Consider the following 48631-nt stretch of genomic DNA (forward strand, 5'->3'; position numbering starts at 1 on the left):
GCGTCAAAAAAGGCGAGGTGTACAGCGCTGTGGTGGTCCGTACTGCCAAAGGCATTCGCCGTGGCGACGGTTCGCTCGTTAAATTCGATGGCAACGCAGCAGTGTTGCTCAATGCAAAGTTGGAGCCTATCGGCACCCGTATCTTCGGCCCAGTGACGCGCGAGTTGCGCACTGAGAAGTTCATGAAGATCGTGTCATTGGCTCCAGAAGTTCTGTAAGGACTCACCATGAACAAGATTCGCAAAGGCGACCAAGTCATCATCCTTACTGGGCGTGACAAAGGCAAGCGTGGCGTCGTGTCGCTGCGCAAAGACGACAGCCACTTGCTGGTCGATGGCATCAACTTGGTGAAAAAACACACCAAGCCAAACCCAATGGCTGGCACGCAAGGCGGCATCGTTGAAAAAACAATGCCCATCCATCAGTCCAACGTGGCCATTTTCAATGCTGCCACGGGCAAGGCTGATCGTGTTGGCATCAAAGTCCTGGCTGACGGCGGCAAAGTGCGCGTCTACAAGTCCAGCGGCGAAGAAATCAAGGCGGCATAAATATGGCACGACTCCAACAACATTACCGTGAAAAAGTAGCGGCTGAGCTGATAGAAAAGTTTGGCTACACATCGCCCATGCAAGTTCCACGTTTGACCAAAATCACGTTGAACATGGGTGTGAGCGAGGCGGTGGCTGATAAAAAAGTCATGGACAACGCGGTGAGCGACCTGACCAAAATTGCAGGCCAAAAGCCTGTGGTGACCAAGGCCAAAAAAGCGATCGCGGGTTTCAAAATCCGTGAAGGTCAGCCGATTGGTTGCATGGTGACTTTGCGCGGCGTTCAGATGTATGAATTCCTCGATCGTTTCGTGACCGTGGCGCTGCCCCGCGTTCGTGACTTCCGTGGCATCTCAGTTCGCGCTTTCGATGGCCGTGGTAACTACAACATCGGCGTCAAAGAACAAATCATCTTCCCTGAGATTGAGTACGACAAAGTCGACGCGCTGCGCGGCCTCAACATCAGCATCACCACAACGGCAAAGACCGACGAAGAGTGCAAAGCGCTCCTCGCAGGCTTCCGATTCCCATTCAAGACAGAGGTGGCACGTGGCTAAACAAGCATTGATCGAGCGCGAGCTCAAGCGTGACCGTCTGGTCGCAAAGTATGCCGCTAAGCACGCAGAGTTGAAGGCCATCGCCACAGACTTCAAGCGTAGCGATGAAGAGCGCGCAGCTGCCCGTTTGGGTTTGCAAAAGCTGCCACGTAACGCGAACCCCACGCGCCAACGTAACCGTTGTGCGATCACAGGTCGTCCACGTGGCACATTCCGCCAATTCGGCCTTGGCCGCGCCAAGATTCGTGAATTAGCCTTCCAAGGCAACATTCCCGGCATCACTAAAGCCAGCTGGTAATAGGCAGGAGATTCAATATGAGCATGAGTGATCCAATCGCCGACTTGCTGACTCGCATCCGCAACGCGCAAATGGTGGCCAAGCCCACTGTGATGGTGCCTTCTTCCAAAGTGAAGATCGCCATCGCGCAAGTGCTGAAAGACGAAGGCTACATCGACGGTTTTCAAATTAAACAAGACGCTGGCAAGACTGAGCTTGAGATCACTCTCAAGTACTACGCAGGTCGTCCAGTGATCGAACGCATTGAGCGTGTGAGCCGTCCTGGCTTGCGCGTTTACAAAGGCTGCGGCGCTATCCCCCAAGTCATGAACGGCATGGGTGTTGCAATTGTCACAACACCCCAGGGTGTGATGACTGACCGCAAAGCACGCGCTACCGGTGTCGGTGGCGAAGTGTTGTGCTACGTCGCTTAACCGCAGCCTAAAGGAAAGACTGAAATGTCCCGAGTAGGAAAAATGCCTGTGACCGTCCCCCAAGGTGTGGACGTGTCTATCAATAGTGCCCAAATCAGTGTGAAGGGTTCCGGCGGTACGCTGTCGGTGACTGCTCACCCATTGGTGAAGGTAGTCAACGAAGCCGGTCAAGTCACTTTCGCCCCGGTGGATGATTCGCGTGAAGCAAACGCCATGAGCGGCACATTGCGCCAGTTGGTCAACAACATGGTGACCGGTGTGACCAAAGGCTTCGAGAAGAAGCTGCTCTTGGTCGGTGTGGGTTACAAAGCCGCTGCTCAAGGTTCTAAGTTGAACTTGGCTGTCGGTTACTCGCACCCCGTGAACAAAGAAATGCCTGAGGGCATCAAGGTTGAAACGCCTGCCGCGACGGAAATCATCATCAAAGGTGCTGACCGTCAACGCGTGGGCCAAGTGGCCGCTGAGATTCGTGCAATTCGCCCCCCAGAGCCTTACAAAGGCAAGGGCATCCGTTATTCGGATGAGAAGATCACGATCAAAGAGACCAAGAAGAAATAAGGAGCTGCAACATGTTGACCAAAAAAGAGCAGCGACTCCGCCGGGCACGTCAAACGCGTATCCGCATCGCCAACCAAGGCGTTGCACGTTTGATGGTGAACCGCACCAACTTGCACATCTATGCAACTGTGGTTTCCGCTTGCGGCACCAAGGTTGTGGCGACAGCATCCTCCGCCCAAGCCGATGTGCGCCAGCAACTCGGCGCCGTTGGCAAAGGCGGCAACGTCAATGCAGCGCAAGTGATCGGCAAGCTGATCGCTGAGAAGGCAAAAAAAGCGGGCGTCGAAAAAGTCGCATTTGACCGTTCAGGTTTTGCTTACCACGGCCGCGTCAAGGCCTTGGCCGACGCAGCCCGCGAAGCTGGCTTGCAGTTCTAATCGGATTGGAAATTACACATGGCTAAATTTCAAGCTAAAGCGCAGGGTGACGGTCCAGAAGACGGCCTCCGCGAAAAAATGATTGCGGTGAACCGCGTCACCAAAGTGGTTAAGGGCGGCCGTATTCTCGGTTTTGCAGCTTTGACTGTGGTGGGTGACGGCGATGGTCGCGTGGGCATGGGCAAAGGCAAGTCGAAAGAAGTGCCAGCTGCTGTGCAAAAAGCGATGGAAGAAGCCCGTCGCAACATGACCAAAGTCACCTTGAAAAACGGCACGATTCACCACAAGGTGCACGGCCGTCACGGTGCTGCAAACGTCATGATGATTCCTGCACCCAAGGGCACGGGCATCATTGCAGGCGGTCCGATGCGCGCTGTGTTCGAAGTGATGGGTATCACTGACATCGTGGCAAAAAGCCATGGCACCTCTAACCCATACAACATGGTCCGCGCAACCTTGGATGCTTTGAGCAATTCCACGACGCCTTCAGAAGTGGCGGCTAAGCGTGGCAAAAACATCGAAGAAATCTTCGCTTAATCTCGGAGCATTCAATGACTACCCCTCAAACTGTGAAGATCCAATTGGTGCGTAGCCCAATTGGCACCAAAGAATCGCACCGCGCCACCGTCCGTGGCCTGGGCTTGCGCAAACTCAATTCTGTGAGCGAGTTGCAAGACACGCCAGCAGTGCGCGGCATGATTAACAAGATCAGCTATCTGGTCAAAGTGCTGTAAAGGTTGAACATGGAACTCAATAACATCACCCACGCACCTGGCGCGAAACACGCCAAGCGCCGTGTGGGACGCGGTATCGGCTCAGGTCTCGGCAAGACTGCTGGTCGTGGCCACAAAGGTCAAAAGTCACGTTCAGGCGGCTACCACAAAGTTGGTTTCGAAGGCGGTCAAATGCCTTTGCAGCGTCGCTTGCCTAAGCGCGGCTTCAAGTCCACCACCCTGAAATACAACGATGAAGTCACCTTGGCTGACTTGCAACAACTCGGCGCTGCAGAAGTGAATATGTTGACACTGAAGGCCGCTGGCCTCGTGGCCTCCATCGCTCGCGTCGTCAAAGTTGTGAAGACTGGCGAATTGACAACGGCTGTCAAGCTCAATGGCATCGGTGCTACCGCTGGCGCCAAGGCTGCTATCGAAGCCGCTGGCGGCTCGGTCGAGTAATCTCATTCAACAGGAACAACGGCCCGTGGCAACTACCTCTGCATCGATCGGTAACAACGACAAGTTCGGCGACCTGCGTCGCCGGCTGGTCTTCTTGCTGCTCGCCTTGGTGGTCTACCGCGTGGGCGCGCACATTCCTGTGCCCGGTATCAACCCAGACGAGTTGCAACAACTCTTCAAAGGTCAGCAGGGCGGTATCCTGAGCTTGTTCAACATGTTCTCCGGCGGTGCGTTGTCGCGCTTCACGGTGTTTGCGTTGGGCATCATGCCCTACATTTCTGCATCGATCATCATGCAGTTGCTCACCTATGTGCTGCCCTCTTTGGAGCAGCTCAAAAAAGAAGGTGAAACAGGTCGCCGCAAAATCACGCAATACACCCGTTACGGCACCTTGGGCTTGGCGATGTTCCAATCCATGGGCATTGCCATGGCCTTAGAGGCTTCGGCTGGCTTGGTGAATACACCAGGTTTTGGCTTTCGCATGACGGCCATGATCAGCTTGACCGCAGGCACCATGTTTTTGATGTGGTTGGGTGAGCAAATCACAGAGCGTGGTTTGGGTAACGGCATCTCAATTTTGATCTTTGCTGGCATCGCCGCAGGCTTGCCAGGCTCAATTGGTGGCTTGCTGGAGTTGGTGCGCACGGGTGCCATGAGTATTTTGGCCGCCATCCTCATTGTGATCGTGGTGGCATTGGTCACTTACTTCGTGGTGTTTGTGGAGCGAGGCCAACGCAAAATTTTGGTGAACTACGCGCGTCGCCAAGTGGGCAACAAAGTTTACGGTGGGCAATCGTCTCACTTGCCATTGAAGTTGAACATGGCAGGCGTTATTCCTCCCATCTTTGCTTCTTCCATCATTTTGTTGCCTGCAACCGTGGTGAGTTGGTTCAGCACAGGCGACAGCATGAGTTGGCTCAAAGATATTTCAGCTGCACTCGCACCCGGACAACCTGTCTATGTGATGTTGTATGCCGCAGCCATTGTGTTTTTCTGCTTCTTTTATACGGCTTTGGTTTTCAATAGCCGAGACACTGCTGATAATTTGAAAAAGAGTGGTGCGTTTATTCCTGGTATTCGTCCAGGCGATCAAACAGCCAAATACATTGACAAAATTCTTGTTCGACTCACGCTTGCGGGCGCTGTGTACATCACCTTTGTGTGCTTGTTACCTGAGTTTTTGATTCTGAAATACAACGTGCCTTTTTACTTCGGCGGAACATCGTTGCTGATTATTGTGGTGGTCACCATGGACTTTATGGCCCAAGTGCAGAACTACATGATGAGCCAACAATATGACTCGCTGTTGAAAAAAGCAAGTTTCAAAACAACGCTCTAACGGGCCAATTTAAAAAATCGTGTTTCGTTGCCACTGTGGCTGTGAAATGAAATGAGTTTTAGGAGAGTGAAATGAGAGTTTCGGCTTCGGTCAAAAAAATTTGCCGCAACTGCAAAATCATCCGCCGCAAGGGCGTGGTTCGTGTGATCTGTACAGATCCACGCCACAAACAGCGTCAAGGTTGATTGAACTGCTTTAAAGAGGACGCATATGGCACGTATCGCTGGCATTAATATTCCGCCACACAAACACACTGAAATTGGCCTCACCGCTATTTTTGGTATTGGTCGCACACGCGCTCGCAAAATTTGCGAAGCAACTGGCATTGATTACACAAAGAAGATCAAAGATCTGACTGACTCGGACCTCGAAAAGATCCGTGACCAGATCGCTGAATTCACGATTGAAGGTGACTTGCGTCGCGAGACCACCATGAACATCAAGCGTTTGATGGACATTGGTTGTTACCGCGGTTTCCGTCATCGTCGTGGTCTTCCTATGCGTGGTCAACGTACGCGTACCAACGCTCGTACACGTAAGGGTCCGCGTAAAGCAGCCCAGTCGTTGAAGAAATAATAGGACTGAACAATGGCTAAATCTCCAAGCGGCGCAGCTTCACGCGTACGTAAAAAGGTTCGTAAGAACATTGCGGACGGCATCGCGCACGTTCACGCTTCGTTCAACAACACCATCATCACCATCACTGACCGCCAAGGCAATGCCTTGTCTTGGGCATCATCGGGTGGTCAAGGTTTCAAGGGCTCACGCAAGTCCACACCTTTTGCAGCACAAGTTGCTTCTGAAGTTGCGGGCCGCGCTGCCGTTGATCAAGGCATCAAGAACCTTGATGTTGAGATCAAAGGTCCAGGTCCTGGCCGTGAATCTTCGGTGCGTGCTTTGGCCGCATTGGGAATTCGCATCAACTCGATCGCTGACGTGACACCTGTGCCGCACAACGGCTGCCGTCCACAAAAGCGTCGTCGTATCTAAGCGTTTATCGCTTCTTTACGGTTAACCACAAGCCCACCGCCGCTGGCCAACCCCCAGCGGCTCCTCGCTTCTAGCGAGCAGCTGATTAGATAAGGAAATTCAAGTGGCACGTTACCTAGGCCCCAAGGCCAAACTCTCCCGCCGTGAAGGCACAGACTTGTTCCTAAAGAGCGCTCGTCGCTCGATCAGCGACAAGTGCAAATTTGACAGCAAGCCAGGCCAACATGGCCGCACTTCTGGACAGCGCACCTCAGACTTCGGTTTGCAATTGCGTGAAAAGCAAAAAGTCAAACGCATGTACGGCGTCTTGGAGCGCCAGTTCCGTCGCTACTTTGCAGCGGCTGATCGCCAAAAAGGCAACACCGGCGCAAACCTGTTGACCATTTTGGAAACGCGTTTAGACAACGTGGTGTATCGCATGGGCTTTGGTTCAACGCGTGCGGAAGCTCGTCAGTTGGTGTCTCACAAGGCCATCACCGTGAACGGTCACCAAGTCAACATTGCTTCTTACTTGGTCAAAGCGGGTGACGTGGTCGCTGTGCGTGAAAAGTCTAAAAAGCAAGGTCGCGTGTTGGAAGCGCTCGAGTTGGCCAAACAAGTGGGCATGCCTGCTTGGGTTGAGGTCAACCTCGACAAAGCGGAAGGCGTGTTCAAGAAGACCCCCGACCGTGACGAATTCGCTGCGGACATCAACGAATCTTTGATCGTCGAACTTTACTCGCGTTAATCCTGGTTGAAGTTTTCAACCTAACGCACCCCACGCAGACTGCTCGCGCTGCGTGGTCCAGAAACCCAGCCTTACCGGTGTAACGAGCCGGGGGTATTGATAGGAAATCTGAATGCAAACGAATTTGCTGAAACCAAAAAATATTCACGTCGAGCAACTGGGACATAACCGCGCCAAGGTCACCTTGGAGCCGTTTGAGCGTGGCTATGGTCACACCTTGGGCAATGCCTTGCGTCGCGTTTTGCTTTCTTCCATGGTTGGCTATGCCGTGACCGAAGTCACCATCGCTGGCGTGGTGCATGAGTACTCGTCGATTGACGGCGTGCAAGAAGATGTGGTCAACATTTTGTTGAACCTCAAAGGCGTTGTGTTCAAAATGCACAACCGCGATGAAGTCACGCTGAGCTTGCGCAAAGACGGTGAAGGCGCTGTGACAGCTGCTGACATCCAAGTACCTCACGATGTTGAGATCATCAACCCTGAGCATGTGATTGCCAACTTGTCGCACGGCGGCAAGATCGACATTCAACTCAAAGTTGAAACAGGTCGCGGCTATGTGCCAGGTACTGTGCGTCGTTACGGCGAAGAGCCAAGCAAGTCGATTGGTCGCATTGTGTTGGACGCTGCTTTTTCGCCCGTCAGCCGCGTCAGCTACAGCGTCGAAAACGCGCGCGTGGAGCAACGCACGGACCTCGACCGTTTGGTCATGGAAATCGAAACCAACGGTGCCATCACTGCTGAAGACGCAGTGCGCGCTTCGTCCAAGATTTTGGTTGAACAACTCGCTGTATTTGCACAGTTAGAAGGCGATGCCATCAACGGCATCATGGAAGCTGCTGCCCCACGTGGCGGCCAACAGTTTGACCCCATCTTGCTGCGTCCCGTGGACGAGTTGGAGTTGACGGTGCGCTCAGCCAATTGCTTGAAAGCTGAAAACATCTATTACATCGGTGACCTGATTCAGCGCACTGAAAACGAACTGCTCAAGACACCTAACTTGGGTCGTAAGTCGCTCAATGAAATCAAAGAAGTTTTGGCTTCTCGTGGTTTGACCTTGGGCATGAAGCTCGAAAGCTGGCCACCTGCTGGCTTAGAGCGTCGCTAATTTTTTAAAACCACTGACTTTTTAAAGTCCCCTGGCCGTACCTGATACGGCGGCCGGCAAAACATCAAAGGAAATCACCATGCGTCACGGACACGGACTTCGCAAACTTAACCGCACCAGCTCACATCGTTTGGCGATGTTGCGCAACATGATGAATTCACTCATCGAGCACGAAGCCATCAAAACCACCTTGCCAAAAGCCAAGGAGTTGCGTCGCGTCATCGAGCCGATGATCACCTTGGCCAAAGAGCCAACCGTTGCCAATCGCCGCTTGGCATTTGATCGTTTGCGCGATCGTGACAGCGTGGTCAAGTTGTTCAATGATTTGGGTCCTCGTTTCAAGACACGTCCAGGTGGTTACACACGCATTTTGAAAATGGGTTTTCGTGTGGGTGATAACGCACCGATGGCTTATGTTGAACTCGTCGATCGTCCAGAAGTTTCTGAGGCTTCTTCTACTGAAACAGCCGCTTAATAGGTTATACTAATCCTCTTGACGCGCGATGGAGCAGCCTGGTAGCTCGTTGGGCTCATAACCCAAAGGTCGTAGGTTCAAATCCTACTCGCGCAACCACTTTAAAACGCCCGCTGAATTTATTCAGTGGGCGTTTTACTTGGGAAGGTTCACACATGGAAATCAGCACAGTCGAGGCGCATTCACAACGCTTACAACAGACCTATGCTTGGGGGAAAGTTGTTTGGCATGTTTGGGGCGCCGCGCAGGGCGATGCACAAAACCCACAGCGTACTTCAGCCTTGTCAAACGCACCGAGACCCCTTGTGCTGCTGCACGGTGGCTCAGGCAGCTGGACACATTGGGTACGAAACGTTGAGCACTTTGCTCAAACGCGGCCCGTGTGGGCGTTGGATATTCCGGGCTTTGGCGACTCTGATCTGCCAACGGGCGTGACGGATGCTGACGGGCTCGTGCCTTATCTGGCGGAAATTCTGACGCAAACCTTCGCGCACGAAGCGGTGGATGTCATGGGCTTTTCTTTCGGAGGCATGACCGCTGGTTTAATGGCTGCCCAGCACCCTCACATCATTCGACAACTGATTTTGGTGGGTGCACCGGGTTTGGGCTTGTTTGGCAAAGAGCTGCCTATGCGCGGCATGACAAGTGATATGGATCCCGCTGAGATCCGAAACGTGCACAAGCACAACCTGAACGCCATGATGTTTGCGCATGCACAGAGCGTGACAGAAGAGGTGATTGACTTGCAAGAGGCCAACGTGGTGCGCGATCGCATGCGCCGCAGGCGTATTGCGCGCACCGATGTCTTGGCCAAAGCACAAACACACTGGGCTTGTCCGGTGCACGGTGTGTGGGGTGAATTAGATCCGCTCTACACACACACACTGGCGCAAATACCCCAAGTGCTACCGAGCATGGCCAGCTTCACGGTGGTGCCCGATGCAGGGCACTGGCTGATGTATGAACGACCCGAGGCATTTCATGCAGCCGTTGATTCGTTGTTGAACCCCTAAGATTCAAGCCGCCTTGACCGCGCAACACAAGAGCGCACAATGAAAGCATGTTGTACAAATTCAAATCCAAAGCCACAGCCGACATCATCATGTTGGAGCCCCATGGCAAACACATCCTCCAGCTCATTAGCAAAGATCCTGGCGCCAAAGGCATCATCATGCCAAGCGAAATGATGGCGGCCATTGACGCATTGCATGCGGCCGTGGCGCGAGAGGAGTTGGCCATCAAGGCCGCCCAAGATGCTGCAAATCAAACGACCCACGCCAATGCGCCAGAGGACCCAACACCTCACGTGAGCGATACGCCAGGCACCATTCGTCTCAAGCAGCGCGTCGTGCCCTTTGTCGACATGTTGCGCCGCGCCCATGCACAAGACAAAGAGGTTGTCTGGGGTGTTTGACGAGGTTCCCAAGCAACACGCCTACGCCACACTCACACCCGATGTGGTGCTGGACGCTTTGTCTGACCTCGGACTGGCGGTCGACGGACGGCTCACAGCCTTGAGCTCCTATGAAAACCGCGTGTACCAAGTCATGTTGGACGACAACAGCTCGGTGGTGGCCAAGTTCTATCGGCCTGAGCGTTGGCGCGATGACCAAATTTTGGAAGAGCACGACTTCGCCGAAGCGTTGATGGCGCAAGAAGTGCCCTTGGTGGGGCCCATGCGCCTTCATGGCAAAACCTTGCACCACGCCGCAGGCTTTGCCTTCAGCGTGAGTCCGCGACGCGGTGGCCGCATGCCAGAGCTAGACGATGCAGAAGTGTTGGAGTGGATCGGCCGCTTTATTGCACGCATTCATAACGTGGGGGCTGCACAAAACTTTGTAGCGCGTCCTAGTTTGAATGTGCGCACCTTTGCGATGGCGTCACGCGACTGGTTGATCGACCACCAAGTCGTCGCGCTGGATCAACGCAGCGAATGGTTAGCGGTCTGCAACCAAGCCATTGACATCGCGACGCAGATCTTTGCAGAGCATCCTGCGCACCCCATCCGGCTGCATGGCGACTGCCACCCTGGCAACATCTTGTGGACACCCACCGATTTAGCCAACGGTGGCCCGCACTTTGTGGACTTGGACGATGCACGTATGGGCCCCGCAGTACAAGATCTATGGATGCTGCTGAGCGGTGATCGTGCGCAATGCACACACCAGCTGTCGATGTTGTTGGATGGTTACGAACAGATGCGAGCGCTCAACCGCAGCGAGCTGGCCTTGATCGAACCCTTGCGTACCTTGCGCTTGATTCATTACAGCGCTTGGTTGGCGAGGCGCAAAGACGACCCTGCGTTCGTGCAGCATTTCTCATGGTTTGGCAGCAGCGACTATTGGGCTGGCCAAACACACATGTTGGTGGAACAGTGCGAAGCCATGCTGCAAGAGCCGCTTTGCGTTTAGCAGCCCAACAAATCCGCCAAGGCACAGATGTCATGCGCATGTAAATCATTGTCTGGGTGTGGCGACACGTCTTTGACCTGGCCTGCGCCAAACTCCATCGGGCGCTCAATGTAGGCGGTACGCAAACCACATGCCCGTGCGCCCACAAGATCGTCTTGATGCGCAGCGCACAGCATGACTTGATGTGGTGGCAAATCAAATACCTGAGCCACGCCCAGATAGGCGTAAGGATCGGGTTTGTAGGCACGAAAAACTTCAGCCGACAGCACGCAATCCCAAGGAAGACCCGCGCGCTTCGCCATGTTGGTGAGCAGCCCCAAGTTACCGTTGGATAAGCTACAAATCGTGAATTTCTTTTTCAAGCGCTGCAAGCCCGCCACACTGTCAGGCCACGCATCCAGTCGGTGCCAAACACGATTGAGGTGCACCCGCTCAGCCTCATTCAAATGCGCCAAACCAAACTGAGCAAGCAAGCCATTCAAAATAATGCGGTGCAACTCATCAATGCGTATCCAACCCAATTCGCCAGAACGCACGCGTTGCATGGCTGGCTGATAGCCTGCGCGCCAGGCCAGTGCGAAAGCATTGCCATCGACTGCAGGGTAGAGCGCTTGCATTTCGCGCACGATGCTGCCGTGCCAGTCCACCACCGTGCCAAAAACGTCAAAGGCCAACACATGCGTGTCAGCCTTCAAGACCTCATTTGATAAAGGGGAGGGGTGGGGGGTGTCCATGTGTGTCATGGACACTGTTTTACACCAAGAGTGCGTTCACCCGTTTCACATAGGCGGCAGGGTCCTCAGGGAGACCGCCTTCAGCCAACAAAGCTTGGTCAAACAAGATGTGCGCCAAATCGTTGAAGTGGGGGTTGGCATCTGCGCTGAGTTTTTTCACCAAGGGGTGGTCGGCGTTCACTTCCAAAATGGGCTTGGTCTCTGGCGCTTGCTGGCCTGCTTGCTTGAGCATGCGAGCCAGTTGCATCGACATGCCATGGTCTTTCACCACCAAGCAGGCGGGTGAGTCAACCAGGCGAGTGGTCACGCGCACGTCTTCAGCCTTGTCTTTGAGGGCCTCTTTGAGCTTGGCCAGCACGGGCTTGAAAGTCTCTGCCGACGCCTGCGCCGCCTCCTTTTCGGCGTCGTCTTGTAACGACCCCAAGTCCACCGCGCCTTTGGCCACAGATTGCAGGGCTGTGCCATCAAACTCTTGCACAAAGTTCAAGGCCCACTCGTCCACGCGGTCAGTCATCAGCAACACCTCGATGCCCTTCTTGCGGAACACCTCCAGTTGCGGGCTGTTTTTGGCTGCGGCCAAGGTGTCAGCGGTGATGTAGTAGATGGCCTCTTGGCCTTCTTTCATGCGCGCCTTGTAGTCGGCAAATGACACGCTCACGCTGTCGGTGCGGGTGCTGGCAAAGCGCAGCAGCTTGGCCAGCTTGTCTTTGTTGGCAAAGTCTTCGCCAAGACCTTCTTTGAGCACAGCGCCAAACTCGGCGTAGAACTGGCTGAACTTGCCTTGCTTGGCTTTGTCTTCGTCGCTCAGAACGTCAGTGACACCTTCGGTTGTCGCGTCAGTCACGCCATCATCACCCGCCACAGGCGCTTTGTCGTATTTGGCCAAGTCTTCAAGCACCGCCAACACGCGGCGGGTGTTGCCTTCCCGAATGGCTTTCACATCGCGGCTTTCTTGCAGCAATTCGCGGCTCACGTTCAACGGCAAATCGGCCGAGTCCACCACGCCTTTGACAAAGCGCAGGTAAGAGGGCATCAGCGCCTCAGCGTCGTCCATGATGAACACACGCTTGACATAGAGCTTCAAGCCCGCTTTCTTTTCGCGGTTGAACAAGTCCATTGGCGCTTTGCCAGGGATGTAGAGCAGCTGGGTGTACTCGGTGCTGCCTTCCACACGGTTGTGGCTCCAGGCCAAGGGGGGCTCAAAGTCGTGGCTGATGTGTTTGTAGAACTCGGCGTGCTGCTCGTCGCTCACCTCTTTCTTGGGACGCGACCAAAGCGCGTTGGCTTGGTTGATGGTTTCCCACTCGTCGGTCAGCACCATTTCGCCGGGTTGGCGACCACCGGAGGGGTCACCTTCAATGAGCTCGCCGTCTTTCCATTCTTCCTTGCGCATGCGAATAGGCAAAGAAATGTGATCTGAGTATTTGTTGATGACTGATTTGAGCTTCCATGCGCTCAGGTATTCCTCGGCATCGTCGCGCAAATGCAAAATGACGTGGGTGCCACGCGCTGCTTGGGTGATGGTCTCCACCTCAAAGTCACCCGTGCCAGTGCTGCTCCAGCGCACGCCTTCCTCTGCTTTCAAGCCTGCGCGGCGGGACTCGACGGTGATGCGGTCGGCCACGATATAGCCCGAATAAAAGCCCACGCCAAATTGACCAATCAAAGCGCCTTGGTCTTTGGCATCGCTCTTTTGGTCGCCACTGAGTTTGCCCATGAACTCGCGCGTGCCGCTCTTGGCAATCGTGCCCAGGTGCGCAATGGCATCTTCTTGGCTCATGCCAATGCCGTTGTCGGCAATCGTCAGGGTGCGGGCGTCTTTGTCAAAGCTCACGCGTACTTCCAACTCTGCGTTGCCTTCAAACAAGGCATCGTTGTTCAGGCCTTCGTAGCGCAGCTTGTCACACGCATCTGACGCGTTGGACACCAGCTCGCGTAAGAAGATTTCTTTGTTGGAATACAAGGAATGAGTCACGAGGTGCAGCAGTTGCGACACTTCGGCTTGGAAAGAATGGGTTTGTTTGGTCATGGTCTTAAAAAACTAAATTACAAAAAACAACGCCCCAAGGTGTGGGGCACTGGCCTGAATTTCAAGAGGGACACATGAGCGGGGCATGGGTGCGCACAAAAGCGCTCATGGGTGCGCACTAAAAGCGCTTATGGGCACGCACTAAAAGCGCTCATGGGCACCCAAGTAACGCCACTGCCCAGCGGGCAGCTGCCCCAGTTGGACGTGCCCAATGCGGATGCGCTTGAGGCCCACGACCTGAAGCCCGACTTGCTCGCACATGCGGCGAATTTGGCGCTTTTTGCCCTCGGTCAGGACAAAGCGAAGTTGCTCAGGGTTTTGCCATTCCACTTGGGCACGCTTGAGTGGCTTGCCGTCCAAGCTGAGGCCGTGGCGCAAGCGGTCGAGTTGGTCTTTTGGAAACACAGCTTGCACGTTGTTGGTCACGCGGTCGTGGTCACCGATCGCGCTGAGTTGGTTGGCTCTGCCGCCATACGTGGCCGATGCGGCGGTGGCCGCGGCGGTGTTTTCTTGGCCGGTGTAGGTCACGCGTACCAAATATTCTTTTTCCATCTCCGAGTCTTCGCCAATCAGCTGGCGTGCAACGCGGCCGTCTTGCGTCATCACCAACAAGCCTGTGGAGTCGATGTCGAGTCGGCCCGAAGGCGCAAGGCTGCGCAACTGTGTGGGCGTGAAGCGTCGCTTGGACGAGTCGCCCGCCCAATGCGTGCGCGGGTTGATCAGCACAATGGCTGGCTCATGCCCGTCTTCGGCTTGCCCGCTCACATAGCCCATGGGCTTGTGCAGCAGCACAGTGACTTGTGTGTCTTGGTGGCCCGTGGCGCGTGGGTCAATTTCCACACGGTCGTTCGGGGCTACCTTCACGCCCATTTCAGCAGGGCGGCCGTTGACCAGCACCCAGCCTTGTTCTATCCAAGCATCGGCCTCGCGGCGAGAGCACAGGCCGAGCTCGGCCATGCGTTTGTTGAGGCGGGTGAGTTCTGTGGGGGTGTCTGACATAAGCGGCAAATTCTAATTGCCGCTGGTGCGCAACGCGGCAAGGTCAAGCACCCGCATGCCACCGTATTCAATACGAATCGCGCCCTGTGCTTCCAGTCGATTCAGCGCCACGTTCACGCGCTGGCGTGAGAGCCCAACAAGGTAGGCCAACTCTTGTTGGGTGATGCGCAACACCTCGCCCACACCGGGAAACAAACGAGGGTTAAACAAAGCAGCCAAGTTGCGCGCCACACGCACATCGGGATCGGTGGAGCGGTCAATTTCACGCGCCTCAATGAACTGCGCCAAACGCTCATTGAGTTGGTTCATCACGAAGCGGTTAAAACCAATCGAGTTGTCGAGCAGCCAATGAAAAGTATCGATAGGCAAACCGGCCACCACGCTGTTGCGCAAAGCCATGATGTTGTAGCGGTAGCTCTCGCGCTTGATGACGGTGCCTTCACCAAACCAACCACCTGGCGGCACACCGGTGAATGTGATGCTGCGGCCACTCGCGCTGTCCGTGCTCATCTTCAGCAAGCCCTCCACCACACCAAACCAATACGTCGCTTGGCGTCCCACGCGGCACACGTAGTCGCCAGACATGGGGTCGCTCACCACCAGTTGTGATTCCACGCGCTTGCGTTCACTGTCTTTGAGCAAAGCAAACCACGGAATCAGCGTGAGCTCTTGTTCCGTGAGCGCGCGACGACGTTGGTAGACGCTGGGTGCTGTTGACATCTTGGGAGCTCCGGTGCGACGCGTCAGGCTCGGGTAAGTCCTGCTAGGTGTCTTCCCTAGATTGTCGTCGAAACGACAACTTGGCGTCAAACCAGCTTTTAGGATCGCGCCAACACCCTCAGGGCGTCATCTGGGCGTCACGGTATTTTGTCGACACACAACGCAAGGATCAGGAATGCAGACCACGTTCCCACGACTGTTACTCAAGCATGCCAGCGAGCGCCCCTCAGCGCCTGCCATGCGCGAGAAGGAATACGGCATTTGGCAGACCACCACATGGGCCGACATGGCTGCCATGGTGACGCATATGGCCTGCGGCTTGCACCAAGCAGGCCTGAAACGCGGCGAGCACTTGGTGGTGATTGGCTCGAATCGTCCTCGTCTGTATGCCACCATGCTGGCCGCGCAATCGTTGGGCGCTGTCCCCATCCCCTTGTACCAAGACGCGGCGGGTGCCGAGTGCGTGTTTCCGCTCAACAATGCCGAGGTGCGGTTTTGCGTGGTGGAAGACCAAGAGCAGGTCGACAAATTGCTTGAGATTCGCGAGCAATGTCCCCAAATCTCCCACATCTTTTTTGACGACCCACGGGGCCTGCGCAAATACGACGAACCAGGCTTGGCTTCTCTCGAAGAGCTGTTGGCAGCGGGCGCCGTATTTGCCAAGCAACATCCCGATTTCTTTGAAAACGAAGTTGACAAAGCGCACACCGATGATGTGGGTGCCATGTTCTTCACCTCCGGCACCACAGGCAACCCCAAAGGCGTGGTGCATACCCACAACTCGCTCATCAACCGCGCCGAAGCGGGTGCTGTGTTTGACAAGCTCACCTCACACGAAGAGGTGTTGGCCTATTTGCCACCGGCGTGGATCGGACAAAACATTTTCAGCTACGCCCAGTGGCTGTATTGCGGCTATGTGGTGAACTGCCCCGAGTCGGTGGCCACCGTCACCATCGACTTGAAAGAGGTGGGCCCCACTTATTACTTTGCCCCTCCGCGCGTCTTTGAGGGCTTGCTCACCATGGTGATGATTCGTATGGAAGACGCCAGTGCACCCAAGCGCGGCATGTTTCATTTCTTCATGGACGTGGCGCGCAAATACGGCCCCAGCAAAATGTCGGGCCAATCCATCGGCTTGGTGGGCAGCGTGCTGTATGGCCTAGGCGACCTCTTGGTTTACGGCCCCTTGCGCAACAACTTGGGCATGAGCCGTGTGCGCGTGGCCTACACCGCAGGCGAGGCGATTGGGCCTGATCTGTTTAGCTTTTACCGCGCCATTGGCGTGAACTTGAAACAGCTGTATGGCTCCACAGAAACAGCCGTGTTCGTCTGCTTGCAGCCCGACCACGAAGCCCGCGCCGACACCGTGGGCGTGCCCTGCGCTGGTGTGGAAATCAAGGTGGCCGATAACGGCGAAATCTTGGTCAAGTCGCCCGGCTTGCTCAAAGGCTATTACAAAAACGAGGCGGCTACCGCCGAAGTGCTCACCGCCGATGGTTGGTACCACACCAGCGACGCGGGCTTCATCGATGCCAATGGCCATTTGAAAATCATCGACCGCGTCAAAGACGTGGGCCGCATCAAAGGCGGCATCAACGACGGTGCCATGTTTGCGCCCAAGTACGTCGAGAACAAGCTCAAGTTCTTCCCGCACATCAAAGAAGTGGTGGCTTATGGCGACCAGCGCGACAAGGTGTGCGTGATGATCAACATCGACATGGACGCCGTGGGTAACTGGGCTGAGCGACGCAACTTACCCTATGCCGGTTACACCGACTTGGCGCAAAAGCCAGAGGTGTATCAGTTGATCAAAGAGTGCGTCGAGAAAGTCAACGCCGATTTGGCCGCTGACGAACTGTTGGCTGGCAGCCAAGTGAGCCGCTTCCTCGTGCTGCACAAAGAGCTCGATGCGGATGACGGCGAACTCACGCGAACCAACAAAGTGCGTCGTGGCTTTATCAAGGATAAATACGACGCCTTGGTGGGCGCGCTGTACAACGGCGCCACCGAGCAATTCATTGAAACCGTGGTGAAGTTTGAAGACGGTCGCACCGGCAGCGTGAGCGCCACGCTCAAGTTGTCGGATGCCAAAATTTTCGCGCCTGTGGGGAAAGCAGCATGAGCAAAAAAATAGGCGACGTCATCCTTGACGTCAACAACATCAGCTTGCGTTTCGGCGGCGTCAAGGCGCTGAGCGACATTTCCTTCAACGTCAAAGAGCACGAAGTGCGCGCCATCATTGGCCCCAACGGCGCGGGCAAAAGCTCGATGCTCAACTGCATCAACGGTGTGTACACGCCGCAAGAAGGCTCCATCACCTTTCGTGGTCAAACCTTTAGCCACATGGACAGCCACCAAGTGGCCACCATGGGCATTGCACGCACCTTTCAAAACTTGGCCTTGTTCAAGGGCATGAGCGTGCTCGACAACATCATGACGGGGCGCAACCTGCGTATGAAGAGCAACATCTTGCTGCAAGCCCTGCGCATTGGCCCTGCTGAAAAAGAAGAAATGATGCACCGTGAAAAAGTCGAGCACATCATTGACTTCCTAGAAATTCAAGCCTTTCGTAAAACGCCCGTGGGCCAGTTGCCCTACGGCTTGCAAAAGCGCGTCGACCTCGGCCGCGCGCTGGCGCTAGAGCCCGAAGTGTTGTTGCTCGACGAGCCTATGGCTGGCATGAACGTGGAAGAGAAGCAAGACATGTGTCGCTTCATCTTGGATGTGAACGACGAATTTGGCACCACCATTGTGTTGATCGAACACGACATGGGCGTGGTGATGGACATTTCTGATCGCGTGGTCGTACTCGACTACGGCAAAAAAATCGGCGACGGCACACCCGAAGAGGTGCGCAACAACGAGGAAGTCATCAGCGCTTACCTCGGCACTTCACACTAAGGACAAGAACATGGCATTTTTTCTTGAAACCCTTTTCGGCGGCCTCATGGCCGGCATGTTGTATTCGCTCGTGGCTCTGGGCTTCGTGCTGATTTACAAAGCCTCTGGCGTGTTCAACTTTGCGCAAGGTGCGATGGTGTTGTTTGCTGCGTTGGCCATGGCCCGCTTTGGCGAATGGATTCCTCAGTACTTTGGCATCACGCACTTTGTGTTGGTGAACCTGCTGGCCTTTTTAGGCGCCGCTGCCGTGATGTTTGTGGTGGCTTGGATCATCGAGTACTTGGTGTTGCGTCACTTGGTCAATCAAGAAGGCACCACCTTGTTGATGGCCACTTTGGGCATCACTTACTTTTTGGACGGCGTGGGCCAAACCATCTTTGGCAGCGACATTTACAAGATCGATGTGGGCATGCCCAAAGAGCCCTTGATGCTCATGCAGTCCACCTTTGATGGCGGCATCATGATCAACCAAGAAGACTTGGTGGCAGCCTTGATTGCCGCCACCTTGGTCGCTTTGCTCAGCGTGTTCTTCCAAAAAACCACCACCGGTCGTGCTCTGCGGGCGGTGGCAGATGATCACCAAGCCGCTCAGTCCATTGGTATTCCACTCAACCGCATTTGGGTCATTGTGTGGTGCGTGGCCGGTGTGGTGGCTTTGGTGGCCGGCATGATTTGGGGCTCCAAGTTGGGTGTGCAGTTCTCACTCTCCACAGTTGCACTGCGTGCTTTGCCAGTGGTGATTTTGGGTGGCTTGACCTCCGTGCCTGGCGCCATCATTGGCGGCCTCATCATTGGTGTGGGAGAAAAATTATCTGAAGTGTTCCTCGGCCCTTATGTGGGCGGCGGCATTGAAATTTGGTTTGCGTATGTGCTGGCTTTGGGCTTTTTGTTGGTGCGTCCACAAGGCTTGTTCGGCGAGAAGATTATTGACCGCGTGTAAGGAATAAAAAAATGTTTTATAGAGAAAACGGTCAATTCAAAACAACTTACAGCAAAGATCAACAAATCTTCCCGATCACGCAAGACCGCGTGGGTGTGTTGTTGCTCATCGCCTTCGCATTCATCGGCGTGCCCTTGCTCGCAGACGAATACATGTTGCGTGCGATTTTGATTCCTTTCCTCATCTTGTCGCTCGCCGCGTTGGGCGTCAACATTTTGGTGGGTTATTGCGGTCAAATCTCTTTGGGCTCTGGTGCGTTTATGGCGGTGGGCGCATATGCCGCTTACAACTTCATTGTGCGCATTGACGGCATGCCCCTCATCTTGGCCATCTTGCTGGGTGGCTTTTTTGCCACCCTGGTTGGCATGTTCTTTGGCATTCCTAGCTTGCGCGTGAAGGGCTTGTATTTGTCTGTCGCCACCTTGGCCGCACAGTTCTTTTGTGATTGGGCGTTCTTGCGCATCAAATGGTTCACCAACGACTCGGCCTCTGGTACAGCCTCTGTGTCTGACTTGCAGGTGTTTGGTTTTTCCATCAATACGCCTTTTGAGAAATACACCTTCTGCTTGACCTTTTTGGTGGTGTTTGGTTTGCTCGCCAAAAACTTGGTGCGTAGCGCCATTGGCCGCGAGTGGATGGCCATTCGCGACATGGACGTGGCCGCTGCCGTGATCGGGATTCGCCCGACCTACGCCAAGCTCAGTGCGTTTGCCGTGAGCTCATTCATCGTGGGCGTGGCGGGCGCTTTGTGGGCCTTTGTCTATCTGGGCTCATGGGAGCCAGCAGCGTTCTCTGTGGACCGTTCGTTCCAGTTGTTGTTCATGGTCATCTTGGGTGGCATGGGCTCCATCATGGGTAGCTTCTTTGGCGCGGCGTTCATCGTGGTGTTGCCCATCATCATCAACTTGGTGTTGCCATCCTTGGGTGCGATGGTGGGTATCCAAGTCAGCACGGCGGCATTGACGCACGCCGAGCAAATCATCTTCGGTGCTTTGATTGTTTGGTTCTTGATCGTCGAGCCGCATGGCTTGGCCAAGTTGTGGAGTGTGGGTAAACAAAAGCTGCGTTTGTGGCCGTTTCCCCATTGAGTTGGTTTTTTTCCAGTGTTTGCATTATTGTTCTAAGGAGACTTCAAATGAAAATTCGTTCCCTCATGATGGCGTTGGCCGTTGCAGCGACTGGTTTGACCAGCGCCGTGGTGACCACCTCCGCTCAGGCGCAAGCCAAAGAGCAGTTCTTTCCCGTGTTGCCCTACCGCACGGGCGCCTATGCACCTAACGGGGTGCCTTGGGCCAACGGCTATGCCGATTACCTCAAGCTCATCAACTCCCGCGACGGCGGCATCAACGGCGTGAAGATCACTTATGAAGAGTGCGACACCGCCTACGCCACAGATCGCGGCGTGGAGTGCTATGAGCGTCTCAAAGGCAAAGCCAAAGGCGCCATCTTCCAGCCTTTGTCAACCGGCATCACTTTTGCCATGACTGAAAAAGCGCCTGCTGACAAAAACTCACTCATCACGTCTGGCTACGGCCGTTCCGAGTCCAGCGATGGTCAAGTGTTCAAGTGGAACTTCCCTCTGATGGGCACCTATTGGTCTGGCGCTGACATTTTGATGCAGCACATCACCAAAAAAGAAGGCGGCAACATCAAGGGCAAGAAGTTTGCCCTGGTCTACCACGACAGCCCTTATGGCAAAGAGCCCATTGCACTGCTGCAAGAGCGCGCCAAGATGCAAGGCTTTGAATTGAGCTTGTTGCCAGTGGCACACCCTGGCGTTGAGCAAAAGGCCACTTGGTTGCAAATTCGTCAAGCCCGCCCTGACTACGTTTTGTTGTGGGGCTGGGGCGTGATGAACTCGGCTGCTTTGAAAGAAGCCGTGGCCACAGGCTATCCCCGCGACAAGATGTACGGCATTTGGTGGTCAGCGGCTGAGCCAGACGTCAAAGACGTGGGCGAAGCTGCCAAGGGCTACAGCGGTTTGGTGGTGACGGGTGACGGCGGCAAAGTGATTGCCGACATGAAGACCCATGTGCACGACAAAAAGCTCGGCACCGGACCTTTCGAAGAAGTGGGCACCACGCTCTACAACCGTGGCATGGTCAGCGCTGCTTTGGCGGTGGAAGGTGTGCGTCAAGCGCAAGTTCGTTATGGCAAAGGCAAAGTGATGGACGGCGAGCAAATCCGTTGGGGTTTGGAAAACTTGACCTTGGACCAAAAAGCGCTCGACAAGCTCGGCTTGGGCACGGTGATGAAACCCATCAGCACCTCTTGCTTGGACCACGAAGGTTCACGTTCTGCACGCGTGCACACCTGGGACGGCAAAAAGTGGAACTTCGCGTCTGACTGGATCGAAGCCGATGAAGCCATCATCAAGCCTTTGGTCAAGCAGTACGCCGACAAGTACGCCGCTGAGAAAAAACTCTCACGTCGCACAGCGGCCGATTGCCAAGGTTAATCTGAAGCAACTCAGCCCTCGCGGCTGATGATTTGGCGACTCTCACGAGTCGCCAAACCTCAAAGGCAAACACGGCGTTTGCTTTGAGGTTTGGTCTGGTCCAACAACGTTTTATTAGCAAGGTAAGTTATGAGCGCCAACAACATTGTTCTCAACGTCAATGGCATTGAAGTCATTTACAACCACGTCATCTTGGTGCTCAAAGGCGTGTCACTGCAAGTGCCGCAAGGCAGCATTGTGGCGCTGCTGGGCGGCAACGGGGCAGGCAAAACCACCACCTTGCGCGCCGTTTCTAACTTGTTGCAAGGCGAGCGCGGTGCGGTCACCAAGGGCAGCATCGAGTTGCGCGGTGAGCGCATTGAAAACCTCACACCCGCTGACCTGGTCAAGCGCGGCGTGGTGCAAGTCATGGAAGGTCGTCATTGCTTTGCCCACCTGACCATCGAAGAAAACTTGCTCACAGGCAGCTACACGCGCACCAGCAAAGGCGAAATCGATGCCAACCTAGAGAAGGTCTACAACTACTTTCCGCGTCTCAAAACACGTCGCACCTCGCAAGCCGCCTACACCTCAGGGGGAGAGCAGCAAATGTGCGCCATTGGTCGCGCCCTGATGGCCAACCCCAACATGGTGTTGCTCGACGAGCCCTCCATGGGCTTGGCCCCGCAAATCGTGGAAGAGGTGTTCAATATCGTCAAAGACTTGAACGACAAAGAAAAAGTCACCTTTTTGTTGGCAGAGCAAAACACCAACATGGCGCTGAAGTATTCCGACTACGGCTACATCATGGAGTCGGGCCGCATCGTTATGGACGGCGCTGCCGCTGACTTGGCCAACAACGAAGACGTGAAAGAGTTCTACCTCGGCATGGGCGGCGGCGAACGCAAGAGCTTCAAAGATGCCAAGAGCTACAAGCGCCGCAAGCGTTGGTTGGCCTAACGTGTCACCCCTTGACTGAAAGTTATGAGCATCTCTCCTTTTTACGACGCCCTCGAAACCCGCAACCCTGCTGAGCGCGAAGCCGCGTTGATGGCAGCGTTGCCAGCGCAAGTGGCGCATGCACAAAAAAACTCCCCTGCATTCACCGCCCTCTTGGCCGGCGTGGATGCGGCCAGCATCAACAACCGTGCTGCCTTGGCGCAGTTGCCTGTCATTCGCAAATACGAACTGCTGGCGCAACAACAAGCCCAACGCACGACCAACGTGTTTGGCGGCTTTGCCGCCATTGGTTTTGGCAAAGCCATGCCACGCGTGTTTGCCAGCCCTGGCACCATCTACGAGCCCGAAGGTGCGCGTGCCGACTATTGGCGCATGGCCCGTGCCATGTATGCCGCGGGCTTTCGCCCTCATGAATTGATTCACAACTGCTTTAGCTACCACTTCACGCCTGCCGGCTCGATGATGGAGACTGGCGCGCATGCCATCGGTTGCACCGTGTTTGCAGGCGGTACAGGGCAAACCGAGCAGCAAGTCAGTGCGATGGCCGAGTTGCAGCCTGCGGGCTACGTTGGCACGCCCAGTTTTTTAAAAATCATTGTCGAAAAAGCTGCTGAGTTGGGCGTCAAGCTGCCCAGCGTCACCAAGGCCTTGGTGTCGGGCGAAGCCTTCCCACCCAGCCTGCGCGATTGGCTCGCCGAGCGCGGCATTGCAGGCTATCAGTGCTACGCCACGGCCGACCTCGGTTTGATTGCCTATGAAACACAAGCCCGAGAAGGCTTGGTGCTCGATGAAGGCGTGATTGTGGAAATCGTGCGTCCCGGCACGGGCGACCCCGTGCCCGAGGGCGAAGTGGGCGAGTTGGTGGTCACCTCACTCAACCCCGACTACCCGCTCATTCGTTTTGGCACCGGTGATTTGTCTGCCGTGCTGCCCGGCCAGTGCCCCACAGGCCGCACCCATGCGCGCATCAAAGGCTGGATGGGCCGCGCGGACCAAACCACCAAAGTGCGCGGCATGTTTGTGCACCCAGGTCAAGTGGCTGAGTTGGTCAAGCGCTTTCCCGACATCAAGCGTGCGCGCTTGGTGGTCACGGGTGAAATGGCCAACGACCAAATGTGCCTGATGGTGGAGGGCCATGACGCCGATGGCCTGGTGCACAAGTTGGGTGACGCCGTGCGCGACATCACCAAACTGCGGGCCGATGTGACCTTGGTGGCCGAGGGCAGTTTGCCCAACGACGGCAAGGTGATTGAAGACGCGCGCACTTATCAATAAGCACAAGCGCATGAGGCGTGTCAGCTGGATGAGATTTCGCCTCATTGGCCTGGACTTGACTTGCATCAAGCTAAGTCCCTACGTGTTATCCGAAATAGCATAACGATACAAACTGTTCTAGCATAGAGCTCTTATAAAAAGGAGCCCCACTATGAAACAACTGTTCACTTTGAGTTTGCTGGCCGTGGCCGCATTGACCGGCGCTAACGCGAGCGATTTTCCTGTCAAAGACAAGCCCATCTCCATCGTGGTGCCGTTCGCTGCAGGCGGCCCCACTGACCGTGTGGCACGCGACTTGGCCGAAGCCATGCGCAAGCCTTTGGGTGCCAATGTGGTGGTTGAAAACGTGGCAGGTGCTGGCGGCACGATTGGTGCCAACAAAGTAGCCAAGGCCCCACAAGACGGTCACACGGTGCTGTTGCACCACATCGGCATGGCCACTTCGCCTGCCCTGTATCGCAAGATGCCCTACAACACCAGCGATGATTTTGAGTACTTGGGCATGGTCAATGATGTGCCCATGACCTTGATTGGACGCCCCACGTTGCCAGCGAACAACTTCAAAGAGTTGCAAGCGTGGATTGACCAAAATAAAGGCAAGATCAATTTAGGTAACGCGGGCTTGGGTGCTGCGTCGCACTTGTGCGGTTTGATGTTTCAAAGCGCCATCAAGACCGACATGACGACCGTTCCTTACAAGGGCACTGCACCTGCATTGAATGATTTGATGGGTGGCCAGATTGATTTGTTGTGTGACCAAACCACCAACACGACCACCCAAATTGAAGGCAAGACTGTCAAGGCCTTTGCTGTGACCACAGCCAAGCGTTTGACGACACCTGCCCTCAAGGGCTTGCCCACCATGCAAGAGGCTGGCCTCAAAGGTTTTGAAGTCACGATTTGGCACGGTTTGTATGCGCCCAAAGGCACACCTGCTGACGTAGCAGCCAAGATCAGCGCTGCATTAAAGGTCGCTTTGAAAGACCCCGAGTTCATCAAAAAGCAAGAAGCTTTGGGTGCCGTGGTGGTGAGCGACAAACGGGTTGAACCCGCTGAACACAAGAAGTTTGTGGCCTCTGAAATCGCCAAGTGGGGCCCTGTCATTCAGGCCGCTGGCGTTTACGCTGACTGATGAAGTTGTTCAAACGGCAGCGCTTGCTTGACCAAAATCACCGTGCATGGGGCCTCCATCGCCACCTTGATGGGCACGGTGGCCACAAAGCGTTGCAGTTGTAAACCATGCGTGGCCGCGCCCATGACGATCATGCTCACATGGTTGCCCTCGGCGTAGCGCACGAGGGCATGGGCCACATCACTGGCCTCTAGCACATGAAAAGAGGTTTGGTGTTGTTCTAGGTCCAGCGGCTGCGCCCACTGCTGCAGCATGCTGAGGTATTGGCGGTGCACCGAGGTTTCGCTCTTGTCGTTGTCCGTCGCGTTGGTTTGGTTGGGCGAGATCACCGTCACCACCGCTAAGCGCGCGCCAGGTCGAAGCCCTAAGGACCGAGCCACTGCTTGGCGCAGGGAATACAGCGTCGCATCGCTGGCTTCGTGGTGGGGCACAGCCACCATCACAATCGGCACTTCCTCAATTTGCTGCGACGGCAAAGGGCTGGGCTGGTAGTGCATGCCCGCTGCTTTGAACCAGCGTTGGAGGTGCGTGAAAAACGACGTGCCTTGTAGCTGCTTGCCACGTTGGGTGACCTTCACCTGTTCGGGATGCTCCAAATCAAACGCCAAATGCGCAGCCGATGGGTAGCGCTTGGCCGCTTCTGGCTCAAGGCAACGCAGCATCACCTCTTGCAACCAAGGCGGCAAGTCGTCGCGCAAGCGGCGCGGCGGGGTTGGGTCCATCCACAAGCGTTGGCGCATGCCGCCAGGGGTCTGTGGGTTGCCAAAGGGCAGCTCAGCTGTGGCCAATTCGTACAACATTACACCCATGGCAAAAATGTCGCTGCGCGGGTCGCCGCGCACGCCCACCACTTGCTCGGGTGCAATCCACGCGGGCGAGCCTACGGCAAGTCGCAGTTCTTCGGCCAGCAGGTCGGGGTAGTGCGCGTGGCACGATAAACCAAAATCCAGCAGCACCGCATGGCCGTCTGGGTGCAGCAGCACGTTGGCGGGTTTGATGTCGAGGTGGCAGGTGTTTTGTTGGTGCAGGCTGTGCGCCGCGCGGGCAATGGCAGCGCCTAGGCGTGCAATGTCAGTCACTTCTGCGCGTGTTTTGTGGAGCGTATGTGTGTCCATCAGCTGTTGCAAGGTCAGGCCCTGCACATGCTCCATCACCAAGTAAGGCAGGTGCACCAAGTCACCCGCTGCCACAAAGCGAGGCACATGCGTGCCGTGCAGCACTTGCAAAATTTGGTGTTCCACCTCGAAGCCCACAATGTTTTCAGCACCGTCGCCTGCCGTCATGCGTGGCACTTTCATCACCATCGCAAATGGCGCGGGGCGTGCGTCGGCATAGGTCACTTGGTAAATGTGCGCCATGCCGCCCGCGTGCAAGCAAGCGCCTATGCGAAAGCCATCGAGCTCGGTGCCTTCGGTCAGTCGTTTCATTGTCCGCTCTCCAAACGCTGGGCAAAAAAATCGGGCAAGCCCGCTTCGCGCACAGCGCGCGCTGCAGCGCGGTGGTCGTAGGCCACACGGTGAAAAGTGAGCTTGGCGAGTGAGCTGTCAAACACGGCATACATGGCGCGCGGGTTGCCATCGCGCGGCTGGCCTACCGAGCCAATGGTGGCAATCCATTGGCGGTGATTGGGTGTGGGAATGGGCACGCCCGATGTGGGCTTGAACGCCATCAACTGGCGGCCTGTGCCTCGGTAGTACAGAGATTGCTGGTGCACATGGCCACCAAACACATAGCGCACATCGGGATGGGCGCAAGCGGCGTCTAGGCTCAGGGCGGCCATGCGTGCGTCATCCACATAGCGCCAGCGCTCGGGCGCATCGGCGCTGGCGTGCACCAACAGCATCTGGTCGGTCTGTGCGGTGAGCGGCAATATTTCTAGCCAAAAGCGTTGGGCGGGCGACAACTGGTCGTGCGTCCATTGAGCGGTGAGGCTGCCCAACGATGGGGTGGTGCTCGGGTTGGCTTTGGATGTGCGGATGTGGTGCGTTTGCACCAACTCTTCGTGGTTGCCACGCAGCACGATGGCGCCGTTTTGCTGCAAGGCTTGGCAGCGTGCCACCACCGCCGCGGGAAAAGCGCCGTAGCTCACCAAGTCACCCAAGATGGCCACGCGCTCCACCCCTTGGGTTTGCGCATGTGCCAAGCAAGCGTCCAGCGCGTGCAAGTTGCTGTGGATGTCGGAGAGCAGGGCGTACTTCATGCCTAGGCGTGTGATGCAGCGGCGTCAAGCGACATAGATCGGGCCAGGGCGGCTCAGTAGGTGTAGACGCCGTGACCTGTTTTGCGGCCCAGTTGGCCGGCGGCCACCATCTCTTTGAGCAGCGGGCAAGCGCGGTATTTGCTGTCGCCAAACTCTTGCAAGTACACATCCATCACGGCCAGGCACACATCCAGGCCAATCATGTCGGCCAAGGCCAAGGGGCCGATGGGCTGGTTGCAGCCCAGCATCATGCCCGCATCAATGTCTTTGGCGGTGGCCACGCCCTCGGCCAACACAAAAAAGGCTTCGTTGATCATGGGCACCAGAATGCGGTTGACCACAAAGCCAGGCGCGTTCTTCACGGTGATGGGGCTCTTGCCCAAGCGGGTGGACAGGTCGTGCACAGCGGCGTGTGTGGCGTCTGAGGTTTGCAAGCCACGGATGATTTCGACCAAAGCCATCATGGGCACGGGGTTGAAAAAGTGCATGCCAATGAAGCGGTCAGCGCGGGTGGTGACAGCGGCCAACTTGGTGATGGAAATCGACGAGGTGTTGGAAGCGATGATGGCTTCTGGGGCCAACATGGCATCAAGCTGCTTGACGATCTTCACCTTCAGGTCGAAGTTCTCTGTCGCGGCTTCGATGACGAGCTCTGCGGCTTTCAGGTCGTCGTAGTGGGTGCTGGTGGTGATGCGCGACAAGGCGGCGGCTTTGTCGGCCTCGGTGATTTTTTCTTTTTTGATCAAGCGGTCCAAGCTGCCTGATACTGTCGCGAGGCCTTTGGCCACGGCGGCATCAGAGATGTCGACCATCACCACGTTCACGCCAGACACGGCACAGGCTTGTGCAATGCCACTGCCCATGGTGCCTGCACCGATGATGCCTACGGTTTGAATGCTCATTTTGCGGTCCTTGTTTTGTCGGTTGAATCAATTAATCAATATTAGCGGGGTAAGGGTTGCGGTTGGCTGACGTGGATCACGTTTTTGCGCTCCAGCAAATGGATTTGGGGCGGCTTGCTCATACTGGGGTACCAGAAATCGTCAGCCGCCCCACACCCATTCACCTGCGAGTGGTTGTTTCGGCACTTCGCGTTGCGCGTGCTTTTTTTTCAGTGTCAGGCTTTGAATCGTTTTTTCGTGAGATGCAGAGCGATTTTCCACGCGACCAAGGTGTACACGGCCAATACGCCTAGGTGCAGCGTTGGGTTGGCTGGCCACTGGTCTAAAAACAAGGGGCGTACCAACGCAATGGCTTGGGTGAGGGGCAGCCATTCAGAGATGTCGCGCACGATGTCTGGAAGTTGTTCGCGCGGAAAGAACACGCCGCTCAAAAACATCATGGGCGTGAGAAACAGTGTGAAGTAGTAAGAGAAAAAGTCGTAGCCTTTGGCCAGTGCATTGAAGATGAGTGCAATGCAACTGAAGGTGATGCCGACGAACAACAAGATCGGCCATGCAGCCAGCAACTTCCAACTGTGTGTGATGCCCAGCGCCACCATCACAGCCAAGATGGCGGTGATGGTGAACAAGGCTTTGAACGCCGCCCACAGCATTTCGGCCAGCAACACGTCGTTGAGGCGCATGGGGGCGTTCAAGATGCCGTCCCACGTTTTTTGCACATGCATGCGCGAGAAGGCGGAGTACAGCGCTTCAAACGTGGCGGCATTCATGGCGCTCATGCAAATCGAGCCACTGGCCAAGAACAAGATGTAGGGCACTTTTTGTTCGTCCAAGGAAACCTCGCCCACCAAGGCGCCCATGCCGTAGCCAAAGGCGACCAGCCACATCAAAGGTTCGGCAATGTTGGCCACCAGGCTGGGAATGGCGAGCTTGCGCCACACCAAGAGGTTGCGCAAGAAAACGGGCCAGAAACGGAAATACATGGTTTAGCCTTCCTCGCGGATTTGGCGTCCGGTCATTTTCAAAAACAAGTCTTCTAAGTTGGCAGGGCGGTGCAAGGTGCGCAGTCCGGCATGCGCGTTGAGCGCGAGCAGCAGTTGCGCAGCATCTTGGGTGTAGAAAAACACGGTCTCGCCACTCGTCTCCACGCGTTGCGCCATCGCCGCGATGGGGCTGCCCACCAAGGCCAAGGCGCCATTGCCATACACCTCCACCACGTCGGGCTCGAGGTGTTGCGCGATCAAATCACGCGGTGTGCCTTCGGCAATTTTTTTGCCATGGTCCAGCACCAACAGGCGGTTGCACAAACGCTCAGCCTCGTCCATGAAGTGAGTGGTCAGCAAAATCGATTTGCCTTGCTGCAGAAGTTGCTGCAAACGCTCCCACATCAGGTGGCGGGCTTGTGGGTCGAGGCCCGTGGTGGGCTCGTCGAGCAGCAGCAAATCGGGGTTGTTGATCAGGGCGCGGGACAGGCTGAGTCGGCGCTTCATGCCGCCCGACAACTCGCCAGGCTTGGCGTCTGCTTTGTGCGCGAGTGCGCCAAACTCGAGTAGCTGAGGAATGCGCGCCTGAATGTCCGCCTTCTTCATGCCAAAGTAGCGGCCAAACACCATCAGGTTTTCGGCGCAAGTGAAGTCGGGGTCCAGCGTGTCGAACTGGCTCACCACGCCTAAGCGTGCTTTGATGGCCAGTGCATCATCGGGCATGGACAAGCCAAACGCGCGGATGCTGCCACCGTCGGGTTGGGCCAGGCCCAGGCACATGCGCAGCGTGGTGGTTTTGCCTGCGCCGTTGGGGCCGATCACGCCCAAACATTCGCCAGGCGCGATGCTGAAAGACACGTCGTTGACGACGGTGTTGTCGCCGTAGCGTTTGACCAAGTGTTGGCATTCAAAAAGTGGGGTGCTCATGGCCCTATTTTGCCCGCCTAAAATTGCAAAATGAATGAACACACATTTGTAGCCCTGCAACACGCGCTACCCAAACACGCCCTCACGGTTTTGGCAGGCGCTGTGGCTCGAGCCCAAGGCGGCAAATGGACCCATGCCCTCATCCGGTGGTTTGTGGGCAAATACCAAGTCAACATGGACGAGGCTGCGCAGCCTGACATCACGCAGTACGCCAGCTTCAACGACTTCTTCACCCGCGCCTTGAAGCCCGGCGCGCGCCCCTTGGCCGATGCTGCATTTGTATGCCCCGTGGACGGCGCCATCAGCCAGCTGGGCCACATCGAGGGTGACCAAATTTTCCAAGCCAAAGGCCACCGCTACAGCACGCAAGCCTTGGTGGGCGGTGACGCCGCATTGGCGGCGCAGTTCCAAGACGGCGAGTTCGCCACGATTTACCTCAGCCCCAAGGACTACCACCGCATCCATATGCCCAGCAGCGGTCGCTTGCGCCGCATGATGCATGTGCCCGGTGATTTGTTCTCGGTCAATCCCGCCACTGCCCGCGGCGTGCCTGGGCTGTTTGCGCGCAATGAGCGTGTGGTGTGTGTGTTTGACATGCCTGCTGCCTCAGGTGGTGTACCCCAACAGTTTGTGTTGGTGCTGGTCGGCGCCACCATCGTGGGCAGCATGGCCACCCCGTGGCACGGCGTGGTCAACCCACCGCGCCCGGGCACAGTGCGCGAGTGGACGTATGACGACCCCAAACTGAGCTTGAAACAAGGCGAGGAAATGGGGCGCTTTTTGCTCGGCTCTACCGTGGTGTTGCTGTGGCCCAAAAACACGATTGCGTTGAGTGCTGCTTGGGAAGCGGGGCAGGGAGTGCGGTTGGGCGAGAAGATGGGCGAGGCCACGGCGAGCGCCAAATAAAGCCATGTAAAAAGGCCCGCTCATTTCTGAGCGGGCCTTTTATGAAAGGTTTAACGAATCAGTGAACGATCATTGACCGGTTGGCTTAAAGCCGAAGAACTCCAAGTAATACGTCGTTAGGACGCGTTTTTTAAGTCGCAGTTGTCACAATGTTTATTGAAACGCCACCTCGGCAAAGCTGCGCAACTTGCGGCTGTGCAATTGCGCTGGTCCTTGTTGACGCAGCAACTCGATGGCCCGCATGCCAATGCGCAGGTGTTGGTCTACGCGTTCGCGGTAGAAGTGGTTGGCCATGCCAGGCAGTTTGATCTCGCCATGCAGCGGTTTGTCGCTCACACAGAGCAATGTCCCGTAAGGAACACGAAACCTAAATCCGTTGGCTGCAATCGTGGCACTCTCCATGTCCAGGGCCACGGCACGACTTTGGCTGAAGCGGCGTTGGGGCGTGCTGGCCACATTGCTGGTGGGCAGCAGTTCCCAGTTGCGGTTGTCGGTGCTGGCCACGGTGCCTGTGCGCAAGATGCGTTTGAGCTCTGGGCCAACGCATTGCGTCACGTCTTTCACGGCTTGCTCGAGCGCCACCTGTATTTCGGCCAAGGCGGGGATGGGCACCCACAGCGGCAGCTCTTCGTCCAGCACATGGTCTTCGCGCACATAGGCATGGGCCAGCACGTAGTCGCCCAGTTGCTGGGTGGTGCGCAGGCCCGCGCAGTGACCCACCATCAGCCACGCATGCGGGCGCAGCACGGCAATGTGGTCGGTGATGTTTTTGGCGTTGGCCGGGCCCACGCCAATGTTGACCATGGTGATGCCGCTGTGCCCTTCGCGCACCAAGTGGTAGCCGGGCATTTGCGGCAAGCGAAGAGGGGCAACGCCCTTCGCTTCATTGGCTTGTGCAGCTAAACCTGCACGGCGGGTGACCACATTGCCCGGCTCCACAAAGGCCGTGTAAGGGCTGTCGGGGTTGGCCATCTCGGCGCGGCCCAGCGCGATGAACTCGTCAATATAAAACTGGTAATTCGTGAACAACACATAGTTTTGAAAATGCGAGGGGCTGGTGCCTGTGTAGTGGCGCAAGCGGTGCAGCGAGTAGTCGGTGCGCGCCGCGGTAAACAGCGACAGCGGTTGGGGCTGGCCGTTTGCCCCGCGCCACGTGCCGTTGGCAATGCTGTCGTCCATCGCCGTCAGGTCGGGCAGGTCAAACACGTCGCGCATGCGGGCGCGGCGTGCGGCGCTCATTTCGCCTTCCATGTGCTCGTTTTCTGCAAATGAAAAATGCACCGGCATCGGGTCTTTGCTGGTGCCTACTTCCAAGCGCACGCCGTGGTTGCGTATCAGCAGGTCAAACTGCGTCAGCAAATAGGGCGCAAACAGATCGGGGCGGGTAAGGGTAGAGGCATAGGCTCCGGCGCTGGCCACAAAACCGTAGCTCAAAGGCTCGTGGTCGGTGTCGTGCGGCGGCGCCCAATCGGTGGCCGTTTCGATGCGTACATAGGGGTAACAGGCGCGCACGCGGTCTTGCATGTTGTCGCCCGCTACAAAGCGCTGCATGGACTGTCGCAAGTGCGACACGCTTTGCTCGTAGATCGCTTGCACGCGGGCCAGCGCAGCCTCGGCTGAATCAAAGAATTCGGGGGCCATAAAGGGAATGGGGTTTTGCATGCGTGCATTGTGCACCCGCTTGTTTACTAGGGGGATGAAGGATATGGCAATAAGAAAAAGAGCCCTTATTTTCTAAAAGCCTTTTGGATTTCTAAGGTGTTTGCAGCGACTTATTTTCGAAATATTAGTCTTCAAAACTACGGCTCTTATCAACAGGAGTGGAACTATGTCCAGCTTATTTAAAAACCATGATGATGGTGTATCTAACAACTCAGCCAACGATCATTTGCATGATTTGATCGAGCGCGAAATCGTTCGTGACCCCAGCCGACGCAATATGCTGAAGTCTGGCGCGGCTTTGGGTTTGCTGGGTATTTTTGGCAGCGCCATGACGGCCTGCGGTGGTGGAGGTGCTGCAGCTGTGCCCGCGCCTGGCACCATTGGATTCAAGGGTCTCCCGATCAGCACGGGTGATACCGTCATCGTGCCCGAAGGTTATACCGCCGATGTGATGTACCGCTGGGGCGATCCCATCTTGCCTGGCGTCCCCGCTTTTAAGGGCGATGCCAGTGAGGGCTGGGAGCTGCAAGAGCAGCAGGCGGGTGACAACCACGACGGCATTAACTTTTTTCCCTTCCCTGGCACCGATGGCAACAGCCGCGGTCTCTTGGCTATAAACCACGAGTACATCAACCCAGAGTACATACACACTGTGGCTAACTTTGGACGCAACGACCTCTTGGCCGTTACCAAAAAGGAACAGGCTGCCGTGGGCGTGTCGGTCATTGAAGTCATGCGCAATGCTGCTGGTAAGTGGGAGTATGTGAAGACCTCTCCTTACAACCGCCGCATCACCGGTTACACACCTGTTGCCATCACTGGCCCGGCTGCTGGTCATGCTTTGATGAAGACCGCTGCCGACCCAGCAGGTACTGAGGTTTTGGGCACGCTCGGCAACTGCGGCGCTGGCCAGACACCTTGGGGCACATACATTACCGCGGAAGAGAACTTCAACGGTGCCTTTGGTTCTGAAACAGCCGTGACCACCAACGACTTGCAAAAACGTTATGGCGTAGCCAGCACCAACTCTTACAACAACTGGCACAAGAGCGATTCTCGCTTTGATATCAATGTCAACCCCAACGAACCTAACCGACACGGCTGGATTGTGGAGATTGACCCGTATGCCCCCGCCAGCAAACCCAAGAAGCGCACCGCCTTGGGCCGTTTCAAGCACGAGAATGCCGAGTGCGTGCTGTCCAAAATGAACAAGGCCGTGGTGTATTCGGGCGACGACGAGCGCGGCGAGTACCTCTACAAATTCGTGTCGACTGGCACTTACAACGCTGCCGATAAGTCCAGCGGTGCCAACCTGTTGGACGCAGGCATTTTGTATGTGGCCAAATTTAATGCTGGCACGGTAACGGGCGACAACCAAGGCACTGGCGAATGGCTGGCCTTGGTGCATGGCCAAAACGGCTTGACCGCTGCGAACGGTTTTGCTGACCAAGCCGAGGTGATGATCAAGGCCCGCCAAGCCGCTGACCGTCTTGGCGCCACCATGATGGACCGCCCTGAGTGGGTAGCTGCCAACCGCACCAAATCAGGTGAGGTGTTCGTGGCTTGCACCAACAACAACCGCCGCGGCACGACCACAGCATCAGTGAACAACGTCAACGGTTCGACCACAGCGGGTTCCGCCCGCCCACCCGTGGACGAGGCCAACCCACGTGCTGCAAATGATTGGGGCCATGTGATCCGCATCAATGAAGCGGGTGAAGATGCTGCTGCCACCACCTTCATCTGGGACATCTATGTGATTGCTGGCAACCCAGAACTGACAGGTGACAAGAAGGGCTCTAGCTTCATTGACGCTAGCAACACCTTCAATTCGCCAGACGGCATCCAGGTCGACCCAGAAGGCCGTTTGTGGATCCAATCTGACGGCGCTTATCAAAACACTGGCAACTACGTGAACCAAGGCAACAACCAGATGCTGGTGGCAGACTTGGCAACCAAGAAAATCACCCGCTTCTTGGTGGGCCCTGATGCTTGCGAAGTTACGGGCGTGTGTTGGACGCCTGATGCGCGGACCATGTTCATCAACATTCAGCACCCTGGTGAAATTGCAAGTTCGACCACTAACGTGCACCCCCGTGCGCCCGCTGCTTGGAAGGCATTGGCCACTGAAGCCGAGAAGCTTGCTTGGGCCAATGCCAACCCGACAGTCTTCTCCAAGTGGCCCGATGGCGCCTCTGGCGGTCGCCCACGTGCTGCCACGGTCGTCATTCGCAAGAACGACGGTGGCGTGATCGGTACCTGATGTCCAAAGCACCGGTTGGCTTGCCAACATGGTGTTGTTGACTTTGATTGGGCCACCCTCGGGGTGGCCCTTTTTTTAACTTCACCCCTGCAGGGATGTGCTTGCACCTCGCATTCATTTGCATTACTTCAAAGGGCCATAAGCGATGTCTTCGATATTTCAACGCCTTGCCGCAAGCCGTTTGCTGGCTGCCGCATTGACCCTGTGCTTGGCAGCTTGTGGTGGTGGTGGCGGCGGCGGTGAAGCTAGCCCATCAGCTTCTAACACGGGGGCGGGCCAAGACATGGCCATTACGCCACCAGCACCTGAGAGAGTCGTTCGATTCCTAGCCAAACCTGTGCTGTCTTTCACCGACACGGGCTTGAGTGTGACCGACGGCACGACCCGCATCGGTGCTTGGCGTGTGAACAGTCCTGAGAACTGGGAGTTTTCTTTTGACAGGGGGGCCACATGGATTCGAGGCCAAGGTGATAACTTCAATGTGGAGGGCGATGGTGCCAAAACCATCTGGGTACGCGCCTTTGACAACATGGGCAACACCTCAGAGATCGAGATGGTCAGTTGCGTGCTCGACACCATGCCGCCAGCCGCTGTTCAAGCGGCCGTGGAGACCCAAGACCAGACCCGATTGGTGAAGGTTTCTGGTGTTGAAAACCAAGGACAGTGGGAATACTCCTTGGATGACACGCGCACTTGGCTCACAGGCACTGGAGACAGCCTGGCCCTGATGGGCAACGCCTTGACCGTGGTTTGGTTGCGGCAAGTGGACTTGGCAGGTAACCGGTCGCCTTTGGAGCGGGTCAACCTTTTTGAGCCCGACAGCCCGACTTGGCATGAGGCTTCAGTTAACCCTTTGCAGCCCAGCGTGCTGTCTTTGCAGCAGGCCAAGACGACGGTGATACATGGTTCCGTGGTGGAGGGGGATCTTGACTTCATCCGCTGGGATATCCCGGTCGGTCAGCGTCTACAAAGCTTGCGGCTGGTTCACTACGTTTCGCCCGACCCGATTGCTTTCTATGCCTTGCAACGCGCTGCGGTCTTTGATGCGGGTTACGATGTCAAACGCATGTTGGTTTACGGCCATATGGGGCCGAAAGACTTGAACCGCAACGTGCTGCAGGACGTAGATGCCAATCAATTGTCTGCGGGTCCCATGACACTGTGGTTCCAACAAACTGGCTCTCAAGCCACGGTATATGCCATCGAGCTTGTTTTTCAAACCTTGCAATGAGCGCGTGAAAACGGGCATGACCAGTGTGTTGCTGGCGGGCCTGCTGTCGGGCTGCGGTGGTGGAGGAGGTGGTGGTGGTGGTGGGGACGCGCAGGCTTTGGGGCCTGCACCCGTCGTGCCGTTGGTCACGCCAGGCCCAGACCCTTTGCTTGAGCGCCAATGGCATTTGTTCAATACAGGGCAAAGTGGTGGTGTGCCTGGCATGGATATTGGTTTGCAAGGCGTCAGAGAAACGGGACGTGGTGTGCTGATGGCCTTTGTGGATGGCGCGGTGCAACTGAACCACCCTGATTTGGTGGCCAATGTGTTCACCCTCAACGGCAAGCTGCCCGCCCTTGATCCCTCTCCACCGCCTGCACCTCCCAGCGCAACTTACAACCCCAACGCGGGTCAATGGGACGATGCACATGGCACGGCAGTGGTAGGCATTGCTGTGGCGAGCGCCAACAACAGTTTGGGCGGGCGGGGTGTGGCGCCCGAGTCTAAATTTGTGGCCTACAACGGTGTTGTCACTGGGTTGGTGGCTTCGACCTTACGCTCAGCCATTGACCTCGGTGCCGACATTGTCAACAACAGTTGGGGCACTCTTGACTCTTCCAGCGGACAGGCCAGCTATCAAGGCAGCGACCCCGCTTGGCGCGATGCCATGACCCATGCGCTCGGACAAGGCAGACGGGGTCGCGGCACGGTGGTGGTGTTTGCAGCAGGCAACGGCGGCCTGAATGAAGACACGAACCGCGATGGTTATGTCAATCACCCAGGCGTGTTGGCCGTGGGGGCGGTGGATCACCGCGGCCGTCCATCGTCGTATGCCGAGCCTGGTGCCAATGTCTTGATCAGTGCGCCCTCAATGAGCCTTTTGCGCCGCACCGATGCTGGGGCTGACATTTGGACCACCGACATTGCCGGCCCGCGTGGCTTGGCGGCTGGGGCACTGCCAGAAAATGCAGACTATGCTGGGTTTGCGGGGGGTACATCCGCCGCAGCGCCCATGGTGTCGGGTGTGGTGGCGTTGATGCTGGAGGCCAACCCGTTGCTGGGTTGGCGCGATGTGCGATGGCTGCTGGCGCGTTCGGCACGCCCAGCTGATTTGACCCCAGAGCAGGCCGAACCCTCCGTCATGAATGCGCATGGGTTTCATCCGCGGGTTGGTTTTGGTCGTGTGCATGCCGGTGACGCGGTTTCAGCGGCGCGCAACTTTGCTGGCCTCTCTGCAGAGCGTCGTTGCGACAGCGGGCTGCAGACCGTTGACCAAGCGATCGGCGACAGTCCTGCGCCTGCGCTGATCACCACGACCCAGTTTGAGGGCTGCGATCTGAAGATTGTGGAGTCTGTCCAACTCACGCTGGAAGTTGACCATGCGTATGTTGCCGATCTGGACGTGCTTCTGGTTTCACCCTCTGGCACGCGCAGCCAACTTGCCAAACCGCACTCCTGCCCTGCCAGTGTGTCCGGGCCTTGTGGCGACTTATCGCGTGGATGGACTTTTCACAGCGTTCGACACATGGGCGAGAGCCTTCGAGGTTCGGTGCAAAACGCATCTCTGGGACAACTGCAACAGGGTTGGCAGATCCAGCTTAAAGACGCACAAGCAGGCGACACCGGGCGCTGGCGCACTTGGCGCTTGGTCATCACCGGGCATTGATCGCCGACTGATTTCGCGGCGATATCCTTGCAAAATTAACATGGCATATTAAAAATACAAGGAAAAATTAATTCACATATTGCGTCGGTACTGCCCACCCACCTCAAACAAGGCGTGGGTAGAGCGTTGACATAACAAACAAAGCATTTATAAAATAGTCAGCAAACTAGTCAGATCAAATCGAAAGGCTTCCCATGCACACATGGCCCGTACAAGATGCCAAGGCGCGATTCAGCGAATTCCTCACGGCTTGCCTGACCGAAGGCCCTCAAATGGTGACCAAGCGCGGCGCCGAGGCAGCTGTGTTGGTTCCATTGCGGGAGTGGCAGCGTTTGCAGGCCGTGGTTCGGCCAAGCCTCAAGCAGTTGCTGCTGCAAAAAGATACGCGCACCACGGAGTTGGTGGCACTGCGTGGCCTGGCAAAGCGGCGCAAGCCACAAACGCTGGGCTGATGCCGCATGTATTTACTCGATACCCATGTGGTTTCAGAGTTGCGCAAACCTCGTCCACATGGCGCGGTGCTGGCTTGGATCACTGCGGTGGACGATGCCGATCTGCACCTGAGCGCTGTTACGCTCGGCGAAATCCAAGCGGGCATAGAGTTGACCCGAGATCAAAACTTAGACAAGGCAAAAGAAATTGAGCGCTGGTTAGACCAACTGGCTGGCGCTTACAACATCTTGCCCATGGATGCGGCGGTGTTTCGCCAATGGGCCAAGCTGATGCACCGCCAATCAGACACGCTGTATGAAGACGCCATGATCGCCGCCACCGCACACGTTCACCGATTGACGGTGGTGACGCGCAATGTGGCCGATTTCAAAACATTTGGGGTCAAGCTGCTCAACCCTTTTCTGCCGCAAAAGGGTGCGTGAGTCACGCCCCTGTTTACATATTCCGTCGGTACTGCCCACCTACCTCAAACAAGGCGTGGGTGATTTGCCCCAGTGAACACACGCGCACCGCGTCCATCAACACTTCAAACACGTTGGCGTTGTCAATCACCGCTTGTTGCAGGCGTTTGATTTGCTCGGCGGCTTCCACTTGGTGAAGGGCGTGGAAGTCTTGCAAACGCTTCAACTGCGACTGCTTTTCTTCTTCCGTTGAGCGGGCCAACTCCAGCTTGTCCATCACCTGCTCGCCGTGCGGGTTGCGGAAGGTGTTGACACCGATGATGGGCAGCTCGCCGGTGTGCTTGAGCATTTCGTAGGTCATCGATTCGTCTTGAATCTTGCCGCGTTGGTAGCCCGTCTCCATCGCGCCCAGCACGCCGCCGCGCTCGGCAATGCGCTCAAACTCAGCCAACACGGCTTCTTCCACCAACTCGGTCAGGTCTTCGATGATGAAGGCGCCTTGGCTGGGGTTTTCGTTTTTGGCCAAACCCCACTCGCGGTTGATGATGAGCTGAATCGCCATGGCGCGGCGCACCGAGTCTTCGGTGGGCGTGGTGATGGCCTCGTCAAATGCATTGGTGTGCAGGCTGTTGCAGTTGTCGTAAATCGCAATCAGCGCTTGCAGCGTGGTGCGGATGTCGTTGAACTGAATCTCTTGCGCATGCAGCGAACGGCCCGAGGTTTGGATGTGGTACTTGAGCTTTTGGCTGCGCTCGTTCGCGCCGTACTTTTCTTTCATGGCCACGGCCCAAATGCGGCGCGCCACGCGGCCCATCACGGTGTACTCGGGGTCCATGCCGTTGCTGAAGAAAAAGCTCAGGTTGGGCGCAAAGTCGTCAATGTGCATGCCCCGCGCCAAGTAGGCTTCTACAAAGGTGAAGCCGTTGGACAGCGTGAACGCCAGTTGCGAAATCGGGTTCGCGCCCGCTTCGGCAATGTGATAGCCGCTGATCGACACGCTGTAGAAGTTGCGCACTTGGTTGTGCACAAAGTACTGCGCGATGTCGCCCATCACCTTGAGGCTGAATTCGGTGGAGAAGAGGCAGGTGTTTTGCCCTTGGTCTTCTTTCAAAATATCGGCTTGCACCGTGCCGCGCACGTTTTGCATCACCCACGCTTTGATGTCGGCGGCTTCGGCTTCGGTCGGGGCGCGGCCTTTGTCGGCCTTGAACTTGTCCAGGTTTTGGTCGATGGCGGTGTTCATGAACATGGCCAAGATGGACGGCGCTGGCCCGTTGATGGTCATCGACACGCTGGTGGTGGGGTTGCACAAATCAAACCCGTCGTAGAGCACCTTCATGTCGTCGAGCGTGGCCACGTTGACGCCCGAGTTGCCCACTTTGCCGTAAATGTCGGGCCGCAAATCGGGGTCGTTGCCGTACAGCGTGACCGAGTCAAATGCGGTGGACAGGCGCTTGGCAGGCAGGCCTTCGCTCACCAGCTTGAAGCGGCGGTTGGTGCGAAACGGGTCGCCTTCACCGGCAAACATGCGGGTGGGGTCTTCGCCCTCGCGCTTGAATAAAAAGGTGCCAGCGGTGTAGGGGTAGCTGCCGGGCACGTTGTCGAGCATGAGCCATTTCAAAATTTCGCCATGGTCTTCGTAGGTGGGCAGCGCCACTTTGCGAACCACGGTGCCGCTCAGGCTCTTGGTGGTGAGTGCGGTGCGAATTTCTTTGTCGCGAATCTTCACCACATACTCGTCGCCTGCGTAGGCGGCTTGCAGGGCTGGCCATTGGGCCAAGAGCTTGCGTTCGGCGGCGCCTAGGTTTTCTTCACGCGCAAAGGCCAAGTCGATGGCCGCCTCGGATGCTTTGGCGCGGCCCGGTTTGTCTTCGGACAACATGCGTGCGGCTTCGCGCAGTTGTTGAATTTCGCGGGCCAGTTGGGCCTGTGTGCGTGCGCGTTTTTTGTAGCCGCGCACGGTGTCGGTGATCTCGGCCAAATAGCGTGTACGTGCCGCGGGCACGATGGGCGTTTGGTTGCTGCTGTGGCGCACATCCACACGCGGCAAAAAGCCTTCTTTGAAGCTCATGCCCAGCTCGGCCAATCGGCCTTTGAGGGCTTGGTACAGCGCGGTCACGCCGTCGTCGTTGAAGCGGGCGGCCATGGTGCCAAACACGGGCATTTGTTCGGTGGGGGTATTCCACGCTTCTTGGTTGCGCTGCACTTGCTTGGCCACATCGCGCAGCGCGTCGCTGGCGCCTTTGCGGTCAAACTTGTTGATGGCCACAAACTCGGCAAAGTCGAGCATGTCGATTTTTTCCAGCTGGCTGGCCGCGCCAAACTCGGGCGTCATCACATACATGGGCACGTCCACATGCGGCACGATGGCGGCGTCGCCTTGGCCAATGCCCGAGGTCTCCACAATGATCAGGTCGAACCCTGCGCACTTGGTGGCGGCCAACACATCGGGCAAAGCCGCGCTGATTTCGCTGCCAAAGTCGCGTGTGGCGAGTGAACGCATGAACACGCGCTGGCCACTGCGCCAAGGTGAAATCGCGTTCATGCGAATGCGGTCGCCCAGCAAGGCGCCACCGCTCTTGCGGCGTGAGGGGTCAATCGAGATGACAGCAATGCGCAGCGCATCGCCTTGGTCCAAACGGATGCGGCGCACCAGCTCGTCGGTGAGCGACGATTTACCCGCACCACCTGTACCAGTGATCCCAAGCACCGGCACTTTGTGGTGGAGGGACTCTTGGCGCACAGCGTCGACCAACTTGGCATCTGCGTTTGCGTTCTCTAGCGCGGTGATGAGTTGCGCCAATTTGCGCCACGCCATTTCGTCGTGGCCTTGAATCTCCTTCACAGAAGAGGGCGCGTAGCGCGACAGGTCTGTGTCGCAGCGCATGATCATCTCGCCAATCATGCCTTGCAGGCCCATCTTCTGGCCGTCTTCTGGGCTGTAAATGCGGGTCACGCCATAGGCTTGCAGCTCGCGAATTTCGGGCGGCACGATCACGCCGCCGCCGCCGCCAAACACTTGGATGTGTTCGCCACCGCGCGCGCGCAGCAAATCGACCATGTACTTGAAATACTCCACATGGCCGCCTTGGTACGAGCTGATGGCAATGCCTTGCACGTCTTCTTGCAGCGCGGCCGTCACGACCTCGTCCACCGAGCGGTTGTGGCCCAAGTGAATCACCTCGGCGCCCATGCCTTGCAAGATGCGGCGCATGATGTTGATGGCCGCGTCGTGGCCGTCAAACAAAGAGGCGGCCGTGACGAAGCGCACTTTTTGCGTGGGCTTGTAGTTGGCCAGGGCTTGGAATTCGGCGGACAGGTCAGTCATGGAATGCTCCGAGAAAACGGCAATGAAAACGCAGCTGATGACTTACGTTTACGTAAACGTCAATCATAGCAACTTGCCAGCGTGTGTGAAGAGGAATTGCCCTAATACAAACACAAAGCGCCCAAGAAAAAAGCCGCAGGCCAAAAGGCGCTGCGGCTTTGCGTGGTGCTAAAAATGCTTATTTGTAAAGCACGCTAGGTAGCCACATGCCAATTGCTGGGAACATGTACAGCAAGAAGATGGCAAACACTTGGATGCCCATAAACGGCAGCATGCCTGCAAAGATCTGGTTCAGCGTCACATGTGGAGGGCTCACGCCCTTCAAGTAAAACGCTGCCATCGCCACGGGTGGGCTCAAGAACGCAGTTTGCAAGTTCAGCGCCACCAACAAGCCAAAGAACAGCGGGTCGATGTTGAAGTGCGGCAGCAACGGGATAAAGATGGGCATGAAAATCACAATGATCTCCGTCCACTCCAACGGCCAACCCAGCAAGAAGATGACCACTTGCGCCAAGATCATGAACTGGGTGGGCGTCAGATCCATGCCCAGCACCCAGGAGTTGATCAAGTCTTGTCCGCCCAACAGCGCAAACGCTGCCGAGAAGATGCTGGAGCCCACAAACAGCCAACACACCATGGCGCTGGTTTTGGCGGTCAGGTACACCGATTCGCGCATCACCGTCATGTTGAGACGCCGGTAAGCGCCGGCCAGCAACAAACCGCCCATCGATCCCATGGCCGCGGCCTCAGTCGGGGTGGCCAAACCAAACACGATGGTGCCGAGCACCGCCAAAATCATAATGGCCAGTGGGAAGAACGAGCCCAGCAACATCTTGAAAATCTCAAGACGCACAAAGCTGAAGTAAGAATAGAAGATGGCCAAGGCCACCGCCACGCTGACCAAGCCAATCCAGAAGGTGGCTGGGGCATCTAAGCGTTCTTGCGGGGCCGCTGGCTCGGCAGGGGCAGCTTGTGCAGCAGCAGGTGCATCGACAGCCACTTTGGCCGCAGGTTCGTCCGTGCCGGGAGGGGCTTGCAAATCGCCAGGCTCAGCTACATCGCCGGCTTCTGCTTCGGGGGCTGGATCTTCAAAACCGCCACCCATCGAGACAACACCTTGCATATCTTCCAACGGTGCGGGGGCCGTGACTGACATGAAGATGGCGCCCATGATCACCACAGCAGAAACAGCTGGCAGCAAAGCAATGCCCAGTTGCTTGAGCAGTTCATTCATGGGCACCGCAGCGTTGCGCTTGCCCTTGATGGCACCAATCAAACCGGGCAACACTTTGTCGCTGATGGTGATGGACACTTCATGTGCCACAGGAGGCAGCGGCACATAGCGGTCTTCAGCCGACATGGGGGGGGCCAAATGCGGCTTGAGCTTGGCAATGATGATCACGTAGGCTACATACAAAGTCGCCAGCATGATGCCGGGGAAGAAAGCGCCCGCATACAGCTTGACCACCGACACACCAGCAGTCGCACCGTAAACAATCAGCATCACGGAAGGCGGAATCAAAATACCCAAGCAACCACCCGCAGTGATGGCACCCGCTGACAGCTGCACGCTGTAACCCGCACGCAACATGGCGGGCAGGGCCAGCAGGCCCATCAAGGTCACCACAGCGCCCACAATGCCGGTGGCAGTGGCGAAGATCGCGCATGTCACGATGGTCGCAACCGCCAAAGAGCCAGGCACACGCGCGGCAGCCAAGTGCATGCTCTTGAACAGTTTTTCAATCAGGTTGGCGCGTTCAATGAGGTAGCCCATGAACACAAACAGCGGAATTGAAATCAACACATCGTTGGACATCACTGAGTAGGTGCGTTGCACCATCAAGTCCAAAGTTTGCGTGACCGCAAGCTCCGGGTTTTGGCTTTTATAAGCCAACCACGCGAAGATCATGCCCATGCCCATCAGGGTAAAGGCAGTGGGAAAGCCCAACATGATGGCCACCACCACCAACGCCAACATCAACAAGCCCAGGTGGCCATTGGCCATTTCTGAGACGGGCGGTAGCAAAACAAAGGCCGCTAAGACGACCATGGCCATGATGCTCAGGCCAAACCATATTTCTTTTTTCATTTGTGTGTTCCCTTACCACCCACGACGTAAGCGTCGAGTTTGGCGATGTCTTCGTCTTTCACGTTGACCATTTCTTTGAGTTTTTCAACGTCCACCTCGTCCACGTCGTCACCGCGTTTGGGCCACTCACCGGTTTGCAGGCAAATCACGCAACGCACAATCTCTACCAAACCCTGCAACAACAAAAGAAATCCGGCAATCGGAATGATGGTTTTAAATGGGTAGACAGGCGGGCCATTCGCAGTCACGTTGGAATGCTCATTGATGGCCCAAGATTCGCCTGCATAGATGTAACCCGCCCATGCCAAAGCCACGATGCCTGGGATGAAAAAAACGAAGTACAGGGTCAAGTCAAAGCCAGCTTGCAAACGTGGTGTGAAAAAGCCATACAAGACGTCGCCACGCACGTGGCCGTTTTTGGACAATGTGTAGGCGCCGGCCATCATGAAGAGAGAGCCGTACATCATGCTCATGACGTCAAAGGCCCAAGGGTGCGGGTTGTCAAATGCGTAGCGCGAGATCACCTCCCATGTGATCATGAGCGTGAGCACGAGAATGAGCCAAGAAAAAGCTTGGCCAACTTGCGTGCTGATTTTGTCGATGGTGAGTAATAGTTTTTGCATGTTCTGCTGACTTAAATAAATCAGCCATCCGAACGAGTTCGGATGGCTGACAAAAAACGCAATCGCTCGCGAGAGCGACCGTATTTTAGGCCTTCTTCGCGCCGAAGAAGTGGTTCACCGCCATGCGACGGCTGATGTTGGTGTCTTGGTCCCACTTCACAGCGCGTTGTGCAAACGCTTTTTGTGATGCCACGATCTCTTTGAACAGTGGGTTCTCAGCAGACTTCTTCTCCAAAATTTCAGACCAAATTTTGAGTTGGTCTTGCAAGATGGCGTCAGGCGTTTTGTAGAACTTGACCTTGTCTTTGGTTTGCAACTCGATGTAGTCTTTCGAGTAACGGTCTACTGCTTTCCAAGACATATCAGCCGATGCGGCTTCTGTTGCGCCGGCAATCACAGCCTTCATCTTGTTTGGCAGAGCGTCGTACTTGGTCTTGTTGAACATGATCTCAAACGTCTCAGCGCTTTGGTGGTAGCTTTGCAACATGCACACCTTGGACACGTCTGGGAAGCCCAAGATGCGGTCGGATGTGGCGTTGTTGAACTCAGCACCGTCCAGCAAACCGCGGTCCATCGCTGGCACGATCTCGCCGCCTGGCAAAGCGTTCACCGCAGCGCCCATGGCGGTGAACAAGTCAATGGCCAAACCGTTGGTACGGAACTTCAAGCCTTTGAAATCAGCCGACTTGGTGATTGGCTTTTTGAACCAGCCCAAAGGTTGAGTGGTCATGGGGCCGTACAAGAACGATTGCACGTTGCCGCCGATCGAGGCGTACAACTTGGCCAACAGCTCTGCGCCGCCGCCGTACTTGTGCCATGCCAACACCATGTTGGCGTCCATGCCAAACGCTGGGCCTGAGTTCCACAGAGCCAAAGCGTTTTGCTTGCCGTAGTGGTAGCCCAACACACCGTGGCCGCCGTCCAACGTGCCCTTAGACACCGCTTCGAGCAAACCAAAGGCTGGCACCACAGAACCTGCGGGCAACACTTCGATCTTCAGGTCGCCACCTGTCATGTCATTGACTTTTTGTGCATAGTCAGTTGCGTACTCATGGAAGATGTCCTTAGCGGGCCAAGTGCTCTGCCAACGCATGCTGATGGGGCCGGTTTGGGCCACAACCATGGGTGCAGCTGCTACGCCGGCGGCTGCGGCTGCAGCGCCTTTCAGTACATTGCGGCGAGCCGTGGTTTTTTTGATTTCTGTCATGAAGGAAGTCTCCTAAGTTTTGTCAAAGACATGAATGGGGAGTAGGGATTCTGATCGTCGTGGCCAAATTTTCCACAAGGGTTTCCCCTGAAGCTCTGTTCAATTGCCAGAAACTTTGTCTCCTTGGGGACGAGCCGCTTCTATACTGAGAACTTATTTCTTTCGCTTTATAAATATGAGCAACAACGAGCTGGGCTATGCAGGCGACATCACGCCTGACACAGCCAACGAATGGATGCAGTCAGGCGCGGCTGTGATGGTGGATGTGCGCAGCGAGGCCGAACTCGCTTGGGTGGGTTTTGTACCCGGCGCTGTGTCTGTGCCTTGGAAGCAATGGCCAAGCACCGCCATCAACCCCGCATTCGATGAAGCGGTCAAAGCCGCAGCCAAGGGTCAAAAAATTGTGTTGTTGTGCCGCAGCGGCGTGCGCTCCATTGCTGCAGCTCAGCGCGCCACCCAACTGGGCCTTGAGGCCTACAACATCCTTGAAGGCTTTGAGGGCGATGCCAATGCAGACGGCCATCGCGGCACCCTTGGCGGCTGGCGCATGCGCGGCTTGCCATGGCGTCAAAACTAATTCGCAGCGCTATGACATTTCTCGCACTCGATGTGGGCAACACCCGCCTCAAATGGGGCGTCTACAGCAGCCCCGCGCCCGGCGCAAAGCTGTTGACCAGCGGCGCAGTGTTTTTGGAAAACATAGACCGCTTGGCAGACGAAGACTGGCGCGAACTGCCAGAGCCCACGCACATGCTGGGCTGCATCGTGGCGGGCGAGGCCATTCGTCGCCGTGTGGAAGAACAAATGGAGCTGTGGGACATCACGCCCCACTGGGCCGTGTCCACTGCTGCAGAAGCTGGCGTGACCAACGGTTACGACTACCCCGCGCGTTTGGGCGCAGACCGCTGGGTCGCCATGATTGGGGCCAACGCACGCATGCGGGTGCAGAGCGGCAATGCACCCAAGCCCATGGTGGTGGTCATGGTCGGCACAGCCGTGACAGTCGAGGCCATCGATGCCAGTGGCAAGTTTTTGGGCGGCCTCATCTTGCCCGGCCACGGCATCATGCTGCGCGCGCTCGAGTCGGGCACTGCAGGCCTGCGCGTGCCCACGGGCGAGGTGTGCGCATTTCCCACCAACACCAGCGACGCGCTGACCAGCGGCGGCACCTTTGCCATTGCGGGCGCGGTCGAGCGCATGGTGCAGCATGTGCGCCAACACTGCGGGGCAGAACCCGCCTGCTACATGACGGGCGGCGCGGGTTGGAAGATGGCACCCAGCATGTCGGTGCAGTTTGAGCTGGTTGACTCGCTCATCTTTGATGGCTTACTAGAAATTGCGCAGCAGCGGCTGGCACATCACACCCCCTTGTTGAACTCGCGCTCCTTGTTTTGACTTTTATTGGCTGAAGTGCTTTGCGGGATAGCCCTGCGTGACAGAGGGTTGGCGCAGCGGCTAGACTCAAGTCATGAAAGTCCTTGATTCCCTTACCAAGCAAGCTTCCTCCATCACGGCCATTCGCCGCGACATTCATGCCCATCCCGAGTTGCGTTTTGAAGAAATTCGCACCGCCGACTTGGTGGCACAAAAACTCACCGAGTGGGGCATTCCCATCCATCGCGGCATGGGCACCACGGGCGTGGTGGGCATTTTGAAAAGCGGCAGCAGCGACCGCGCCATTGGCCTGCGCGCCGACATGGACGCTCTGCCCATGCAAGAGTTCAACCAATTCGCTCACGCCAGCCAACACGCGGGCAAGATGCACGCCTGCGGCCACGATGGCCATGTGGCCATGCTCTTGGCCGCGGCGCAGCACCTGTCCCAGCACCCAGACTTTGACGGCACCGTGTACTTCATTTTTCAGCCCGCTGAAGAGGGCGGCGGCGGCGCCCGCGAAATGATTCGCGATGGTTTGTTTGACAAATTCCCCATGCAAGCCGTCTACGGCATGCACAACTGGCCGGGCCTCAAAGAAGGCCAGTTCGCGCTCAGCCCAGGGCCCGTCATGGCGTCGAGCAACGAATTCAAAATCACCATCCACGGCAAAGGCTGCCACGCCGCATTGCCCCACAACGGCATTGACCCCGTCATGGTGGCCTGCCAAATGGTGCAAGCCTTTCAAACCATCATCAGCCGCAACAAAAAACCCGTCGATGCTGGCGTGATTTCGGTCACCATGATTCACACCGGCGAAGCCACCAACGTGGTACCCGATCAGTGCGAGCTGCAAGGCACCGTGCGCACCTTCAGCATCGAGGTGCTCGACATGATCGAGCAGCGCATGCGCGACGTGGCCGCGCACACCAGCGCCGCCTTTGGCGCTACCTGTACCTTTGAGTTTGTGCGCAACTACCCACCCACCATCAACCATGTGACGCAAGCCAACTTTGCACGCGCAGTCATGGCCGACATCGTGGGCGTTGACAACGTGGTGGCCCAAGAGCCCACCATGGGCGCAGAAGACTTTTCGTACATGTTGCAAGTCAAGCCTGGCGCCTACTGCTTCATCGGCAACGGCGACGGCGTACACCGCGAAATCGGCCACGGCGAAGGCCCGTGCACCCTGCACAACCCCAACTACGACTTCAACGACGCCCTCATCCCCCTTGGCGCCACCTATTGGGTCAAACTCGTAGAAGCCTCGCTCCGTTAATTGGTTAATTGGTTAATTGGTTAATTGGTTAATTGGTTAATTGGTTAATTGGTTAATT

50 protein-coding genes, 1 tRNA gene and 1 pseudogene (1 of these 52 only partly in view) are annotated in these 48631 nt (G+C 56.5%); 38 read left to right on the forward strand and 14 right to left on the reverse strand.

Translation table 11 applies throughout. From position 1 onward, the window contains the following. The 21 genes from rplN to V7Q41_RS05330 form a co-directional block, all read left to right on the forward strand. Window positions 1-218 carry the 3' portion of a 50S ribosomal protein L14 gene (gene rplN / locus V7Q41_RS05230; protein ID WP_053172537.1) on the forward strand. Its footprint begins 151 nt before the window's first position, so only the last 218 of its 369 coding nucleotides appear in the window; its start codon lies off the left edge, out of view; it ends in the stop codon at window positions 216-218. A gap of 9 nt (window positions 219-227) precedes the next feature. Continuing rightward, window positions 228-548: a 50S ribosomal protein L24 gene (gene rplX, locus V7Q41_RS05235; protein WP_333843778.1), complete on the forward strand. Its 321-nt coding sequence runs from the start codon at window positions 228-230 to the stop codon at window positions 546-548. Between the two features lie 2 nt (window positions 549-550). Beyond that, window positions 551-1105 carry a 50S ribosomal protein L5 gene (gene rplE / locus V7Q41_RS05240; RefSeq protein WP_333843781.1) on the forward strand — a complete coding sequence of 185 codons (555 nt, stop codon included), beginning with the start codon at window positions 551-553 and terminating at the stop codon, window positions 1103-1105. Further along, the gene (rpsN, locus tag V7Q41_RS05245) at window positions 1098-1403 is read left to right on the forward strand and encodes a 30S ribosomal protein S14 (RefSeq protein WP_108360242.1); all 306 of its coding nucleotides are present in this window, start codon (window positions 1098-1100) and stop codon (window positions 1401-1403) included. Before rplE ends, rpsN begins: the two co-directional genes overlap by 8 nt. 17 nt (window positions 1404-1420) lie before the next feature. Next, window positions 1421-1816: a 30S ribosomal protein S8 gene (rpsH, locus tag V7Q41_RS05250; protein ID WP_333843787.1), complete on the forward strand. Its 396-nt coding sequence runs from the start codon at window positions 1421-1423 to the stop codon at window positions 1814-1816. Window positions 1817-1840: 24 nt separating this feature from the next. Continuing rightward, complete coding sequence (rplF, locus tag V7Q41_RS05255; RefSeq protein ID WP_333843789.1) at window positions 1841-2374, forward strand: 50S ribosomal protein L6; 534 nt, start codon at window positions 1841-1843, stop codon at window positions 2372-2374. An 11-nt stretch (window positions 2375-2385) separates the two neighbouring features. Further along, window positions 2386-2751 carry a 50S ribosomal protein L18 gene (gene rplR / locus V7Q41_RS05260; RefSeq protein WP_333843791.1) on the forward strand — a complete coding sequence of 122 codons (366 nt, stop codon included), beginning with the start codon at window positions 2386-2388 and terminating at the stop codon, window positions 2749-2751. A gap of 18 nt (window positions 2752-2769) precedes the next feature. Then, window positions 2770-3288 (forward strand): 30S ribosomal protein S5, encoded by a 519-nt coding sequence (gene rpsE / locus V7Q41_RS05265; RefSeq protein WP_310626903.1) that lies wholly within the window; start codon window positions 2770-2772, stop codon window positions 3286-3288. Between the two features lie 14 nt (window positions 3289-3302). After that, window positions 3303-3485, forward strand: a complete 183-nt coding sequence (rpmD, locus tag V7Q41_RS05270; RefSeq protein ID WP_104796730.1) for a 50S ribosomal protein L30 — start codon at window positions 3303-3305, stop codon at window positions 3483-3485. 9 nt (window positions 3486-3494) lie between these two features. Further along, window positions 3495-3926, forward strand: coding sequence for a 50S ribosomal protein L15 (gene rplO, locus V7Q41_RS05275; protein WP_310613752.1), 432 nt, complete (start codon window positions 3495-3497; stop codon window positions 3924-3926). Window positions 3927-3951: 25 nt separating this feature from the next. Then, a complete protein-coding gene (gene secY / locus V7Q41_RS05280) occupies window positions 3952-5265 on the forward strand; it encodes a preprotein translocase subunit SecY (RefSeq protein ID WP_333843806.1) in 1314 nt (437 codons plus the stop codon). Window positions 5266-5336: 71 nt separating this feature from the next. Further along, window positions 5337-5450, forward strand: a complete 114-nt coding sequence (rpmJ, locus tag V7Q41_RS05285) for a 50S ribosomal protein L36 (protein WP_011481465.1) — start codon at window positions 5337-5339, stop codon at window positions 5448-5450. Between the two features lie 25 nt (window positions 5451-5475). Beyond that, window positions 5476-5841 (forward strand): 30S ribosomal protein S13, encoded by a 366-nt coding sequence (gene rpsM, locus V7Q41_RS05290; protein WP_310613754.1) that lies wholly within the window; start codon window positions 5476-5478, stop codon window positions 5839-5841. Between the two features lie 12 nt (window positions 5842-5853). Continuing rightward, complete coding sequence (gene rpsK / locus V7Q41_RS05295; RefSeq protein WP_100133809.1) at window positions 5854-6255, forward strand: 30S ribosomal protein S11; 402 nt, start codon at window positions 5854-5856, stop codon at window positions 6253-6255. A gap of 103 nt (window positions 6256-6358) precedes the next feature. Continuing rightward, window positions 6359-6982: a 30S ribosomal protein S4 gene (gene rpsD, locus V7Q41_RS05300; RefSeq protein WP_333843861.1), complete on the forward strand. Its 624-nt coding sequence runs from the start codon at window positions 6359-6361 to the stop codon at window positions 6980-6982. Window positions 6983-7094: 112 nt separating this feature from the next. Beyond that, window positions 7095-8087, forward strand: a complete 993-nt coding sequence (locus tag V7Q41_RS05305; protein WP_333843864.1) for a DNA-directed RNA polymerase subunit alpha — start codon at window positions 7095-7097, stop codon at window positions 8085-8087. Window positions 8088-8166: 79 nt separating this feature from the next. After that, window positions 8167-8562: a 50S ribosomal protein L17 gene (rplQ, locus tag V7Q41_RS05310; protein ID WP_333843868.1), complete on the forward strand. Its 396-nt coding sequence runs from the start codon at window positions 8167-8169 to the stop codon at window positions 8560-8562. A 22-nt stretch (window positions 8563-8584) separates the two neighbouring features. Beyond that, a tRNA-Met gene (locus tag V7Q41_RS05315) sits at window positions 8585-8661 on the forward strand. Between the two features lie 56 nt (window positions 8662-8717). Further along, window positions 8718-9575 (forward strand): alpha/beta fold hydrolase, encoded by an 858-nt coding sequence (locus V7Q41_RS05320; RefSeq protein WP_333843872.1) that lies wholly within the window; start codon window positions 8718-8720, stop codon window positions 9573-9575. Window positions 9576-9622: 47 nt separating this feature from the next. Next, the gene (locus V7Q41_RS05325; RefSeq protein ID WP_333843874.1) at window positions 9623-9976 is read left to right on the forward strand and encodes a DUF1840 domain-containing protein; all 354 of its coding nucleotides are present in this window, start codon (window positions 9623-9625) and stop codon (window positions 9974-9976) included. Next, window positions 9942-10973 (forward strand): serine/threonine protein kinase, encoded by a 1032-nt coding sequence (locus tag V7Q41_RS05330; protein ID WP_333843876.1) that lies wholly within the window; start codon window positions 9942-9944, stop codon window positions 10971-10973. Before V7Q41_RS05325 ends, V7Q41_RS05330 begins: the two co-directional genes overlap by 35 nt. On the opposite strand, the gene V7Q41_RS05335 is transcribed toward V7Q41_RS05330, so the two are convergent. The 4 genes from V7Q41_RS05335 to V7Q41_RS05350 all read right to left on the reverse strand — a co-directional run bounded on the left by V7Q41_RS05335 (window position 10970) and on the right by V7Q41_RS05350 (window position 15455). Continuing rightward, window positions 10970-11707 (reverse strand): haloacid dehalogenase type II, encoded by a 738-nt coding sequence (locus V7Q41_RS05335; protein WP_333843879.1) that lies wholly within the window; start codon window positions 11705-11707, stop codon window positions 10970-10972. The genes V7Q41_RS05330 and V7Q41_RS05335 overlap by 4 nt on opposite strands. Window positions 11708-11726: 19 nt before the next feature. Continuing rightward, complete coding sequence (gene htpG, locus V7Q41_RS05340) at window positions 11727-13736, reverse strand: molecular chaperone HtpG (protein WP_333843882.1); 2010 nt, start codon at window positions 13734-13736, stop codon at window positions 11727-11729. 141 nt (window positions 13737-13877) lie between these two features. Then, on the reverse strand, window positions 13878-14735 hold the full coding sequence (locus V7Q41_RS05345) for a pseudouridine synthase (RefSeq protein WP_333843884.1): 858 nt from the start codon (window positions 14733-14735) through the stop codon (window positions 13878-13880). A gap of 12 nt (window positions 14736-14747) precedes the next feature. Then, complete coding sequence (locus tag V7Q41_RS05350; protein ID WP_333843887.1) at window positions 14748-15455, reverse strand: Crp/Fnr family transcriptional regulator; 708 nt, start codon at window positions 15453-15455, stop codon at window positions 14748-14750. A gap of 175 nt (window positions 15456-15630) precedes the next feature. On the opposite strand from V7Q41_RS05350, the gene V7Q41_RS05355 reads away from it, so the two are divergent. The 8 genes from V7Q41_RS05355 to V7Q41_RS05390 all read left to right on the forward strand — a co-directional run bounded on the left by V7Q41_RS05355 (window position 15631) and on the right by V7Q41_RS05390 (window position 25100). Continuing rightward, window positions 15631-17577 carry an AMP-dependent synthetase/ligase gene (locus tag V7Q41_RS05355; protein WP_333843891.1) on the forward strand — a complete coding sequence of 649 codons (1947 nt, stop codon included), beginning with the start codon at window positions 15631-15633 and terminating at the stop codon, window positions 17575-17577. Next, window positions 17574-18356, forward strand: coding sequence for an ABC transporter ATP-binding protein (locus tag V7Q41_RS05360; protein WP_333843893.1), 783 nt, complete (start codon window positions 17574-17576; stop codon window positions 18354-18356). The genes V7Q41_RS05355 and V7Q41_RS05360 overlap by 4 nt, the downstream gene beginning before the upstream one ends. A 10-nt stretch (window positions 18357-18366) precedes the next feature. Then, the gene (locus V7Q41_RS05365) at window positions 18367-19296 is read left to right on the forward strand and encodes a branched-chain amino acid ABC transporter permease (RefSeq protein ID WP_333843896.1); all 930 of its coding nucleotides are present in this window, start codon (window positions 18367-18369) and stop codon (window positions 19294-19296) included. Window positions 19297-19307: 11 nt separating this feature from the next. After that, window positions 19308-20384 carry a branched-chain amino acid ABC transporter permease gene (locus tag V7Q41_RS05370; protein ID WP_333843899.1) on the forward strand — a complete coding sequence of 359 codons (1077 nt, stop codon included), beginning with the start codon at window positions 19308-19310 and terminating at the stop codon, window positions 20382-20384. A gap of 47 nt (window positions 20385-20431) precedes the next feature. Further along, a complete protein-coding gene (locus V7Q41_RS05375) occupies window positions 20432-21754 on the forward strand; it encodes an ABC transporter substrate-binding protein (protein ID WP_333843901.1) in 1323 nt (440 codons plus the stop codon). A gap of 129 nt (window positions 21755-21883) precedes the next feature. Next, entirely contained in the window at window positions 21884-22693 is an 810-nt protein-coding gene (locus tag V7Q41_RS05380; protein WP_333843904.1) for an ABC transporter ATP-binding protein, read from the forward strand. 30 nt (window positions 22694-22723) lie between these two features. Then, on the forward strand, window positions 22724-23968 hold the full coding sequence (locus V7Q41_RS05385; RefSeq protein WP_333844026.1) for a phenylacetate--CoA ligase family protein: 1245 nt from the start codon (window positions 22724-22726) through the stop codon (window positions 23966-23968). Between the two features lie 151 nt (window positions 23969-24119). Further along, window positions 24120-25100: a tripartite tricarboxylate transporter substrate-binding protein gene (locus V7Q41_RS05390; protein WP_333843907.1), complete on the forward strand. Its 981-nt coding sequence runs from the start codon at window positions 24120-24122 to the stop codon at window positions 25098-25100. Here the strand turns inward: V7Q41_RS05390 and V7Q41_RS05395 are convergent. The 5 genes and pseudogenes from V7Q41_RS05395 to V7Q41_RS05415 form a co-directional block, all read right to left on the reverse strand. Next, the gene (locus tag V7Q41_RS05395; protein WP_333843910.1) at window positions 25088-26527 is read right to left on the reverse strand and encodes a serine/threonine protein kinase; all 1440 of its coding nucleotides are present in this window, start codon (window positions 26525-26527) and stop codon (window positions 25088-25090) included. The genes V7Q41_RS05390 and V7Q41_RS05395 overlap by 13 nt on opposite strands. Next, complete coding sequence (locus V7Q41_RS05400; RefSeq protein ID WP_333843912.1) at window positions 26524-27300, reverse strand: metallophosphoesterase family protein; 777 nt, start codon at window positions 27298-27300, stop codon at window positions 26524-26526. The genes V7Q41_RS05395 and V7Q41_RS05400 overlap by 4 nt, the downstream gene beginning before the upstream one ends. Before the next feature lie 53 nt (window positions 27301-27353). Beyond that, entirely contained in the window at window positions 27354-28202 is an 849-nt protein-coding gene (locus V7Q41_RS05405; RefSeq protein WP_333843914.1) for a 3-hydroxybutyryl-CoA dehydrogenase, read from the reverse strand. A 215-nt stretch (window positions 28203-28417) separates the two neighbouring features. Further along, window positions 28418-29185, reverse strand: coding sequence for an ABC transporter permease (locus V7Q41_RS05410; protein ID WP_333843916.1), 768 nt, complete (start codon window positions 29183-29185; stop codon window positions 28418-28420). A 3-nt stretch (window positions 29186-29188) separates the two neighbouring features. Next, a pseudogene (locus V7Q41_RS05415) lies at window positions 29189-30040 on the reverse strand (ATP-binding cassette domain-containing protein); the annotation flags it as partial. 102 nt (window positions 30041-30142) lie between these two features. Here V7Q41_RS05415 and asd point away from each other — a divergent pair. Continuing rightward, on the forward strand, window positions 30143-31018 hold the full coding sequence (gene asd / locus V7Q41_RS05420; protein ID WP_333843922.1) for an archaetidylserine decarboxylase: 876 nt from the start codon (window positions 30143-30145) through the stop codon (window positions 31016-31018). 153 nt (window positions 31019-31171) lie between these two features. Here the strand turns inward: asd and V7Q41_RS05425 are convergent, their stop codons facing one another. Then, the gene (locus V7Q41_RS05425; protein WP_333843924.1) at window positions 31172-32680 is read right to left on the reverse strand and encodes an AMP nucleosidase; all 1509 of its coding nucleotides are present in this window, start codon (window positions 32678-32680) and stop codon (window positions 31172-31174) included. Between the two features lie 166 nt (window positions 32681-32846). Between V7Q41_RS05425 and V7Q41_RS05430 the strand changes: the two genes are divergently transcribed. From V7Q41_RS05430 to V7Q41_RS05450, 5 genes are all read left to right on the forward strand, one after another. After that, a complete protein-coding gene (locus V7Q41_RS05430) occupies window positions 32847-34943 on the forward strand; it encodes a PhoX family protein (protein ID WP_333843926.1) in 2097 nt (698 codons plus the stop codon). Between the two features lie 145 nt (window positions 34944-35088). After that, on the forward strand, window positions 35089-36174 hold the full coding sequence (locus V7Q41_RS05435; RefSeq protein WP_333843929.1) for a hypothetical protein: 1086 nt from the start codon (window positions 35089-35091) through the stop codon (window positions 36172-36174). 16 nt (window positions 36175-36190) lie between these two features. Next, window positions 36191-37819 carry a S8 family serine peptidase gene (locus V7Q41_RS05440; RefSeq protein ID WP_333843931.1) on the forward strand — a complete coding sequence of 543 codons (1629 nt, stop codon included), beginning with the start codon at window positions 36191-36193 and terminating at the stop codon, window positions 37817-37819. A gap of 194 nt (window positions 37820-38013) precedes the next feature. Further along, the gene (locus V7Q41_RS05445) at window positions 38014-38271 is read left to right on the forward strand and encodes a type II toxin-antitoxin system Phd/YefM family antitoxin (RefSeq protein WP_333843934.1); all 258 of its coding nucleotides are present in this window, start codon (window positions 38014-38016) and stop codon (window positions 38269-38271) included. Between the two features lie 6 nt (window positions 38272-38277). Next, window positions 38278-38694, forward strand: coding sequence for a type II toxin-antitoxin system VapC family toxin (locus tag V7Q41_RS05450; protein ID WP_333843937.1), 417 nt, complete (start codon window positions 38278-38280; stop codon window positions 38692-38694). A 13-nt stretch (window positions 38695-38707) separates the two neighbouring features. Here V7Q41_RS05450 and icmF read toward each other — a convergent pair whose 3' ends face one another. The 4 genes from icmF to V7Q41_RS05470 all read right to left on the reverse strand — a co-directional run bounded on the left by icmF (window position 38708) and on the right by V7Q41_RS05470 (window position 45920). Next, window positions 38708-42001 carry a fused isobutyryl-CoA mutase/GTPase IcmF gene (icmF, locus tag V7Q41_RS05455; RefSeq protein ID WP_333843939.1) on the reverse strand — a complete coding sequence of 1098 codons (3294 nt, stop codon included), beginning with the start codon at window positions 41999-42001 and terminating at the stop codon, window positions 38708-38710. A gap of 178 nt (window positions 42002-42179) precedes the next feature. Beyond that, window positions 42180-44090 carry a TRAP transporter large permease gene (locus tag V7Q41_RS05460; RefSeq protein WP_333843942.1) on the reverse strand — a complete coding sequence of 637 codons (1911 nt, stop codon included), beginning with the start codon at window positions 44088-44090 and terminating at the stop codon, window positions 42180-42182. After that, complete coding sequence (locus V7Q41_RS05465; RefSeq protein WP_333843944.1) at window positions 44087-44713, reverse strand: TRAP transporter small permease subunit; 627 nt, start codon at window positions 44711-44713, stop codon at window positions 44087-44089. Before V7Q41_RS05465 ends, V7Q41_RS05460 begins: the two co-directional genes overlap by 4 nt. A gap of 85 nt (window positions 44714-44798) precedes the next feature. Continuing rightward, complete coding sequence (locus tag V7Q41_RS05470; RefSeq protein ID WP_333843946.1) at window positions 44799-45920, reverse strand: TRAP transporter substrate-binding protein; 1122 nt, start codon at window positions 45918-45920, stop codon at window positions 44799-44801. A 175-nt stretch (window positions 45921-46095) separates the two neighbouring features. Between V7Q41_RS05470 and V7Q41_RS05475 the strand changes: the two genes are divergently transcribed. The 3 genes from V7Q41_RS05475 to V7Q41_RS05485 all read left to right on the forward strand — a co-directional run bounded on the left by V7Q41_RS05475 (window position 46096) and on the right by V7Q41_RS05485 (window position 48573). Continuing rightward, a complete protein-coding gene (locus tag V7Q41_RS05475; RefSeq protein ID WP_333843949.1) occupies window positions 46096-46497 on the forward strand; it encodes a rhodanese-like domain-containing protein in 402 nt (133 codons plus the stop codon). Between the two features lie 11 nt (window positions 46498-46508). Continuing rightward, window positions 46509-47315 carry a type III pantothenate kinase gene (locus V7Q41_RS05480; protein WP_333843951.1) on the forward strand — a complete coding sequence of 269 codons (807 nt, stop codon included), beginning with the start codon at window positions 46509-46511 and terminating at the stop codon, window positions 47313-47315. Between the two features lie 73 nt (window positions 47316-47388). Continuing rightward, window positions 47389-48573 (forward strand): M20 aminoacylase family protein, encoded by a 1185-nt coding sequence (locus V7Q41_RS05485; RefSeq protein WP_333843953.1) that lies wholly within the window; start codon window positions 47389-47391, stop codon window positions 48571-48573. The last annotated feature ends 58 nt before the right edge of the window (window positions 48574-48631 follow it).

Source organism: Limnohabitans sp. (genome assembly GCF_036804465.1).
Lineage (GTDB): Bacteria > Pseudomonadota > Gammaproteobacteria > Burkholderiales > Burkholderiaceae_C > Limnohabitans.

Bases quoted from the DNA above. Each gene is read 5' to 3' on its own strand.
- rplX (WP_333843778.1), top strand. From the start codon at position 228: ATGAACAAGATTCGCAAAGGCGACCAAGTCATCATCCTTACTGGGCGT.
- rplE (WP_333843781.1), top strand. From the start codon at position 551: ATGGCACGACTCCAACAACATTACCGTGAAAAAGTAGCGGCTGAGCTG.
- rpsH (WP_333843787.1), top strand. From the start codon at position 1,421: ATGAGCATGAGTGATCCAATCGCCGACTTGCTGACTCGCATCCGCAAC.
- rplF (WP_333843789.1), top strand. From the start codon at position 1,841: ATGTCCCGAGTAGGAAAAATGCCTGTGACCGTCCCCCAAGGTGTGGAC.
- rplR (WP_333843791.1), top strand. From the start codon at position 2,386: ATGTTGACCAAAAAAGAGCAGCGACTCCGCCGGGCACGTCAAACGCGT.
- rpsE (WP_310626903.1), top strand. From the start codon at position 2,770: ATGGCTAAATTTCAAGCTAAAGCGCAGGGTGACGGTCCAGAAGACGGC.
- rpmD (WP_104796730.1), top strand. From the start codon at position 3,303: ATGACTACCCCTCAAACTGTGAAGATCCAATTGGTGCGTAGCCCAATT.
- rplO (WP_310613752.1), top strand. From the start codon at position 3,495: ATGGAACTCAATAACATCACCCACGCACCTGGCGCGAAACACGCCAAG.
- rpmJ (WP_011481465.1), top strand. From the start codon at position 5,337: ATGAGAGTTTCGGCTTCGGTCAAAAAAATTTGCCGCAACTGCAAAATC.
- rpsM (WP_310613754.1), top strand. From the start codon at position 5,476: ATGGCACGTATCGCTGGCATTAATATTCCGCCACACAAACACACTGAA.
- rpsK (WP_100133809.1), top strand. From the start codon at position 5,854: ATGGCTAAATCTCCAAGCGGCGCAGCTTCACGCGTACGTAAAAAGGTT.
- V7Q41_RS05305 (WP_333843864.1), top strand. From the start codon at position 7,095: ATGCAAACGAATTTGCTGAAACCAAAAAATATTCACGTCGAGCAACTG.
- rplQ (WP_333843868.1), top strand. From the start codon at position 8,167: ATGCGTCACGGACACGGACTTCGCAAACTTAACCGCACCAGCTCACAT.
- V7Q41_RS05320 (WP_333843872.1), top strand. From the start codon at position 8,718: ATGGAAATCAGCACAGTCGAGGCGCATTCACAACGCTTACAACAGACC.
- V7Q41_RS05325 (WP_333843874.1), top strand. From the start codon at position 9,623: ATGTTGTACAAATTCAAATCCAAAGCCACAGCCGACATCATCATGTTG.
- V7Q41_RS05330 (WP_333843876.1), top strand. From the start codon at position 9,942: ATGCACAAGACAAAGAGGTTGTCTGGGGTGTTTGACGAGGTTCCCAAG.
- V7Q41_RS05335 (WP_333843879.1), bottom strand. From the start codon at position 11,707: ATGGACACCCCCCACCCCTCCCCTTTATCAAATGAGGTCTTGAAGGCT.
- htpG (WP_333843882.1), bottom strand. From the start codon at position 13,736: ATGACCAAACAAACCCATTCTTTCCAAGCCGAAGTGTCGCAACTGCTG.
- V7Q41_RS05345 (WP_333843884.1), bottom strand. From the start codon at position 14,735: ATGTCAGACACCCCCACAGAACTCACCCGCCTCAACAAACGCATGGCC.
- V7Q41_RS05350 (WP_333843887.1), bottom strand. From the start codon at position 15,455: ATGTCAACAGCACCCAGCGTCTACCAACGTCGTCGCGCGCTCACGGAA.
- V7Q41_RS05355 (WP_333843891.1), top strand. From the start codon at position 15,631: ATGCAGACCACGTTCCCACGACTGTTACTCAAGCATGCCAGCGAGCGC.
- V7Q41_RS05360 (WP_333843893.1), top strand. From the start codon at position 17,574: ATGAGCAAAAAAATAGGCGACGTCATCCTTGACGTCAACAACATCAGC.
- V7Q41_RS05365 (WP_333843896.1), top strand. From the start codon at position 18,367: ATGGCATTTTTTCTTGAAACCCTTTTCGGCGGCCTCATGGCCGGCATG.
- V7Q41_RS05370 (WP_333843899.1), top strand. From the start codon at position 19,308: ATGTTTTATAGAGAAAACGGTCAATTCAAAACAACTTACAGCAAAGAT.
- V7Q41_RS05375 (WP_333843901.1), top strand. From the start codon at position 20,432: ATGAAAATTCGTTCCCTCATGATGGCGTTGGCCGTTGCAGCGACTGGT.
- V7Q41_RS05380 (WP_333843904.1), top strand. From the start codon at position 21,884: ATGAGCGCCAACAACATTGTTCTCAACGTCAATGGCATTGAAGTCATT.
- V7Q41_RS05390 (WP_333843907.1), top strand. From the start codon at position 24,120: ATGAAACAACTGTTCACTTTGAGTTTGCTGGCCGTGGCCGCATTGACC.
- V7Q41_RS05395 (WP_333843910.1), bottom strand. From the start codon at position 26,527: ATGAAACGACTGACCGAAGGCACCGAGCTCGATGGCTTTCGCATAGGC.
- V7Q41_RS05400 (WP_333843912.1), bottom strand. From the start codon at position 27,300: ATGAAGTACGCCCTGCTCTCCGACATCCACAGCAACTTGCACGCGCTG.
- V7Q41_RS05405 (WP_333843914.1), bottom strand. From the start codon at position 28,202: ATGAGCATTCAAACCGTAGGCATCATCGGTGCAGGCACCATGGGCAGT.
- V7Q41_RS05410 (WP_333843916.1), bottom strand. From the start codon at position 29,185: ATGTATTTCCGTTTCTGGCCCGTTTTCTTGCGCAACCTCTTGGTGTGG.
- asd (WP_333843922.1), top strand. From the start codon at position 30,143: ATGAATGAACACACATTTGTAGCCCTGCAACACGCGCTACCCAAACAC.
- V7Q41_RS05425 (WP_333843924.1), bottom strand. From the start codon at position 32,680: ATGCAAAACCCCATTCCCTTTATGGCCCCCGAATTCTTTGATTCAGCC.
- V7Q41_RS05430 (WP_333843926.1), top strand. From the start codon at position 32,847: ATGTCCAGCTTATTTAAAAACCATGATGATGGTGTATCTAACAACTCA.
- V7Q41_RS05435 (WP_333843929.1), top strand. From the start codon at position 35,089: ATGTCTTCGATATTTCAACGCCTTGCCGCAAGCCGTTTGCTGGCTGCC.
- V7Q41_RS05440 (WP_333843931.1), top strand. From the start codon at position 36,191: ATGACCAGTGTGTTGCTGGCGGGCCTGCTGTCGGGCTGCGGTGGTGGA.
- V7Q41_RS05445 (WP_333843934.1), top strand. From the start codon at position 38,014: ATGCACACATGGCCCGTACAAGATGCCAAGGCGCGATTCAGCGAATTC.
- V7Q41_RS05450 (WP_333843937.1), top strand. From the start codon at position 38,278: ATGTATTTACTCGATACCCATGTGGTTTCAGAGTTGCGCAAACCTCGT.
- icmF (WP_333843939.1), bottom strand. From the start codon at position 42,001: ATGACTGACCTGTCCGCCGAATTCCAAGCCCTGGCCAACTACAAGCCC.
- V7Q41_RS05460 (WP_333843942.1), bottom strand. From the start codon at position 44,090: ATGAAAAAAGAAATATGGTTTGGCCTGAGCATCATGGCCATGGTCGTC.
- V7Q41_RS05465 (WP_333843944.1), bottom strand. From the start codon at position 44,713: ATGCAAAAACTATTACTCACCATCGACAAAATCAGCACGCAAGTTGGC.
- V7Q41_RS05470 (WP_333843946.1), bottom strand. From the start codon at position 45,920: ATGACAGAAATCAAAAAAACCACGGCTCGCCGCAATGTACTGAAAGGC.
- V7Q41_RS05475 (WP_333843949.1), top strand. From the start codon at position 46,096: ATGAGCAACAACGAGCTGGGCTATGCAGGCGACATCACGCCTGACACA.
- V7Q41_RS05480 (WP_333843951.1), top strand. From the start codon at position 46,509: ATGACATTTCTCGCACTCGATGTGGGCAACACCCGCCTCAAATGGGGC.
- V7Q41_RS05485 (WP_333843953.1), top strand. From the start codon at position 47,389: ATGAAAGTCCTTGATTCCCTTACCAAGCAAGCTTCCTCCATCACGGCC.